We start from the raw sequence: 57,671 nt of genomic DNA, 5'->3' as shown, positions 1-57,671 counted from the left end.
ATCATGGTTCTGATCCAAGTTCTATGGAGACCTATTTTAAAGATATGGGTGACCACTATCTTTTAAATGGTGCTAAAATGTGGATCACCAATTCTCCTCTATGCGATATCGCCGTAGTATGGGCAAAAAATGAGGAAGGAAAAATACAGGGATTAATCGTTGAAAGAGGAATGGAAGGCTTCACAACTCCTGAGACTCATAATAAATGGAGTTTAAGAGCTTCAAAAACAGGAGAACTGGTATTTAATGATGTAAAAGTTCCGAAAGAAAATTTACTTCCGGGAGTAACAGGATTAAAAGGACCTCTATCTTGTCTTAATTCTGCAAGATATGGAATTTCATGGGGTGTAATTGGTGCTGCTATCGACTGTCACTGTACGGCGGTTCAGTATTCTAAAGAAAGAAAACAGTTTGGTAAACCTATCGGATCTTACCAGCTTCAACAGAAGAAATTGGCTGAATTCTTAACTGAGATTACAAAAGCACAGTTATTATGCCTTCAGTTAGGAAATCTTAAAAACGAACATAAAGCGACTCCTGCGCAGATCTCTATGGCTAAACGTAACAATGTGAAAATGGCTATTGATATCGCAAGAGAATCAAGACAAATCCTTGGAGGTATGGGAATCATGGGTGAATTCCCAATGATGAGACACGCTGCCAATCTGGAATCTGTAATTACCTATGAAGGAACTCACGACGTTCATTTGTTAATCACCGGTTTAGATATTACGGGAATCAACGCTTTTTAAATAAAAGACAAAATAGAATAAAAGAGCCTGGCCAGTTGGTCAGGCTCTTTGTATTACTCACTTTCAAGAGAATTTATATTCATTGAATAGTTATTGATGTCGTAATTTTTTAATCAATTCCTTAAAAATATTACCTTAATCCCATTATAAATACATCAATATGAAAAAAATTACAACTTTTTTATTGGGCATTACCGCTCCGTTTTATTTTTCTCAGCAAAGAGGAGATCTCATAAGCGCAGAAAAAAAACTGGATCTTACTCCACAGGGAGTTGCTAATTTTATTGCCAATAATCTTGGTGAACAGAATGCTCCGGACTTTGTCAGTTATCTCAATGGTTTCAATGTAGGAGTAAAAGGATATAAAATAACCTATTATACCAAAAACGAAAAAGATGTCCTTGTAAAAGCAACAGGGCTTCTTATGTATCCTAACGTCAATTTCAAGCTTTCAACCGTTGTATCTGAGCACGGGACTACAGACAGTAGAAATAATGTACCTTCTAATTTTAAAGGGGCTTTAACGGCAGGATTCGTTGTGGAGCTCTCCTATGTTCTCAACGGGTATATCCTAATGGCACCTGATTATGTAGGAATGGGAAGTGGAGACGGTGTACATCCTTACGTAGATTATCCTACGGAAGCAGGAGCCACCATAGATTTCATCACCGCAGCAAACAAGGTTCTTGCTCAGCTTGGCCTCAAACGTTATGATGAATATTTTCTGACGGGTTACTCTCAGGGAGCCCACGCAGCTATGTCGACATTAAAAAGCTTAAGTATTTCCAATCCGGGAAATATAAAATTTAAATATGCTTTTATGGGCGACGGGCCGTATGATATGTCCGGAACCACTTTACAAAAAGGGGTTTTAGACAAAGATATCTATCCGTTTAGCTCATTTTTGGCCAATGTTCTTCACAGTTGTAATAACGCTGGATATAAAACATATACTAATGATATTTCGGAAGTAATCTCAGCCGAATATCTGGACAGATATAATTATCATGTGGTTCAGGATAACGGAGGTTTGCTTTGGGGCCCTGTCATATGGAGAAAACTTTTCACCAATACATTTGTCAATGAAGTTACAAACAATCCAAATCACAGATTCAGACAATGTCTAAAACCGAAAGACGTCTATGATTGGTACAATAAAACACCCATGACATTGGGGCACTCTACAGTAGACCTGGCTATTCCACCGGAAAACACTTCAAAAACCATTGATGTACAGAGAGGCTATTATCCGTGGTGGGATCTGAACAAATATAAACTGGATGCTATATATTGGGGACCTTTGGGGCATGTGGGAGGAATAATTCCATTCACTCTGGCTTCCAATGTAAAATTTAATACGCTTAGAAGTGGTGGAGTTCTGAATGAATGGGCTTTCCTGACTTCAAAACAGGCAGGAAATTCTTCAGCCGAAGCCGCTCCATTGTATTCCTCCCAGATAAAACCGGATCTTGGAAACAAGCAGTTAGTTGAAATCACAGATTTCAATCAGAAAAAAGCAGCAGGCAGATCTGCTTCAGAAAAAAGCCTGACCACCTTAAAAGATGGAGTCTATTTGTTAAAAGTATCAGAAAACAATGAGAATAAAATGATTCCGTTTGTCAAAAATACGCCTGCCGTAGTTGCAGAGAATGAGATTGTACAATCGGAAAACAATGGCCTTCTACAATTAAAAGTTGATCAGGAGGAGCTTTCCTCTATCAATGTTTTTGATGATAAGAAGAATCTGATCAAAACAATTTCTCAGGAACAATATCGTGAAGATGGTGGAATCAGCCTTCAAAATCTGGATCATCAAAATTATACCTTTGAGGTAGTTACTCCGTTTTATAATCTGCAGTTCAGTAAAGCAGTTGGAGAACGTCCATCCGAAAGCACTACCGAATTATTTACGCAAAACCGCCAGATTATGGCTAGAGCCCAGAATGATATTAAAACGATCAGCATATACTCTATTTCCGGTGCATTAATTCTCCAACAGGAAGTTAATAAACCACAGTTTGAATCGAGGAGTTTAGATCCGGGAATGTATGTGGTTCAGCTCACTCTATCCAATGGGAAAAGTATTCACAAAAAAGTAAAATTATAACACACTTTAATCCATTTTCATATTCATTTCAAGTTAATTTTATGCACTTCATTTTACGATGGATGAAGTGCATTTTTTATGGATTATCCAAAAATTACACCCATAAATTATAATTCCATAATATTTAAATCTTGCAAAAAAGCTCAATTTAACCCCTCACATACTTATTCAAACTATATTTTTAATACATTTTATCTAAATGACATTTGTCAATTATTTTAAATTATTCTAAATAAAATTAGTGATTTTATACTGAGTCTCCTACTTTTGCCGGAAGAATAATGTTTGATGGTAACTAACGACTCCAAGGTCCTTTTTAAAATTCTCTTTTCCAGTTTTTTCTTTTTTTTCATTGATGTAGCAACATTCAAATCCCAGGACAGAAATGTCACCCTTACATTCGAAGTAAAGAATACAGCTCTTCAACCTGTTGAAAAAGCAGAAATTCATATTGTATCCGGTGAAAACAGATACTCCTCTGTTACCAATACCAAAGGCGTATTGACATTAGATGTCATTCCCGGTTCTTATACCCTTCAAACTCAAAAAGATGGTTATCGTGAATACAATTCCGATATAAATGTTACAAAGACAACTGCCTTTTTCATTCTGCTGACAGAAAAAATTAACAGCATAGAAGAGGTTGTCATTACCGCTAAAGAAGGAAAAGGTCTTACCTCATCTTCTATAATCAGTCAGCGGGCCATGCAGCATTTGCAACCTTCAAGTTTTACTGATCTTTTGGAGCTGCTTCCCGGGGGAAGATCCGGTGATCCCGTCCTGAATCAGGTCAACAAGATCAGTCTCCGCGAGACCGGAAGACCGGGTTCCGATTATAATACCTCATCTATGGGAACAATCTTCCTTATAGACGGAGCACCCATAAATTCGGGAGCGAATCTTCAGTACACTTATGATTTTCAGGATAAAACCAACAATGGATTAACCCGAAGGTTAAACATTAACAGCGGTGTAGATATGAGGAGCATTTCTACAGATCAGATCGAACGTGTAGAAGTCCTGCGTGGAATTCCTTCTGTACAATATGGAAACCTGACTTCAGGAATTGTAAAAATCACCAATAAATCAGGATATACAAAATGGAAAGCCAGATTTAAGGCAGATGGCTACGCTAAGCTTTTTGCCGTAAGTAAAGGTTTTGAAAACAAGGAAAAAGATCTGAAAATCAATGCAGGGTTGGATTACCTGAATGCTAAATCTGACCCAAGGGATAAGCTGGAAAATTATAAAAGGATAACCGCTAATCTATCTCTGGTAAAGGAAAAGAAATACGACAAGGGATTTTCAAGATGGCAGTCATCAATAAGCTATACAGGCTCTCTGGATGGATCAAAATCCGATCCCGACATCGATTTATCTGAGCTGAATTCTTATGAAGTAAACAACCACCTTTTCAGCCTCTCAAGTCTTTTCAATTATACCAAAAACGAACCATCATTCTACAGGTCAACAGAAATTCAGGCAACTGTCAATCAAAGGTTTGATAAAATAAAACAAACCAAATTCATCCAGTTAGAAAATGCGACAGCCTTTCCGTTATCTACAACGGAAGGAGAATACGATGGGTATTATCCTAAAGCTCAATATATTTCCGACTATCAGGTAGATGGTAAGCCCCTCGATTTATTTGTAAAAATGGTGAATAACTTTGGGTTTACTTTTAAATCTGTAAAAAATGAACTCAATGCAGGATTTGACTGGCAACTGAGTAAAAACTGGGGCGAAGGACAGCAATTTGACCGATACAGACCCATAGACCCAAAATCTACTTACAGACCGCGTGCTTATCGTGATATTCCGGCTTATAGCACATCTGCTGTATTCCTGGAATCGATCACTACTGCAGACTTAGGAAGACATCAGCTTAGTCTCGCGCTGGGAGTACGAGGAAATACGATGATGAATCTTCCTTCTTATTTCAGGATGCACGGAAAAATCTATGCAGATCCAAGAGCTAACCTTCAGTGGGAGCTTCCTTCTTTTGACTGGCTGAATAAAAAAGCAAAACTTTCATTAACAGTAGGCTACGGTAAACAGAGTTTATTTCCCGATCTTAATCTTTTATATCCGGAGCTCATTTATAAGGATATTCAGCAACTCAACTACTTCCACAGCAATCCGAAGTACAGAAGAGTTCATTATAAAACAATGATTTATAATCCTCAAAATGCGGAAATAGAACCTGCTGTGAATGAAAAGTTCGAAGCAAGACTGGATTTTAGCCTAGGTTTTCATCAGTTATCCATTACTGTTTTCAAGGAAAATATGAATAATGCTTTCCGCTCTATGAATAACTATGCGGTATATCAATATAAAAAATATGATACGTCTGCCATTGATCATACTTCCATTACTGCCCCACCGGATGTACATACACTGCCCTATCAGATCATGGATGAGAATTTCACTTACGGTACACAACGCAATGGCAGCAAGGTAGATAAAGAAGGCGTGGAATTTCAATATTCATCTAACAGGATTCCTGTAATCAACACCAGGTTTACCCTTAACGGAGCTTGGTTCAGAACAAAATACGGCAACAGCCTTCCTGTTTACAGAGGCCGTGATTTACTTATCAATGGAAGACCCTACCCTTATCTTGGACTGTATGAAGGAATGGAGCCGAATTCAGCCAATGAGGTACTCAATACCAATCTGATGCTGGATACTTATATTCCTAAGCTGGACCTGGTATTTTCTTCTTCATTCCAGTTTTCATGGTATTCCATGAGAAAATTGTTTCCTATGAGCGGACTTCCCAGCCATTATGTGGACCAGAACGGAACGATTCTTCCTTTTAATCCTGATACGGCAAAAGGGACTATCCTGGAAAGTTTAATTATTGCTCAGAATGAAAACCTCTACAATACCTCCAGAAGACCTATGGAAATGAATCTTAATGTAAAGGTTTCGAAAAGCTTCAGGAATAAAGCCGTTATAGTTTCTATGTTTGCCAACAGGCTTTTCAGTTATTATACACCTTATACCGTTAACGGATTTACCATCAATAGAAAAGGCGCTTACGATCCTTATTTCGGAATGGAAATCAATTTCAATTTATAAAAATTTCATTTAAAATAACATTATGTTTAAACATGTATTAAAAACACTATTACTATTATGTGTTGTGGTCAGCTTTGCGGCCTGTTCTTCAGATTCTGATGCTCCGGAAGCACAGACATCATTACAATTAGAATTAAAAGTTGTTCCGGAGAATATCCAGGTGAAGGAATACAAACACCTTACCGTGAGCTTTAAAGAGCTGAATACCGGATTCACGACTACTCAGGAACTAAAAAACACCAATACCCTGCAAATAGTACTCCCTTCCGGAACGTATCATATTATTGCAGAGGGAAGCATTGTGTACTCAAATAACGCTGAGCTTACAGAAGCAAAAGTAGGCGGAGTACAGACAAGTCTGGTGATCAATGGCAGCCAGCAAAGCAAAACACTTGATATAGCTTTAAAATCAGGAAGCAGTGATCTAATTCTGGAAGAAGTTTTCTTTACCGGAACAAAAACACCTCAGGGTGCTATGTATTTCGGAGATCAGTATTTCAAAATCACCAATAATACAGATCAGGTTTTATATGCTGATGGGATGTTACTGATCCAATCTGCTTTTATGACAAATGAAAAACAGGATTACAGCCCAAATATCATGGGAAGTGCTATGTCTGCCGGTGCTATCATAAGAATTCCGGGTGCAGGAACAGATTACCCGGTACAGCCAGGTGCCTCTATTATTATTGCAGAAGATGCCATCAATCACAAAGAATTTAATTCTTTATCCGTTAATCTTTCTCATGCTAATTTTCAGATTTTCAAAGAAGATTCTGATGATATAGACAATCCTGCAGTTCCTAAAATGGTCAATGTATTTGAAAAAATGGTGATTCATACCCAGGGATATTATGGATATGCTCTGGCCCGTATGCCTAAAGGAATGTCTGATAATACCCTGGTTAGCCAGAATTCATACACCTACCAATACAATCTTACATTTGGAGGAGACGTCTATCCTATGGACGGAACAGCTGTTAAAATTCCGAATGAATGGATCACAGATGCTATCAACCTAAGTGTACAGGACTCTTTTCAATGGTTGGTAACTTCTCCTGCACTGGATATGGGATGGACTTCAGTAACTACGTTTGACGGGGACAAAAACCGTTTCGGAAAAGCAGTCCGCAGAAAAGTAATAGGAACATCTGCTGAGGGCAAAAACATATTAAAAGACACCAACAATTCTACTGCAGATTTTGAGCATGGTGTAAAACCTTCATTATTTAACTAAAATGAAATATTTCCGTTCCATATTCATCATTGCCGTCACTCTGTCCACTACAAAGCTGCAGGCACAGGAGCATGACACTATCAAGGAAAAAATCCGTGAAGAATACAATGCTGAAAGGCTGTTTAAAAGTAATATCAATGTAAATCCTGCCAATAATACGGAGGCAAGAAAACATAGTATCACAACCTTTAGCCTGTTCTCAGAAACTCATAATACACCTAATGCACTGAAGCAAAAAGGTAAAGGTAAAAATCTATGGGGAGCTGAAGCACGTACTTTTCAGGTATTGGACAGCAAAACTGTCGTTTGGGGCAACGCCTCATATGTTCAGGGAAAAAATAAGCAGATGCTATGGAACGAAAATGCGGATTACGACCTCATCTATCCCTATGTAGCTGCAGACAGCGTGGGAGGTGATATGAAATTTGAGAACTACTCCTTTTCCGGGGGATATTCAAAGAAAGTCAACACATTTACCTTGGGAATTACGGGAAGCTATAAGGCCAGTTTAAGTTATCGTGATGTAGATCCGCGTCCTAAGAATACGACTGCCAATTTCTCTTTAGCACTGGGTGCCAACAAAATGATAATGGGAAAATTTAAAGCTGGAGCTTATCTGGAAGCTGAAAAATATACCCAAAAACATTACCTGAGTTTTGTAAGCAACCAGGGCTTCCCTATGATCTACAATATGAGCGGATTGGGAAATTATAATGAGCTTCTTTCCGGAAAGCTGCGCCAGTCTTATTATGAAGGATGGTCATATGGAGGTGGGCTTCAGATTTTTGAGGCTGAAAACAGAAACTGGTATCTTAATATTGGTCTTAAAAAGCTGAATATGGATAAACTCCTGACCGAGTATACCGATCTCAACGCTTCAAAAATTGATGAACAGCGCCTGAACTTTTCATTGGGGAAATTTTTTGATACCGGAAAAGTATCCTGGGGTATTTCTGCGGAAGGAAACAGTATCAGCCGAAAAGGAACCGAAAACCTGTTTCTGAATGAAAATTCCAGGAACTACATCCAGATCGGTACTGTGGAACGGTATAGCCATAAAATGAATACCATTCTTCTTAAGGGGCTTTTGCAAATGGAAACCAATGAGGTAAGATCCTCACTCTTGCCCTTTTTAGGCTGGGCCCAGGAAAAAGAACTCTACAACAGCCCTCGGTCTGCAGTAGAGTTCAATAAAATGATTTACGGTATCGATTATCAGTGGCTGAAAACATTCAGTACCCATCTTGCCCTTTCTGTTTCTTTGGGAGCTTCAGCAGCCCATGTTTATGATAAAAATGCAGTTTTCAATAATTCAGGAAAACACTCCATCAATCAGATGCTACAGGAAAATTATGCATTTATGACATCGGATGTCTGGCAGGCCAAAATGGATGTTAATTTTCACTTCAACTTTCCTGTGATAAAAAATGCATTTGTAGGAGGAAAAATGATGTACAGCAATTTTAAAGACAGCAGTAATACCCTGTTTGCTGTAAGTATAGGAAGTATTTTTTAAATTCAGAAGTATCATGAAATTTTCAGATCTTAAATTAGTAGCATTCGTTGGAGGAATTTCCTTCTTCTGTATGCAGCATACGTTGCAAAAGTATCGTATAGATTATGGTGAAATAGCAGATCAGTATAAAAAACCTATTAATTACTGGCCTTCACCATCTGTGGATGCAGGTATAGAATGGAAAGAGTTTGAAGCGATAGAATGGGATTCCAATTATTATGATACCCAGGAGTTGCCTGAAGTAATGCTTGGAAAGAAACTGTTTTTCGATCCTAAACTTTCTTCATCAAGTCAAATCTCGTGTAGCAGCTGCCATAACCCTGAGCTGGGCTGGGCAGACGGCCAGGAAGTAGCCCTGGGGAATGATCATCTTCAGGGAAAAAGAAATACCCAATCTCTTTATAATATTGGTGAACGAAGTTCTTACTTCTGGGACGGAAGAGCCCAAACATTGGAAGAGCAGCTGGTAGGTCCTATCTCTGCACACAATGAAATGAATATGAAGCCGGAGAAACTTGCGGCAAAGCTTTCTAAATTCAAAGAATACAGGCAGCTTTTCAAAGAAGTTTATAAGAGTGATAAAATTACATTTGATAAAATAGCCGGAGCTTTGGCAACTTTCCAAAAAACCATTAAAAGCCAGCCAAGCAGACTGGATAAATTCATCAAAGGGGATCAGAAAGCATTAAGCGATAAAGAAATTTATGGTATGCATCTCTTCCGTACCAAAGCAAGATGCATGAACTGCCACTATGGAAAATATCTTACTGACGAATCTTTTCATAATATTGGACTTACCTATTACAAAAGGGAATATGAGGACCTTGGCCGCTATACTATTACCAAAAAACCGGATGATGTGGGAAGGTTCAAAACTCCTTCATTACGGGATCTGGACTATACGGCTCCATGGATGCATAATGGTCTTATGGATGACATGCATGGTATTGTCAGTTTATACAACAGTGGAATGCAGATGATCAATCCTACCCCTGAAGAAAAGAAAGCAGACCCTAATTTTCCGGTAACAGATCATCTCATCCAGCCATTACGACTTAATGAACAGGAAATAGATGCTATTGTTTCTTTTTTGAAAACTATGTCAGGAAGCTATTATAAAATGCCCCGGCCAGAAATTCCGAGAAAGTAAAGAAGAAGTTCGTTTCTAAAAGTCTTTTGAAAATTAGAGCCCTATGGAAATTAAAAGACCTTATTTGAATTCTTTGTTCATATAAGGTCTTTTTTTATTAAAATTTAAATCCAATACTGAAATAAATCCTTGAAAAATCGAGCTGGTTATTTCGGGAAATATTAATATTAATGGGACCTATAAGAGATTCATATCCCAGGTTCAAAGCGTACCCGAACATGTCAAAACTGTTATTAAAAGGAGAAAGCTCATCACTGATCTTTCCATAAGTAAAAGAAGGGGCAATATAAAACTTCTTCATCACTCTGTATTGCAGTGACAGTCCCCCTTTAACTACAGAGTTGGTAGGTAATTCTTTCTGCCGCAGTCCATTGAACTCAGGATTCATCAGCTCAGTGTTATATTCACTACCTCCCAAATTGTATTTTTCATTAAGAAAAAGATAAGGAATCTGTTCTTCTCTTACAGAACCCAGGCTTGCTCCAAGAAAAAAATTGGCTTTCAGCGCCAGTCTTCTCGTAATAGGATAAGCAAAATTTTCATTCAAAGTAAATGAAACAAAGTTCTTAGGTTTAAAATAATATTCAGCTTCAGGATTAAGTATTGCATACAGCGTGGGCTGTACACTACTTAAATCATATAACTTATAGCTGTCTCCATAATATAAACGTGCACTTACCTGGAGATGATTTCCTCTGGTAAAATAATATCTCTTATTAAGGTTATTCTGCTCAAATTTCAAAAAAGTATTGAAATTGCTGTGATTGTACAGCTTTTTGTTATAATTATCCGTTTTTGTCTGATCTACTTTATCCAGCAAAGTATACATTCTCTCCAGATTGAATTCCGTTCCTAAAGAAAGAAAAGCATTGGGAGACACATTATAGTTCAACGCTATTTTCCCGGTGATATTTCTATACATATGATTGGGGAATTTTGCATTGGCATCTTCATCAGATACATTAAGCAATCTGAAGGTTAAGTCATTACTTTTAAGGTGAACAATCTTCGCTTCGGCATCAAACCACCAGCGGTCCTTCTTACCTAGAAACTGCTGATAAGCCAATCTCGCCTTAAAACGTTCTGAAACATCTACCGTTGCCAAAAATCTCGATCTGTTCATCAGGATATTTCTATAGGTATAATTGACAATAATCCCTACCGATTGTTCATTGTCATAGTGAAGGGCCAGTTTGAAAGCTCCTTTTTTGGCTTTTTTTACAAAAACATTCATTACAAGGCCATCACCTTCATTGGTATAAGTGTAATAAACCTTCACATATTGCCGCATCCCAAATACCCTGTCTATTGCTTCATTAACTGTTTTCACATCATAATACTTCCCTTCTTCCAGGTTCATTTGGTTTTTAATAACCTCAATTTCTGTGGCATCTGTAAGTGGCGTTCCATCTTCGTCGTTAAATGTAAACTTTGTAGTAGGAAGTTTTACTTCTTCAATCAACGTATGCTCATACTTGATGCCTGCTTTTCGCTGAGCCTCCGCCAAAGCTACAAACTCAGGAAGATGTTTTTTAGCTTCAATTTCACCAATTTTAATAATCCTTCTGAATTTGGCAAAATCTTTTGTGGTAATCTCTCCCAAAGGATCCACAAAATCTACCAGGATATTGGATAATGCTTTCTGATGCTTGAAATCTTCTACAGACCGGATTGCATGAGTCTGATAGATCATTTTCATAGGATTCTCAATCTCCTTTTTGGTAAAGAGCCTGAATCCCGTATACCCTCCAATCACAAAATCGGCGCCCATCTCACGAACTTCATTCGCCGGATAATTCCTGTCTAGACCGCCATCCACCAAAAGCTTCCCATCGATATACACCGGAGCAAAAGCTGCCGGTATAGCCAACGTAGCACGGATAGCCAATGGCAGGGAGCCTTTTTTCTGCATGATCAACCCTCCATTTTCAATATCTGAAGAAGTAAGCTGTACAGGAATCCGCAATTGGCTGAAATCATTGATATGCTTTGCATTGAATGTAAGTGTATTAAGAACCTCACCCATATATTGTCCTTCAATATAGGAACTGGGTAACGTGGGAAAACCTTTCACAACCGGAAACTCAAGGATGTACTTATCATATTCATCCTTTTCACTGATATTCACTTTACGATAAGGAATTTTATTGCTGAGAATTCTGTTCCAGTCAACTTTATGAACGGTAGACTTTAGCTGATCAGCATTATATCCCATTGCATACAAACCTCCTAAAATCCCTCCCATACTGGTTCCGGTGATATAATCCACTTTAATTCCCAATGAATCTACCATTTTAAGAATCCCGATATGAGCAAATCCTTTAGCCCCACCACCACTAAGGGCCAAACCAAATTTAGTATCTTTGGTGATGTGTTGTAATGCAATATTCAGAGAGTCATTTTTTTGCTGGGATCTGGCAGTTAAGAAAAGAAATGTACTTAAAAATATCAGATTCTTTTTCATGCGGAATTTTTATTTTTTTAGCTTAAACCCGATAATCAGTTTATAAAAAACTACATACAGTTTAACCGAGCCGTAAATATACAACAAAAAGCATTTTCCTTGATCCACACTCGCGTACTAAAGAAAAATTTTATCAAGAAAATCGGGTTGACAATAAAAAGAAACAGGATTCTTAATAAGCCTTTATACTTTCCACAAAAGGAATATCCGGATTGAGAATTTCAAGAATCAGACTCTTAACAGATTTCATAGCATCATCAATATTTCCTTTTTCAAACTGTAAGGAAATGACCCCTTTTTTAGCTTCAGAAAAGCTCCAGATTCCGGTTTCTATCGGGAAACCCCAGAACTCCGGTAAATGCTGCACCACATAATGATAAATGCAAAGCTGTAAAGCCTGTTTTCTTTCACTGTTATGAAAATAACCCTCTACATTCTCACCATCAATCTTGACAATGAGATTTTTAATCTTGGCCGTTTTGTAATCGATGATTCTTAAAGTTCCATTCAGTTTATCTATCCGGTCAATGAACCCCAGGAAGGAAATTTTATCGTTTCCATCAAGATAAAAATCAATACTTTCAAACCTCCTTTCTATATCTATGATCTCCAGTTTATTTCCTTGTTTTACCAGCTCAAGATCATACCCCAGAATATTTTCAATCACTTTTTTAGCAATGGCTTTGTGAATATAGTTCATTCCCTTTTCATAGAATTCCGGCTGGTGCTTAAGCTTTTCAATCGCAACATCTATATATTTATCAATCGCTTTAATTGAATTTTCTAAATCACTTTCTTTTAACACCTTACCCTTTATCTCTTCATATATCTCCTGAAGTGAATAATGCACAAGATTTCCATAATTTTTCACCGATAATTCTTCTTCAATTTCATCTGTTTCCGAAGTATTTAAAATCTTTGATAAATAAAAATCGATAGGATTATAAAGGTAGCTTGTAAGGTGGGAAGCCGATACTTTTTTCTTCCAGTTCTGAAGCCTCTCCTGAACAATTTCTGTCTTAGGAATTTCTATAGGTTTGGTTAGAATAGGTTCTGAAGAATTTTCAATAATCAGGTGTTCAATAGTATGGGAACTCTCCATTTCTATCTGCGTAATAAATCTGCTTTTTTCACCGGTATTCACTCCGGAACTCAATGCATTGTACAGCAAATGTACGTTGGTAGAATCCTGAATCAGACGGTAAAAGTGATAGGCATAAATACTGTCATTTTCCAGGAACGTATGAAGATCAAAAAACTTCCTGATATCAAAAGGAATATACGTATTCTGTGAGTTTCCAAGAGGAAGTTTTCCTTCATTAACGGAAAGCATAATGACATTCTCAAAATTCAGGAGACGGGTCTCCAGCAGTCCCATAATCTGTAGTCCTCTTAGTGGCTCACCCTGAAAATCAATACTTTCAGAATTGATATACTGATTGATCAGGATCTCCAGCGTATCCATTTTGATACTGATATTATAGGGAGTCAGCTGGTTTTTGATAATCCGGAAGGCATTTTCAAAGTGAGAAACATTTTCATATTGAATATCATCTATTTCCAGCCATTTTACCTGCTGACAAAATGTAATAAGGATATCCAGATATGCATGGGTATTCTGTGCCTTTTGAAGCAGTCCAAAATAAGAAAGTCCGTTTAAAAGCTCCTGCAGGAGTTTTCTGGAAATATAAACAATGTTCCTTTCTTCTATTTTCGCTTTAAAATCATTAATGATCTGCTCATCTTCAGCAGATTTTGGCAGCTCTTCCAAAATAGGAAAAACATCCCGGTAATAATAAGAAGATTTATTTTTCTCCAATTGTTTCTGAAGATAGAAAAGGCGTTTTACAGCATTGGAAAAAGACAGGTTTTTCAATGGAAAACCCATGGTAATATTTAAAGTCTCTATCCCATGCATCACATCAAGACTCGCCGGAAGAAGATTTTCATCAAGCAATACTACAGCTGTATTGGAATAGGTTTTATTATTAATTTCCTTGAATATTTCCGGTAATACTTTCGTCTGCGTAACATTTCCTGAAACTTCGTATACTTTGATATTTTTAGGCTGGTTAAAATCATCTTCAATCCACTGAAAAGCACGGTTGTCATCAAACTCCTTCCATGTTTTATGGTTTCTGAGAAATTTTCCGGCTTCCTGTCTTTCATCATCAAAATAATACCGGTCAGCCTGAAAGAAACACTGGGCTTTATTCCATTGCAACAGGCTCCTTACCAGTTTTTCTTCCACCGGTGTGAAAGCATTAAAGCCACAAAACACAAAGTGTTCTGAAGTGTTTTTAGCGAAGGAAACAATTTCAGCTTTAGCCGTTTCATGAATCATCCCTGAGGTTGCCCAATTTCTTTCTTTAAGCCTTTCCTTTAACGCCGGAAGAAATATATTCATATTCTGCCAGAAATTCAGGAATTTCTTTCTGGGTACATCATCATCTTCTCCAAGATTCTGAGCCCATTCTTTAATCCTCTCCTCATCAAACATATATTCCAATACGGCCTGATCACTATCCGAAAATTTCAAAACATCATCCCAGTCTTTCTGTAAAGTAGGAAACCATTTTAAAAATTCTGAAAAATCATCATTCGGAATAAGGTTCAGACTTCTGTAAACATCAAATGAAAAAAGCCAGAGAGGTATTCCCTGGATAGGCTGTTTATCTGCAATGGTATTGATCAGCTCTTCCACGGTAAAGAAATTCGGAAGAAATCCTGAGTAGTTGCTCTCCTCTAAGATCTGTCTGATAAATACAATGGGACGCTTTCCGGGCAGAATGATATTAAACGCAGAAAGGTCCTGGTTTTGTGCCAGCAGTTCGTGAATGATCTTATTGAGGAATTTCAAGGGGCTTTATAGCTTTTTAAATGTTCTAATTCTTCAGCAATGGCAGTATTATATTCTGCCTGCTTTTCTTTATTCATCCCATGACTGGTATCTTTGTCATAGGAGATCTGAAAGTTTTTATAGTCGTTGGATATGGCTTTATAAATTGAAGCAAACCATTTGTCATAATCAGCCGAAGTATTGATTTTTTCGGCAATCATTTTTCGCATTTTTCTTACAAATAACTCTGCAATATCAAAATGCTTCTGCTCATGGACTAAGATATAATCATTAATCTTTTTCACATCTTTCCATGATTTATCTTCATTGAAAATTGTTTTGATCTCTATTTTAACAGGAGATTTAGGATTGGTAGATTTGATGACTGAATATTCCCAGCCACAATGCGTATAGGCGGCTACATCCGGATTATTTTTTCTGTTCGCTGTACTTTTAAAATTATTCCAGTCAAGTTTTTGATCTTCCTTCCAGATTATCTTTTGTCCAAATACAAGGTGTACAGCTAAAAAGAGGGATAAAACAATCAGTTTCATGCTTATTCCGCTACGATTGTTTTTGTAATCCAGTTTTTTCCGCCATTCCAGAATCTAAAAGTATAGGTTCCTTTCTGCTGCGGGCTAAACTTAATCTGATTCGTTCCTACATAGCTGCTCTGCTGGCAAGGACCACTTGTCATATATTTATAAGTAGTCACCGTTCTTTCAAGATCATCTTCATAAATATAATCATATCCGTAAAAACCATCACAATGAGAAGGATAAGTAGAATACGTTTTTATACTCTGTATGCTAAATACACTCATGGTGTCTTTCATTACCTTTACACTGTCTATTTTGATCTTAGCAATAGATTCAATAGTCTGGTAATCATCATCATTACATGAGACTACTACTAATCCCAATAATAATGTCGAAAATCCAATGTTTAAAAACGTTTTCATAACCTTCAATTTTCTGATTATCAATAAATATTTAGCAAAGTTTACTTCCCAATCATACAAATTTAGGAATTAAAATTACCTTTTGATACATAAACTACTTTTTTTGTATCAAAAAATTCTTCATCAAAATAGTTTTTAAGATTATAGATCTCAGATTTAATCCCGGCAAGCTCCTCTGCAAGGTCACCGCCTTTTAAATATAAAATTCCGTTATGCTTGGCATTCAACTGTTCTTTTTCAAATTTTCCTTTCAGCCATCTTAAAAATTCAGGCATCTGGGTTACCGCTCTGCTGACTACAAAATGGAATTTTTCTTTCAGCTTTTCCGCTCTTCCATGGATAGCCTTTACATTTTTCAAACCAACACCTTCTGCCACCGCATTAACGACACTGATTTTCTTTCCGATGGAATCTATTAAGGTAAACTCTGTCTCCGGAAACATAATGGCTAAAGGAATTCCCGGAAAACCTCCTCCGGTTCCAATATCCAATACTCTTGTTCCCGGTGCAAATTCCATCACTTTAGCAATTCCCAAAGAATGCAGGATATGCTTTTCATACAGCGATTCCATATCTTTTCTGGAAATTACATTGATCTTTTCATTCCACTCATTATAAAGTTCCTCCAATTGAGCAAACTGTTTTAGCTGGGTTTCTGTAAGATTCGGGAAATATTTTAATAGTAACGTTGTAGACATGTGAATTATTATAATCTGCAAAAATAAGATTTTATTATTTTTATTCAAACTTTAGCAGCATCTATATCAAAAAATAAAACGGTAGCACCACATTGTACAACACATCTGCTTCTTTAGGTTTTTCAATTATAAAAAAATGGCACTGAAATCCTTCTTATTTTACAGATTCATTTTAAATCTTCAATTACACTAAAACATCAGTTCAAAATATTTTACGACACTTCAAAACCTGATAAAAATCTTTAAACTAGGGCTGTTTTTATTTCCCGACAAGACCTTTTTATTATATATTTGTTAAAATTGAAAAAAAACATGGATAAACTTTCAGATAGAGTAAAAAGACTAGGATACTCACAGACTTTTGTAATGTCTAACAAAGCCAGAGAAATGAAGGCAAGCGGAATTGATGTAATTAGCTTAACTCTTGGCGAGCCGGATTTCGATGTTCCGGACAATATAAAACAGGCTGCTTTTGATGCCATTAATGAGAATTACAGTCACTACTCTCCTGTTCCCGGATTTCTGGAATTACGGGAAGCAATTGCTTATAAATTAAAAAGGGATAACCATTTAGAATATAAACCCACTCAGATTTGTGTCTCCAATGGTGCCAAACAGGCTATCATTAATGTTTTGGCAGCTATTATCAATGACGGAGATGAAGTACTGCTTCCTGCTCCTTATTGGGTAAGCTATGATGAGATGGTAAAAATGATGGGCGGAAACTCTGTCATGCTTCCTACTTCTTATGTAACAGACTTTAAAATTACAGCAGAACAGCTGGAAGAGGCCATCACAGAAAAAACGAAAGCTGTACTTTTCAGCTCACCATGTAATCCTTCCGGAGGATATTATACATATGACGAATTGAAATCGTTAGCAAAAGTGATCGCAAAACACCCTCAAATCACTGTTATCTCAGATGAAATCTATGAATTCATTAATTACGAGACAAAAACTACTTCTATTGCCCAGTTTCCGGAAATATATGAACAAACTGCTGTTATCAACGGAATGTCTAAAGCATTTGCAATGACAGGTTGGAGAATAGGATATTCTGCATGTCCTGAATGGCTGGCAAAAGCTTGTGAAAAAGTTCAGGGTCAAATGACCAGCGGAGCAAATACCGTGGCTCAAAGAGCTTCTATTACTGCATTAAAGGCAGATCCTTCCGAATACAAATACATGATCGATGCTTTCAAGCAGAGAAGAGATCTTATGTTTGATCTCATCAAGGAAATTCCAGGATTCAAAGTATTGCTTCCTAAAGCAGCCTTCTATTTCTTCCCGGATATCTCTCATTATATCGGAAAAACACTAAACGGAACGGAAATTAATAATTCTGATGATTTTGCCATGTTCCTTTTAGAAAATGCCCATGTAGGATGTGTAGGCGGACTTTCTTTCGGAAGCCCTGAATGTATCCGTTTTTCATATGCCGCTTCTGAAGAAGAACTTAGAGAGGCAATGAAACGAATCAAGAATTTACTGGCTCCTTTCAATTAATAACCCAATTCCAATATATCAAATGAATCTGTTCAAAAAACTGACAATTGCCACAAGTATTGCTGCCGCAAGTTTCGCAGGCTATGCTTATGGGCAGGATTTCCAATGGAAAGAAGCAAAATCAAACGGCTACTCTTACAGGTACGTTACCAATGACCCTACTTCAGCCAGATATTACACGCTGAAAAACGGCTTAACGGTCATTCTGAGTCCTACCCATAAAGATCCGAGAATTCAGACTTATATTGCCACGAAAGCAGGAAGCAAAACCGATCCTGCAGACCATACCGGACTGGCACACTATCTGGAACATATGCTTTTCAAAGGAACTGATCAGTTTGGCTCTAAAGACTGGGCTAAAGAAAAACCTCTTTTGGATCAGATTGATGCTCTTTACGAGAAATACAATACCACAAAAGACGAAGCTAAAAGAAAAGAAATCTATAAAGAAATAGACAGGGTTTCCGGAGAAGCAGCGAAATACGCCATAGCCAATGAATACGACAAAATGCTGGCTGGTATGGGCGCTGATGGAACTAATGCCTTTACTTCTTTTGAACAGACGGTATACACAGAAGATATCCCGGCGAATGTTATTGATAAATTTCTGACTGTACAGTCTGAAAGATTCAGACAGCCGGTATTGAGACTTTTCCATACAGAACTTGAAGCAGTTTACGAAGAGAAAAACAGATCACTTGATGATGACGGAGACAAAGTTTTTGATACCATGTTTGCTAACCTTTTCCCTAATAACAATTATGGAAAGCAGACAACAATAGGAACTATTGAACATTTAAAAAACCCATCTCTTCAGGCTATAAGAGATTATTACAATAATTATTATGTTCCCAACAATATGGGAATCATCATGTCGGGAGACTTTAATCCGGATGAAGTCATTGCAAAAATAGACAAAGCCTTCTCCTACATGAAAACCAAAACAGTTCCTGAATATAAAATCGGACAGGAAAAGCCCATTACAGCTCCTGTTGTCAAAGAAGTTGTAGGACCCAATCCTGAAAGCGTAATGCTTGGCTTCAGATTTCCGGGAGCTTCTACCAAAGATGCCAGATTGCTTAACCTTGTAGGAAATATGCTTACCAATGGCCAGGCAGGATTAATTGATCTTAATTTGGTCAAAAAACAAAAATTACTGGGCGCAGATGCTTTTCCTTATGCTTTAAAAGATTATTCTGTTCTATTGATACAGGGAAAGCCCACTGAAGGACAGTCTCTGGACGAAGTCAAAAACTTATTGCTTCAGGAAATAGACAAGTTAAGAAAAGGAGAATTCTCTAATGACTTAATTCAGTCTATCGTAAACAATGAAAAGAAAAACATCATCCAGAAGGATGAAAAATATTCTTCCCGAGCAGGGATCCTGATGGATGAATTCACCTCTGATGTAGATCATAAAGCTTCATTGGAATATGTGGATGAAATCTCCCATCTGACTAAAAAGGATATTATGGATTTCACTTCAAAGTATCTTCAAAACAATAATTATGTAGCTGTTTACAAGAAAAAAGGAGAAGATAAAAGCATAGTAAAAGTTGACAAACCCACTATTACTCCGGTTTCAGTAAACAGAGAAGATCAGTCTCCTTTCCTTAAGAAAATTTATGAGATGCAGGAAAATGCAATCTCTCCGATATGGTTGAATTATGATAAAGATATCGCCATAAATAAACTGGGAGCTATAGATGTTCTTTCTGTAAAAAATACAGATAATGCCCTGTTCAGAATGTATTATCATTTTGATTCCGGAAAATGGAACAACAAGATACTTCCGTTGGCAGCAGAATATCTTCAGTATTTAGGAACGAAAAATAAATCTTCTGAAGCCATCAGTAAAGAGTTTTATAAGCTTGCTTCAAGTTTTGAGGTAAGTGCCGGAAACGAGGAAACTTCGGTATCTCTTGAAGGTTTAAATGAAAACTTTGACCAAACCATTGCTTTATTTGAAGATCTGATCAAAAACAGTCAGGCTGATCAGGAAGCTTTAGATGCCTATAAAGTAAGACTTAAGAAAGCCAGGGCTAATGCCAAACAGAATAAAGCAACCATCATGAGTGGGCTTAGAAGCTATGCGCAGTATGGGGCACAAAATCCTTTTAATAACGTTTTAACGGATGCAGAACTTGATGCCCTGAAAGCAGAAGATCTGATCAATGTACTTCATGATTTATTCAATTTTAAGCATAAAGTACTGTATTACGGACCCAAATCAGGAAATGAAGTTGTAGCATCCCTGACTCCCGTTCACAAACTTCCGGCAACACTGAAAGAGCTCCCTAAAACCAAAACTTTTGTTCAGATACCTACGGATAAAAACAAGGTATTGTTTGCCCATTATGACATGGTTCAGGCCGAGGTTTTCTGGATAAGAAACTCCGATCAGTACAACCCTACCATTACCCCGACTGTAAGTTTATTTAATACTTATTTTGGAGGCGGAATGGGTTCCATTGTATTCCAGACCATCAGAGAATCTAAGGCATTAGCCTACTCTACTTATTCTTATTTTGCACTTCCAGGTAAGAAAACTGATAAAGATATGATTATGGCTTATGTAGGAACTCAGGCAGATAAATTCAATGAGTCTACTACAGCAATGAATGAGCTGCTGACTACACTGCCAAAATCCGAGCAATTGTTTGAAACTGCCAAAAGCGGATTGAAAAAATCTATTGCATCAGAAAGAATTACACAGGATGGTATCATTTTTTCTTATTTAAAATCCCAAAAGCTTGGAAACAACTTTGATATGAGAAAAAATGTCTACGAACAGGCTCCAAAACTGTCTTTCACAGATATCAATACCTTTCATGATAAGGAAATGAAAAACAAAACCTACACCTATTGTCTGGTAGCTTCTCAAGATAAAGTAAATGAAGCTGCTATGCAGAAATTAGGAGAGGTGAAAAAACTTAATTTAACTGAAATATTCGGATATTAAAATATACAAAAAGTCCTGTTTTCAGGGCTTTTTTATTTAGGAATGAATCAAAAACAATTATAGATTTTATTTATCGAAAACAACTTGTTCGATAGATAAAACTTTTATATCTTTGCATTAGAAATTAAATATAAAAACAGAAAATTATGTCTTTAGTAGGAAAAAAATTCCCAAATTTAACAATCGACGCAATGTCAGAAATGGGTGACGATCTTAGAATCAACATCCTTGATGAAGCAGTAAACAACCAACAAAAAGTTCTTTTATTCTGGTACCCGAAAGATTTCACTTTCGTTTGCCCTACAGAACTTCACGCTTTCCAGGAAGCTTTAGGTGAGTTCGAAAAAAGAAACACTAAAGTAATCGGAGCATCTTGTGATACTAACGAAGTACACTTCGCTTGGTTAAACACTCCAAAAGATAACGGAGGTATCGAAGGGGTTACTTACCCACTTTTAGCTGATACTCACAGACAATTAGCAAACACGTTAGGAATCGTAGATCAGGATTTCGAATATAACGAAGAAGGAGAAGAGGTTTTCACAGGTTCTAACGTAACATACAGAGCAACTTACCTTATCGACGAAACTGGAAAAATTTTCCACGAAGCGGTAAACGATATGCCTCTAGGTAGAAACGTAAAAGAATTCTTAAGATTAATCGATGCTTATACTCACGTTCAAAAACACGGTGAAGTATGTCCTGCAAACTGGGAAGAAGGTAAAGATGCAATGAAAGCAGACAGAACTTCTACAGCAGAATACTTAGCTAAGAACTAATATAATGTGTTAATTTGAAAATGAGATAATTTGAAAATTATTTAAGAATTATCTCATTTTCTTTATCATACTTATTAACGCATTTTCAAATAACAAATTTTCAATTTATTATCATGTACACAGAATTAACCGAAGATACATTACAGAATATTGTAAATGACAACGAAAAAGTAGTTGTTCAATATGGCGCAACATGGTGCGGAAACTGCAGAATCATGAAGCCGAAATTCAAAAAATTAGCATCAGAAAATGAAACTATCCCTTTCTTATATGTAGATGCTGAAAAACTTCCTGAAAGCAGAAAATTAGCAAAAGTGGACAACTTACCTACTTTCGCCATCTTTAAAAACGGTGAATTAGTAAATCAGGTTCAATCTAACCAGGCAGAAAGTTTAATTAACCTTTTTAACGAATTATCATAATGAAATTACCCGTAATCAGACAATTTTATCAGAATCAGACTCCTGAAAATCTTGAAAAAACATTGGAAGTTCTGGAAAGTTTCTGTGAATTCAGAGGAACAAGTGAAGAAGATCTTAATGTAGCCGGAGAGCTTATTACAAACATCTGTGGAGCTTTGGAAGTTCACTCTAATGTACAGAATGGAATGAGCGAAAAAGATGCTTTAAACTCTTTTGCACAAAAGGTTTTAGGATCTATCGACAAATAGTTCTTTAATTATTTACTATCAATTGGTTTAATAATTAAAAATTATAAAAACACAATATACCTGGGGCTTCCCCATTACTATATTTTTTCCCTATTCTTTAATAACTGCTTTATTTTCAACTGGAACAATACTTCAAAAGCCTATCTGGTCAATATGAAGCCAGAAGTTATATCCGTATCTGTTAAAGAATATCCAATTAAAATCCCGATGAAATGTCATCAGGATTTTTTGGGTTCGCTGCTTTAAATATTCATATAACTCATCTGTAGCCCAACCATTTTCTTTTACTTACATGTATATAAACACTAATAGCACAAATATTTTTGCACGAATACCACAAGTACAAACTGCATTAATAGTGTCATCTGTGAAATATCAGTGTGATTTGTGGTTAAAAAAATGACTAAATACATCTATCCTATATCACATAAGCTTCATCAGATTAATTTCAATTAATCAATCCTTTGCAACCTTATTGATCAAGCTTCTAATTTTTTCTTTGCGTTAAAAAAATATTACTTTACTATTTAAGGACAAGAGGAATTATAAAACGGTTACATAAACATCTGCCAAATCAGCTCAATCTGCGAGAGAAAATTTTAAATAGGTTTAGGCTAAAGCCAATGGATACAATCTAAAATGCAAGCGGGCTAAAGCCCACTCCTATTGAATTTCAAATCTCACTTTTACTTACATTTAAGTAAACACTAATAGCACAAATATTTTTGCACAAATACCACAAGTACAAACTGCATTAATAGTGTCATCTGTGAAAGTATCAGTGTGATTTGTGGTTAAAAAATAGCTAAATATGCCTATCCTATATCACATAAGCTTCATCAGATTAATTTCAATTAATCAATCCTTTGCAACCTTATTGATCAAGCTTCTAATTTTTTCTTTGCGTTAAAAAAATATTACTTTACTATTTAAGGACAAGAGGAATTGTAAAAGTAAAAACAGCTATATAAACATCTGCCAAATCAGCACAATCTGCGAGAGAAAATTTTAAATAGGTTTAGGCTAAAGCCAATGGATACAATCTAAAATACAAGCGGGCTAAAGCCCACTCCTATTGAATTTCAAATCTCACGTTTACTTACATTTAAGCAAACACTAATAACACAAATATTTTTCCACAAATACCACAAATACAAACTGCATTAATAGTGTCATCTGTGAAAATATCAGTGTTATTTGTGGTTAAAAAATAGCTAAATATGCCTATCCTATATCACATAAGCTTCATCAGATTAATTTTAATTAATCAATCCTTTGCAACCTTATTGATCAAGCTTCTAATTTTTTCTTTGCGTTAAAAAATATTACTTTACTATTTAAAGAAAAGAGGAATTGTAAAAACAGCTATATAAACATCTGCCAAATCAGCGCAATCTGCGAGAGAAAAATTTTAAACAAGTTTAGGCTAAAGCCAATGGATACAATCTAAAAAACAGGCGGGCTAAAGCCCACTCCTATTGAATTTCAAATTTTATCTATGAAACCATTAATTTTGACAGAAATAAAAAATCCTGATGAAAATATCACCAGGATTATATATATAAACGATAAGCACAGGGCATATCATTATTGAATTAGTTTCTCTTACTCATTAAGATGCTTAAGATATACCAAAACAGAAGCATGATAGATGCAAAAAGCTGTAAAGCAGCTCCTACATACTGATCGGTTCCGTATGAATCTTTTAATTTACTGGTTTGGTATAAAATTGTTGCTGAAGCCAAAATAGTCATTCCCACTGAAAACCATAAACCTAAGTTGAAACCGAATAACATTCCGCCAACAATCAATCCAATTGAAATAAATCCTCCGATAACGATAATATTTCTTAAGAAAGAAAAATCTCTCTTAGAAGTAAATGCCACAGCAGAAATACCGGCAAACATAGCAATAGTTAGAGTAGCTGCCTGAAAGATCACGTTGGCTCCTCCTGCCATATTCGTAGCAATATAAAGCATTGGCATAAAGATTACCGCCTCCAGCAGGACATAAAATCCTAAACCAAGATATTGGGTAGACTTACTTTGTGAAAGTGACCATTTAGAAGCTAAAATAGAAGCCAGCCAGAAAACACCGATGATCAATAACCAGGTATATCTTTGTCCGAACATCATGGCAATAATTTCTACCGGCACTGTCTTCAACAAAATGGTTTCCACTCCAATAAATGCAAGAATTGATAAAGCAACATGCAAATAGGTTTTTTTGTAAAAATCAGCTCTATCCACTTCCGAAGAATGAGCGACTAAAACATTTGTCTTCATAGTTAACATTTTTTAATTAATCGAAAATAAATTTATTTATCTTTTTTTCCGGGCATAATTCCCAGAATTTTTCCATCCTCTTCAAATACGGCACTCACCACTTCTTTTGAAGAAGAATCTCCTGCATATTTGTATTTAATATTAGGATGATTAGCACCGTCCATTGTTACGTAATACCCTACTTTTGAGACTTCAAGTTTTTTGTTAGGATCTATACCTTCTTTTACTTTTTTAAGAATATCATCCGTCACAATTTCTTTTACTTTATCAGAAAGCAGACCGTCAATAGTCTTATGGTCAGAGGCTTGTAAAGCCCCCATAAACTTCATAAAATTATCATTATAGAGACTTACTTTCTCCTTACTTATAGTAGCAGGCTGTTCTTTCTTTTTATTGTTCTCAACCTCCAGTCCTACAACTTTTTGGGCGAATACCAGTTGGCCTCCAATGATGGCAAGTCCTAAAAATAATTTTTTCATATGATCCATTTTATTATTTTGGTGCAATAAGTGATGGAAGATACGAAAATCAGACCATTTCCAAAAATTTCATGGTATCCACGTTATCGGCATAGGTATCAAGACCAGGATTCTGAGCATCTCCGAAGTGAATAGAGTCTAATCCCAATTCGTCTTTAGCAACTATACACTGAATATTTTCTTCATTTTCAGCTATAAAATCCTTGACATCATCCAGCGAAGTATATCTACTGAAATTGATCACGGAAAGCGGGCTAAACAGTTTGTCATCCTCTTTCAACATGACAAAATTATTGTCCCAGAATTTATCCTGATTAAGCAGGTATACTGCTCTGTTATAATCATAATTATTGGCGTATTTATGATGATTGATAATATCCTGGAAGCCTATGAAACTTTCAAATAATCTGTCGATTATATAGTCCTGTGGAATAAAAATTCGGGTTACATTCCTGCATCCCAGGCCAAAATACTGAAAAATATCGTTGGCTAAAAGCTGTAATTCTTCTTCTGTTTCATCACCTTTCAAAACAGCAACTGATGTTCTGTTTTTACGGATAATACTTAAATGATTTTTAAAATAATACTCCAGATATCTCGCAGTATTATTACTTCCGGTAGCAATTACCGCATCAAAATTCTCTAATCTTTCTACGAATTCAAACTGAACCTGATCTCCGGAAAACTCTTTCCATTTTTTGAGCAGGAACGGAATCATATATTTATCTTTTGAAGACAGCTTAATGACCGGAATATGATTGCTTAAAACCACAGAAACCACATCATGAAATCCTACTAAAGGAATATTTCCGGCTAAAATTAACCCTACTCTCTTTGAAATTTTCGAGATAGAATAGTTTTTCAGCCAACCGTTAATACTTTCTGCTGTCAGTAAATCTGCCCACTGTTGTAAAGCAAATTTCTGATTCTCAAGGGTAAACCATTGATTCTCTATTTTTGTTTTTTGTAATAATAATTCAATATCTACATCATCCTGATTGTAGTCTTCCGTTTTTTTCGATAAAAACGCCTTTATATAATCACTTAATTCAATAAGTCCTAAAACTTGATTTTCGGTATTCATAATTACTGTAAAATTGGGGAATATTTTGTAATTTTGTGCAAATTTAAAAAAAATTAGCGATGGCTATTAAAATAACTGATGAATGCATTAACTGTGGGGCTTGTGAACCTGAATGCCCGAACAATGCAATATATGAAGGAGCTGTAGACTGGAAAGCTTCTGATGGTACTGCCCTGAATGGGACAATTACATTGCCATCGGGACTTACTGTAGATGCTGACGCGGCACAGGAACCTGTAAGTGATGATGTATATTTCATTGTAACAGATAAATGTACGGAGTGTAAAGGCTTCCATGAAGAACCACAGTGTGCGGCTGTATGCCCGGTAGACTGTTGTGTTCCTGATGAAGATCATGTAGAATCTGAGGAAGCACTTCTTAATAAAAAAGCATTTTTACACGGCGAATAAAAAATTCCGTCTCATCATCTGTGAGGCGGTTTTTTTAACGATAAATTCAAAATCTAGTAAAAAAGAAAAAAATAAATCGCAGGGAAGCCAGCTCCCTGTTACAACCAAAAAGTAAAAAAATATGAACAAAAAGCACAACTTCAGCGCAGGACCATGCATTTTACCTCAGGAAGTATTTGAAAAATCAGCTCAGGCTATTTTAGATTTTAATGGTATTGGATTATCACTTCTTGAAATATCACACAGAAGCAAGGATTTCGTAGCCGTAATGGACGAAGCACGTGCTATTGTAAAAAGGTTGATGAATCTTGGTGATGACTATGAAGTACTTTATTTGGGGGGTGGTGCCAGCATGCAGTTTGCAATGGTTCCTTATAACCTTATGAAAGTAGGTGGCAAAGCAGCTTATCTGGATACAGGTACGTGGGCTGCAGGAGCGATCAAAGAAGCAAAAAAATTAGGAACTGTAGATGTGGTAGGTTCTTCAAAAGAGGAAAATTATTCTTTCATTCCTAAAAATTATACGGTAGGTTCAGATTATGATTATTTTCACTGTACCTCCAACAATACAATCTATGGAACTCAAATGAAATCTTTCCCTGAGGTAGATACACTGATGGTTTGTGATATGAGTTCTGATATTTTCTCAAGACAGCTTGATTTCTCAAAGTTTGATTTAATCTATGCAGGAGCTCAGAAAAACATGGGACCTGCAGGAGTTACTTTAGTAGTTATAAAAAAAGAAATTCTAGGTAAAACAGGAAGAGAGAATATGTTGTCTATGCTGGATTATTCTCAGCATATCAGCAAAGAATCTATGTACAATACTCCACCTGTATTCCCTATCTATGCATCTTTACTGACTCTTCAACATCTTGAAAATAACGGGGGAATTGCTGCTGCAGAACAAAGAAATGAAGCAAAAGCAAAACTTTTATACGATGAAATTGATAGCAATCCTTTGTTTAAAACATTCTGTGTAGAAGAAGACCGTTCATTAATGAATGTTTCTTTCAACATTACGGATGAAAGCAAAAAAGAAGAATTTGATAACGCATGGAAAGCTGCCGGTATCAGTGGACTTAACGGACACAGAAGCTTAGGCGGATATAGAGCAAGCTTGTACAATGCTTTGACTATTGAAAGCGTACAGGTTTTAGTGGACGTCATGAAATCTATCAAATAATTTAAACCTTAAAAATTCAAAGATTGAAAGATTGAGAAGTAGTTAATTTAAATTTATTAATTTGCACCTCAGTTTTAAAATTTTGAAATATTTAAATTTTTCAATCTTTAAATCAAATAACACATGAAAGTTTTAGCAAACGATGGAATTTCAAAATCAGGAGAACAGGCTTTAAAAGAAGCCGGAATTGAGATTCTGGACAATAGAGTCGCCCAAGATCACGTTATTAAATTTATAAATGATAATAATGTAGATGTTCTTTTGGTAAGAAGTGCAACAAAAGTAAAACAAGAACTGATTGATGCATGCCCCGGTCTTCAGATTATAGGAAGAGGTGGGATTGGAATGGATAATATTGATGTGGACTATGCTAAAAGCAAAGGAATTAAGATTATCAATACGCCTACGGCATCTTCAAAGTCTGTAGCGGAACTGGTTTTCGGACACTTTTTTTCATTGGCGAGATTTCTTCATGAATCAAACAGGCTGATGCCTTTAGAAGGAGATACTCACTTTAATGCCATGAAAAAGTCATTCAGTAATGCTTATGAACTTTCAGGAAAGACATTAGGAGTTATTGGCTTTGGAAGTATTGGCCAGGAAGTGGTGAAAATAGGAATTGCCTTAGGCATGAAGGTTCGGGTTCTTACAAAAAGTCCGAGAACGGAAGTTCTTACCCTGAATTTCTTTGATGGCCAGGCTGTTCATTTTGAAATCACTTCTACCAATGATATGGATGCATTTCTTAAAGATGCAGACTTTATCAGTATCAATACTCCAAAAACAAATGAGTATATTATAGATACCCCTCAGTTTGAAAAAATGAAAGACGGTGTTTATATTGTAAATACAGCAAGAGGCGGAGTTATCAATGAAGTGACATTAATAGACTTCATTGAGTCAGGCAAAGTAGCAGGAGCGGCACTGGATGTTTTTGAAAATGAGCCTAGCCCGGAACTGCCTTTATTAATGAACCCTTCATTATCCCTGTCTCCTCATGTAGGAGGTAATACAGTGGATGCGCAAGAGAAAATCGGAGTCGAACTTGCGGAACAAATTATTAAGTTACAAAAAGAAACTATAAGATAAATATGCCTGTTTTTAAACCTTTCCGTGGAATAAGACCTCATAAAGACTTGGAGAGTACTTTCCCTACACACCCACTGGATAATTTCACCCAGGAAGAGATAGCAGAGAAGGCTCAAGTTGAAAATACTTACATTAATATGATTAAACCCTATGTTGTAAGTAAATCCAAAGATATTGACCGGAATCTAAGGAAGATCCGTTCTACATTTGAAGAACTTCTGGACGAAAAAAAATTGGTCCAGGACAGTTCAGCCTACTATCTTTATGAGCAAATCTACCCCAATAAACAGGTTTTCAGAGGACTTTTGGGACTGGCCAGCATTGAAGATTTCTGGAATGGAAAAATCAAAAGACATGAAAGTACCATTCCTCAGAAAAAAGAAAAACTGGCACACTATCTTGAGAAAGTAAGTCTGCAGGCCGAGCCTGTACTGCTTACCTACCCTGCCAACTCTAAAATTGAGCTGTTGATGAATCATGAGGAAAAAAATGTTCCTATTTTTAATCATACAGATAACCTGGGGATAAGACATAAAATCTGGAGAATAGATAACCGTTTGAAACTTCAGCAGTTCAAAGAAGTAATCGATCAGATTGATTCATTTTATATTGCCGACGGACACCATAGAATTGGTTCTACAGCCATCAATGCAAAACGTCACAAAGAGAAAAATAAAAGACACAACGGAACCGAGCTTTACAATTTTGTATACAGCTTCATCGTTTCAAATCAATCTATTAAAATTCATGATTACAACAGGATTTTACACGATATGAACGGTCTTTCCAATGAACAGTTTTTAAAGGAACTTGAGACTTATTTCCTTATTCATGAAAAAGGAGAAGCATCTTATTTTCCTTCTCAGAAATTCCATATTTCAATGTATCTGGGTGGGAAATTTTATTCACTTCATGTAAAACACGATCTGCGTTCCAAAGAAATGTCTCTGGACAACCTTGATCACCATCTTTTGGATAAATATATTTTCAAGGATATCCTGAAAATTGAAGATCCTGATAGCTCAGATAAAATATCTTATGTAAAAGGAACTTCTAACCTGAACGGAATCAACATCCTAAAAGAAAAGGTGGACAGTGGTGAGGGCATAGTAGGCTTCGGAATTTATCCTGTAAGTTTTAATGATATGATTAAAATTTCAGACTTAAAATTAAGTATGCCTCCGAAATGTACATTCATTGAACCCAAATTGGTTACAGCTTTATTAATGTACGACATGAAACCTTAATAAATTCCTATTTTTTCCCTACTTTTAACATCGGAAAAGAAAGGTAAATAAAAAATGAAAAAAATATTCATCATACTTCCACTCTTTTTGAGTGGATTTTTATTTTCTCAGAAAAAGCCGCAAAAACATCCGGCAAAAAAAGGCACAGTAGCCAAATTCAATTATCATGATGAATTTAAAAAGATATCAGACGAAATCTTAACCAACGGTGAAGCTTATTCTAATCTTGGAGAGCTTACAAAAGGCATCGGACCGCGTTTCAGTGCCACTCCGGGGTATGCAAAAGCATCCGAATGGGCTGAAAAAAAGCTGAAAGACGCCGGTATACAAAATATATGGAAACAGGATGTAAAAGTTCCTGTCTGGATCAGAGGTAAAGAGTCTCTGCAAATAAAATCAGGAAACGGAGAATGGAAAAATATCAGAATGCTCTCCTTTGGAAATTCTGAAGGAACAGGCGGAAAAGATCTTACGGCAGAACTTTTACTGGTGAATGATATGACAGAACTGAACGCTTTAACTTCTGCTCAATTAAAAGATAAGATCATTTTTGTCAATTCTCCTTTAGACCAGAAAGTAGTTAATACCGTTGACGCTTATCTTATCACTGCCAAATCTAAATTGCTCTCAGCCTCTGTTATTGGCAAAAGAGGAGCTAAAGGTTTAATTATACGCTCGCTCACTACAGCTTCAGATGATACCCCTCATGCTAAAATGATTTATTATGAACCGGATGACAGGGTGAGAATCCCTGCAATAACCATTGGTGTAAAATCAGCTGATGAACTTGAAAAATTACTGAAAAAACAAAAAGTAACCGCCAAACTGAACCTATCTGCCGAAACAAAAGGAGAAATTGTTAACCAGAATATCATTGGTGAAATTCCTGGAAATAAAGATGGGAAAGTGATTGTTTTGGGAGCGCAGCTTGATTCATGGGACTTTGCAGAAGGAGCCCATGATGACGGATCCGGAGTTGTACAGTGCATTGAGGTTTTAAGAACCCTTAAAGCGCTTGGTTTCACCAATAATCATACGATAAGAATCGTATTGTACGCCAATAGTGAAAATGGCGGCCAGGGCCGGGATATGTATGCTTCGTATGTAAAAAAGAAAGATGAGAAACATATTTTCGCTTTAGGAACAGATTCCGGAGGCTATTCTCCAAGAGGATTCTCATTAGATATGCCTCCTCAGAGAAGAAGACAGATCTTTGAATGGAAAAATTATTTCCTTCCCTACGGAATTTATGATTTTGATCAAACGTATGCAATACAGGATATTGCCCCTTTAAAAAAACTGGATATTCCTCTGGCAGAGCTGGTAGTAGACACACAGCGCTATTTTGATTACCATCATTCTGTAGAAGACACTTTCGACAAAGTAAATAAAAGAGAGCTTCTTCTGGGAGCTGTTGCTATGACTCAACTTATTTTCATGATTGATAAAAACTGGTAACATGAAAAAAATTATAAATCTATCAGTACTGATTCTCGGGGTGGCTTTTGTATCCGGCCAAACCAAAGAGGATTCTATACAGTTTAACAGGATTTCCACAGAAATCCTGAATAATGGAAAAGGCTACAATGAATTAAAAGAGCTCACCAAAGATATTGGTAACCGATTGAGCGGTTCTCAAGCTTATGAAGAATCTGTAAAATGGGCGGCACAGAAACTTAAAGATGCCGGAGCTGATAAAGTCTGGCTTCAGGAAGTGATGATTCCTGTCTGGGAAAGAGGTAAGGAATCCTTACACATCAAAACTTCAAATGGAAGCTGGAAAAGCCTTAAAATGCTTTCTTTGGGCAACTCTGAAGGGACAGCAGGAAAAGATGTTTCAGGAGAAATCATCATGGTAAAATCATTGGAAGAATATGACAGGTTACCGGCTGAAAAAGTTAAAGATAAAATTGTTTTCTTTAATTACCCCTTCAATCAGGGACATGTACAAACCTTTATTGCCTATCGGGAAGCTGGAGCTTACAGAAGGACAGCAGCTTCTTTAACGGCTAAAAAAGGAGGGAAATTTGCTGTTATACGCTCTCTTTCTTCCGCTTTTGATGATGTTCCACACACCGGAAATATGCGTTATGATGATAATGTGTCTAAAGTTCCCGCAGTGACGATTGGAAACACCAGCGCAGACGAACTGGAAGCTTTATTAAAAAATCAAAAGGTAACGGCAAAACTTAATTCCAACTGTGGGATGAGAGGTGAGAAACTCTCCCACTCTGTTATTGGTGAAATTACAGGCAAAAAAGATCAAAACGTTATTGTTGTTGGCGGCCATCTGGATTCGTGGGATGTAGGAGAAGGAGCTCATGATGACGGAGCAGGAATCGTTCAGAGTATAGAAGTCTTGAGAACCTTCAAAAAACTGGGAATACAAAATAACCATACCATCAGAGCCGTTTGTTTCGCCAATGAAGAAAATGGGACAAAAGGGGGCAAGCAATATGGAAAAACAGCTAAAGATCACAACGAAAAACATCTTTTCGCCATTGAATCTGATGCAGGAGGTTATGCTCCACGAGGTATTTCGTTAGAAATGGACAACACCAAAAGAGACCAGATCAAAAGCTGGGTAAACCTCTTCTTGCCCTATGGAGTTTACAATTTCGAGGGAAAATATTCAGGGTCAGATATTGCTCCACTCCATGAAATGGGTGTTCCCACTGCAGAATTAGTTCCTGATCCCCAACGTTATTTCGATATCCATCACACTTCAGAAGATACTTTTGAAAAAGTAAACCGCAGAGAACTTCTTCTCGGCTCCACTGTGATGACACAACTTATTTATATGATTGATAAAAATTGGTAATCATGAAAAAGATATTAGGTACAACATTATTACTTTTGGGAGTAGCTGTTTTGGGCCAAACCAAAGAAGATTCCGTACAGTTTAACAGGATTTCTACTGAAATCTTAAACAATGGAAAAGGCTATAACGAATTAAGGGAACTCACCAAAAATATTGGCCATCGTTTAAGCGGTTCCGAAGCTTATGAAAAGTCCGTAAAATGGGCAGCGCAGAAACTTAAAGATGCCGGAGCCGATAAAGTCTGGCTTCAGGAAGTGATGATTCCGGTCTGGGAAAGAGGCAAGGAATCCTTACACATCAAAACGGCAAACGGCAGCTGGAAAAATCTTAAAATGCTTTCTTTAGGAAATTCTGAAGGGACAGGAGGAAAAGATATTTCAGGAGAGATCATCATGGTAAAATCCATTGAAGAATATAATGCATTGCCTGCTGAGAAAGTAAAGGATAAGATAGTTTTCTTCAACTACCCTTTCAGTCAGTCATTTATAGAAACATTCAAAGGATATAGTGATGCTGCCAAATATCGGGTAACTGCTGCGGCATTAACTGCTAAAAAAGGGGGGAAATTCGCTATTATACGTTCTCTTTCTTCAGCTTTCGATGATGTTCCCCATACCGGAGCAATGCGTTATGAAGATAATGTATCCAAAGTACCCGCTGTAGCTGTTGGAAATACAACGGCAGATGAGCTGGAAACTCTGCTGAAAAACCAGAAGATCACCGCCAAACTTAATTCCAACTGTGGGATGAAAGGTGAGAAACTCTCCCACTCTGTTATTGGTGAAATTACGGGTAAAAAAGACCAAAGCGTTATTGTTGTTGGCGGACACCTGGATTCTTGGGATGTAGGTGAAGGAGCTCATGATGACGGAGCCGGAATTGTTCAGAGTATAGAAGTCTTGAGAACCTTCAAAAAACTGAGAATACAAAACAACCATACCATCAGAGTCGTATGTTTCGCCAATGAAGAAAACGGCGTAAAAGGAGGTGTTCAGTATGGTAAAGCGGTAAAAGAAAACAATGAAAAACATCTTTTCGCTATTGAATCTGATGCCGGTGGTTTTGCTCCGAGAGGTATTGCCCTGGATATGGATGATACCAAAAGAAATCAAATCAAGGGCTGGTCAAAACTCTTCCTTCCTTATGGAGTCTATAACTTTAACGAAAGATTCTCAGGGACAGATTTATACCCCCTTCACGATATGGGAATCCCAGCTGCTGAGCTGATGCCCGATTCACAAAGATATTTCGATATCCATCACACCGAAGAAGATACCTTTGAAAAGGTAAACCGCAGAGAGCTTCTGCTAGGCGCTGCAGCAATGACACAGATGATCTACATGATTGATAAAAACTGGTAATCCCCGTTTGTATCTTAAAAAATTAACATCAAAAGAGTTCATAGAAACCTTGAAAAATTCGGGTTTTTATGAACTCTTTAATTTATCATCAATCGAAAAGGGCTTTAGCCCCTTTATCTTATAAAAATTCATCCAATGGCTGTCGCCAAAACATAATTCGCATTCGATGCTTGCAAAGATTCGGAGGTTGTACAATACATCCGCCGAAGACTATAACTGATCAAATTTCATTTTAGTCTTCAATGGATCCGGATATTTTAAATCAGATTTTGTTTCTGAATTGCTATTTTGACCATATTAAATAGCTATCTTACACCATCTTACATTAGAATAATAGAATATGGTATGGAAATAAGTAGATTCAAATCAGAAAAAATACATCAGAAATTTCTTACATTTTATGATGAAGCCATGAAGAAACTTCCTGTACCACAGAAGATCTTCGATATCGATACTACTTATGGAACAGTAAGGGTTTATCGGTTTGGAAACCGGGGAGGAATACCTATTCTGCTTTTTCCGGGAAGAGCAGCTTCAACACCCATGTGGGAGCCCAATATGGCAGGACTGCTCAAGACTTATGATGTTTATTCTATGGATCTTCTGGGTGAACCCGGTATGAGTACCCAGACAAAACCTATTAAAGATAATGAACAACAGGCTGCCTGGGTAGAAGACGTCTTGAGGGAACTACGACTAACAAAGGTCCATCTGGTGGGTGTTTCCTTTGGCGGCTGGTCCGCAGTAAATTATGCCGTCCATTATCAAAAATATATTGCATCCATTATCTTGTTGGATCCCGCACTGGTTTTTGCTCCATTTTCTCTGAAAATCATTGTGTTTTCACTGATTACCATTCTTCCTTTTGTTCCTGAATACTGGCGCAAAAAATCAATGAGCTGGATTTCTGGAGGAGCTCAGGTCGATTCGCAAGATTCTACCGCTCACCTTATTTCGATTGGATTAAAAGATTTTCTGATCAAAACACCACCTCCTAAACAGTTTACTACTGAACAGTTAAACTCTATTCAAGCACCAATACTGGTCATTTTTGCAGGCAAAAGTATTGTACACGATTCAGCTAAAGCCTTAGCCTATGCAAAAAGTCTTTCGAACCCTATTGAAGCTGAAATTTGGCCGGCAGCTTCACATGCAATCAATGGAGAGTTTCCAAATGAAATTAATGAGCGGATTAGTACATTTCTTTCAGGAATAAACAGTCAAAAAAAATAGAATATAAAAACAGATGACCACACCTATTTTTACGGTTGTGCTTGTATAATCAAATGTCCTATTTATTTCTTAATAGAAATGAGCTTTAGCCCGAAATTTTTATCATCAGAATCCAAAATTTAAAACATTTCTCCTTGTTTAAGGAAATAAGTCCGAAAAAACACTGTAAAACAACTACATACAGCCATAAAAAATAAAATGTTAATGGTAAAATACTCACTTTGGCATGAAATTGGCATGTCTTAAAACGAAAAAAACATAAAAACACTAGATGAAAAAAAAGATCTTCTATAGATTTTCAGTTTTCCACTGATTCAAAATGTGAATCTTTTTTTTCTACGATACCCTAAATGATATGGAAATTGTGATTAATCAACCTTCGGTTTGTTTTTCGCAATAAAACTTATAATCTGTATCAAACTGGTATCAGAACCCATGAGTCATTAATGATTCAAAAAATTTACTGATCAACCCTAAGCTTTATGCTCCGGGCTCAGTCGTATAAATAAATGGCACGTCTTCGTGAACCTTAGCCCAGTAAGAGAATATATTCTTTTTACCATGTAAGACAGCTGCTTATCCATATAAATTAATGTATAACCCTTAAAATGTTAGTAATGATGAGAGATTTTTTTGAAATGATTTTTAAGAGAAATGAAGATGCTGCAAAAATGCATATCTGGAGCCTGCTTTTGGTATTGAGTTTTGCCGTCTTTTCTGTATTGGTATACACCTTAAAACCAAGCTTTAACAGCTTAATAATATATCTGACCGCATTTGCCGCTTACATCGGCTTTGGTCTTGTATTCATCAGTTCCCTTGCGGGGACAAGTATGAAAAAAAGGTCCAGCAGAAACATATAACTTTTAATTCTTTTTTTTACTGAAAAAACCGTCCTTTGGGACGGTTTTTTGTGTTATACTCACTGATCATTTATTCAATGCCTTTCATCATCTCGGTAAGAATCTTTATCGTTTCTTCCTCAATCATTTTTTCAGATTTTGCAACCAGTTCTATCCTGAAAGGTTCACAACAGGCCTTTATTCCAAAACCATCATCTGTTTTCACAAATTCAGGATGCAAACCATGTTCTTTACATACTTGTGCTTCAATTTCTTTTCGGATCAAAGCATAATCTAGATTAATCATATTCTTATATTTTGTTTCATTGGTGACGGATAAAGATAAGCATAAATTGGTTGTACAGAAATCCGGATTTCTACGGTAAACCATATCGGCATACATCAATTTCCCTGATCCTTTTTTAGAATATCAACAATCCTTTTCTACAACAGCTGTTCGTTATTTCAGATATGCTTTCTTTTTCAGGGTTATATCCAGTATACTCCCATTCCTCTTAATTTTCACATTAATCGTATCATACTGACTTTCTACCCTATTGAGAAAATAATGACATGCACCATCTTTATCGAGATTATCAAGCTTAATATCATTAATACTGATAATTGAATCGCCAATCTGTAAAGGGAAATGCTCTTCCTGAAATATATAAACAACCGTAGGTTTTGTATCTATAAAACGATATCCAAAACCGAAAGATTCCAGTTTATGAGAATTATTTCCAATCTGTTTCATATAGATTTTATGATCAGACCAGTCTAAAATAAAAACAAAATTTTTCAGGAAATCATTTCCAATCAAATTTGAACTTCCTGTAGTCATTATCTCATTGGTAAAATTTTTATTTCCCAATACCCAATCTGAGGATTTAAAAATATAACCGAGTGTGGGCTTTCCGGCACCATAAGCTCCTACCGCATTATTCCCATATACTTCTATTCGCTCTGATACTTTCTTAGCATTAAAGTCATTCTCTGTAATCTTTATATTCCCTGAAAAACCGGTATCGAAAGTAAAATTATTTTTTTTATCTAAAATTTTTGTTTCTACGATGGGAGTTTTCTGATCTTTCGTATCAAAAGGGATAACAATATCATACCCTTTAAGATCAAACCTGGAAAGACTTTGGGTCACTTCCAGAGATTTTTCAGTATAATTTATCCGCCAAAAAAGTTTTGCCATCTGATTGGCTCCGAGAATACCATCCACTTTTAGACATCCGAATTCTGCCGCTTTAAGATCCATCACCATAACCCCTATATTTTTAAAGGTAGCCTGGTCGACAACCATCTCAGGCAATACGGTGAAAATCTGTTCCTGTTTGTTTTTCTGAGAGTCCTTTACAGTACTTTTATGTTTTTTTTCAAGCCCCAGATCAGTATAGATGGCTGTAGAAATAATAGTTGGAGCTCCGGTATCGAACAGAAAATTATACATTTTTCCATTAATATTCACTTTTACAAAAGGTAAATCGGTAGAATATTGTAAGTTGAGTTTTTCAACGGCTTCTTTTAGCTGAACCTCTCCCCCTTCAAAGAATTTCTTCCCCTGGGCAAACAAGTTAAGATTAGATAATAACAAGAGACTAAGTAAAATTTTTTTCACAAGGTATTTTTTACTAAAATAATATTTTTTAAAGTCTGAGCAAAATTTCTTATTCTTCCATCAAAAACAAAAAAAGCCGCCCCTTCCGGAACGGCTTTTATATCTTAAAAAGATTTCAATTATTTCACTTTTACAAGCTCAACATCGAAGATTAACCAAGCGTTTGGCGGAATAACTCCTCCTGCTCCTCTTTCTCCATAAGCCATTGCCGGTGGGATCAATAAAGTAGCAGTTTCACCTTCTTTCAATAACAGGATTCCTTCATCCCATCCTTTGATTACTCTTCCCATTCCGATTGGAATATCGATAGGCTCATTTCTTTTGAATGAAGAATCAAATTCTGTCCCGTCTACTAACTTTCCAGCATAGTGTACAGATACATTATCACCTGATTTCGGAGCTTTACCGTCTGTCGTTTTTGTGATTTTGTAATAAAGACCAGATTCAGTTTTCTGCATACCTGCTTTCAGGGCTTCAGTCATTTTCTCCTGATTAGCTTTGAATTCTTCTTCTTTTTTCTTTCTTTCAGCTTCCTCTTTAGCAATGAAAGCTTTATTATTTTCTGCGATTTTAGCTTTCCCTTCGCTGAAAGTCTTAGCTGCATCGTAGTTTTTGTACTCATCACCTTTACCGAAAACAGAAACTTTTTCTAAAACGATATCTGTTTTAGGCTTATCTTGAGCTCCTTTTTCAACGTTAGCAATAGCATCAATTACGTCATTTCCTTTCACTACTTTACCGAAAATAGTGTGCTTTCCGTCTAACCAAGGTGTAGCCACTTCGGTAATGAAAAACTGAGAACCATTGGTATTAGGTCCAGAGTTTGCCATAGAAAGAATACCTTTTCCAGTATGTTTAAGGTCGTTTCTCTCATCCTCGAATTTATATCCAGGATCTCCCATTCCTGTTCCCTGAGGATCACCTCCCTGAATCATGAAATCTTTGATCACTCTGTGGAAAATTGTTCCATCATAATAAGGAACTCCTTTAGCTTTAGCCTTGTTGTCGATTTTCCCTTCTGCAAGACCGATAAAGTTGGCCACAGTTACTGGTGCTTTCTTGTCTTCAAACTTTACAATCAGATTCCCTTTTGTGGTTTGAAAATTTGCATAAAGTCCGTCATTAAGACCTTCGTAAGTTTCTTTGTCTACGTTCATTTTTTTATAAATTGGAGTACAACTCATCAGCGAAATACTTGCCGCTGCCAGAATTATATTTTTGTTAAACAATTTCATGTATTATAAAGCTTTTAATTTTATGATTAATGGGATGTCGTTATCTATTTTTTTTTCGTCTCCAAATGTTCCATATGCCAGGGAAGATGGTACCAAAAGGGTTACCTCTTCTCCATTACGTATAAATCGTAATGCGTTTTCTACAGCTTTCAGCTCATCAAAATGTCCAAATTTAGCGTCTCTTCTTTCAAAAGACTGGTCATAAATCTTGGTCTCATCAAAATCATACAGATCATAAGAATAAGAGATCACGGTATTATCTGCTCTCCTTTCTCTCTGATCATACCCTTCCACTGTAACCCAGTAATTAAGCTGTGTAGGATAATATTTTACCGGCTGGCTATTGGCCCATTGCTGGATATGCCCTCTTTCTATGGCATTCAGATTTTTCATCCTTTCTTTAGAAACGTCCAGATCTTTTTGGCTCAAAACACCGCCTACGGGAGGATGTGCCGGCTGTGCATTTCTATTGCAGCTCAACAGACTGACTAATGATATGAAGACTAATTTTCTCATAAACTTTTGCGAAAATACACATTTCGTGAATCAATTACAAAACTTATATGAGATTTCCAGGAACAATTTAAGGAACATAAAATACGATATTTTACCGTAACAAAAAATTGCTTCCAACTACAGGTTTTTAAGATGACTAAGAAAAACTTTATGCAAGGCTCTTTCATGTTAAAAAATACTGGATTTTCCATATTAATTTTTCATCCCCTATGGCAGGTCAATAAAAAAAGCCGGAAATATTCCGGCTTCTATATATTTTATATTCAGTTTAGATTAAACTGTTTCTAAAGCGTGGTCAACCACAACTCTCCATCCGAATGGATCTTCAGAAAGATTGTTCTGTAAGTCTACCAAATCTTTCTTAAGAGTAGCTGCAAAACTATCCTCATCAGATAATCTTGGAAGCTCCAGTTTTTCTCCCTGGTATCCTAAGGCCTGGAACACCGTAGTTACTACAGCAGTTCCTACTCCCCATACTTCTTTTAAAGTACCGTTTTTCTGAGCTTCAACTACCGTTTTTACCGGAATTGGTTCTACTTTCACTTCAATACCTCTTTTCTTAGCCAATTGAAGGAAACTGTCTCTTGTAACTCCGTCAAGAATCTTCTCTGAAGTTGGAGGTGTATAAATAGTATCGTTAATTCTTACAAATACATTCATAGTACCACTCTCTTCAAAATATTCATGGGTAGCATCATCCGTCCAGATAATTTGCTCATATCCTTCTTCGATAGCCAACTGAGTTGGGTAAAAAGAAGCGGCATAGTTTCCTGCAGCTTTAGCAGAACCTACCCCTCCATTTGCTGCTCTTGAATAGTGATCAGAGATTTTTACAGAAACAGGCTCTGAATAATAGCTCTTCGCAGGGGTTGCAACAATAGCGAACATATATTTGTTAGAAACTCTTGCTTTCAAAGCTTCTTCAGTAGCAAAAATCAATGGTCTGATATATAAAGACATTCCTTCTCCTTGTGGAATCCACTCTCTGTCGATATCTACCAACGCTTTCAATCCGTCTAAAAACATTTCTTCAGTCACTTCAGGCATCGCAAGACGCTTCGCTGACTTATTGATACGTTCAAAATTCTTTTCAGGCCTGAAAAGGAAAACCTGCCCATCTTTGTCTTTATAAGCTTTCATACCTTCAAAACAAGCTTGCCCATAGTTTACTCCCATCATAGCAGGTGTAAATGGTATCGGACCGTAAGGAACTAATTTCACATCACCCCATTTTCCATCTTCATACTCACAGATGATCATATGATCAATGAAAGTACCACCAAATGAAAAATTATTTGGGTCAAATGTAGAAATTCTAGAGTTTTCAGTTTTTTGAATTATCATTTTTAAAATTTTTTACGATGTTCTACAAATTTAATATAATTTTCTAAATATAAAAATTTTAGAGTAAATTTGACAAAAAAATAGCTTGAAAAGAGAAATAAAGACCACAAACGACGGGAGTAAAACATTGTTTATCAATGATTTAAATGAAAACTACCATTCTCATCATGGCGCATTGCAAGAAGCAGAACATGTGTTTATCAAAAATGGACTAAATTTAGTTAATGATTACGAAATTAATATTTTAGAACTCGGTTTTGGAACAGGTTTGAATGTTTTGGTTACAATTAATGAATATTTAAAAACTGACAAAAATCATGTCATTAATTATTTTTCGCTCGAAAAATACCCCGTAAATGAATCCGAAGTTAACGATTTGGCATATTTTGAGCTTTTTGATAACCCTGAATTCAAAAATATTTATCAGAAAATTCATCTAGCAGATTGGGAAAAGCCAGTTGAAATCATTAGTGGTTTCAACTTAAAAAAGATAGAATGTGACTTTTTTGACCTGAAGGATATAGAATTGCCCAACATTAACCTAGTCTACTTCGACTGTTTCGGAGCAAGGGTGCAGCCTGATCTTTGGGAAAAACCATTATTTGAAATGGTTTCTGACAAAATGGCCATTAATGGATTATTAACAACCTACTCTTCTAAAGGAAGTGTAAGAAGAATTCTTCAGGAACTGAACTTTAAGGTAGAGAAAAAACAGGGTCCCCCGGGAAAAAGAGAGATGATTAACGCACTCAAGCTTTAATGGGTATAAAAAGGTGGATTTACCTCCATTCCTTTTTCCTATTTTCGCCCTACTGCTTCATGAAAATTCCTTACCTTAGCTTTACAAAATATTATACCTATTATATATGATAGACAAGATCAACATTAGAGTGTATGGTTGTGCAGTGAAAGACAAAAAAGTTTTAACCTTATTTGAAGAATATGCAGGAGAAGCTTTAGTTAAATTCCCCGGAGGAGGATTGGAATATGGAGAAGGAGTCCTGGAATGTCTGCACCGTGAATTCGATGAAGAGCTCAATGTAAAAATAGATATTAAAGAGCATTTCTTTACTCAAGAAAATTTTTTGGTTTCCCGCTTCAGAGAAAACGAACAGCTCCTTACCATATATTATATTGTCCATATCACCAATGAAGAAGATTTCCTGATTATGGATCCCTGCATTGAGAAAACAGAATGGATGGCTATCGACAGACCCGACAATCCGTTTCCTCTTCCCATAGATAAAATTGTATTCGATAAATTAAAAGAAAAATTCCTGTAAGAAACTTACAGGAATTTTATATTATTATTTTTTCACTTTAAACTGATTGGCTCCCGGATAAGGTTTTAAATAACCGGAATTCCAGTTGGACTGAAGCAATGACTCTATAAATTCATCACTTCTGTTTCTGTGAGGATCATATTGTTCTTTCAAATCAATATCAGCCATCTTTCCTTTTACATTCCACCAAAAGGCGCTCCATCCTCCTCTAAGCTCTTTTATAATTTCATAAACATTTTTGCCTGTAGCTCTGTTCATCAATTTGGCAAAAACCTGCCCTTCAGTTGTCGTAAGATCTCTTAACTGTTTTTCATATTGGTCAGCAAGCATGTTCTGTCTTTCTCTTATAAATTTTCTTTTAGCCTTGCTGTCCATATCATTCATATCCGCCTGCATATCCCTATACTGTTGCAAAGCTGTCACAAATAACGGATATACTCTGTATAGCTTTTTATTTAGGAAATAATAGTAATTTTTATCCAGCTGATTGTTGAATCGGGGTTTGTTTACTAAAACAAGCTCATCCATCACCACTACAGGTTCTCCGTTAATCTCATAGATTTTAACCTTTTGCTGCTCGTCGTAATAATACTTATTACCGAATTCATCCACTTTCAGAGATTCAGCAGGGTATTGGTTAAGGGGTTTTGCCACAATAGAATCCTTCTGACCAAAAACACTGACTCCAAAAAAGAAAATAAAAAGGCAGATAATCTTCCTAAAATTCATTATTTTTACACTTATAAGAATAAAAATTAAACGCAAAAATCATTCCTTTTTATGAAATTTGAAAAGAAATCTTTAAAATTTTTAGAAAAATATTTAAACACTTCATCGCCAACAGGTTACGAACACAAGGGACAAGAGGTCTGGATGGACTATATCAGACCGTATGTAGATAAAATTGAAGTAGATCATTATGGGACCTGTTACGGCATCATTAATCCCGAAGCTGAATTTAAAGTAGTGATTGAAGCCCATGCCGATGAAATCTCCTGGTACGTAAACTATATTACTGATGACGGATTGATTTATGTCATCCGAAACGGAGGATCGGATCAGACCATCGCTCCTTCAAAAGTAGTACATATCCACGGAGAAAACGGAATTGTAAAAGGAGTATTCGGATGGCCGGCTATTCATACCAGAACCAACCAGAATGAACCTACTCCAAAAATTGAAAACATTTTCATCGATTGCGGAGCCACTTCCAAAAAAGAAGTGGAGGAAATGGGAATTTATGTAGGCTGTATGATCACTTACCCGGATGAGTTCTTTGAAATGAATGACAGATACTTTGTATGCAGAGCTTTGGATAACAGAATCGGAGGCTTTATGATTGCTGAAGTGGCAAGGCTTTTAAAAGAGAATAAAAAAACAATTCCTTTTGGGCTGTATATCACGAATTCTGTTCAGGAAGAAGTAGGCCTTTATGGAGCTGACATGATCGCAGATACGATTAAGCCTAATATTGCGATAGTAACCGACGTTACCCATGATACAACCACTCCTATGATCGAAAAGAAAAAAGAAGGGGATCAGAAATGCGGAGACGGACCAGTGGTATTCTTTGCACCAAGCGTTCACCATACGATCAGAGAATTGATTATTGATACCGCAAAAACAAAGAAAATACCTTTCCAGAGAGCAGCGGCAAGCCGGGCAACCGGAACGGATACAGATGCTTTCGCCCACTCCAACGGAGGGGTACCAAGTGCTTTAATTTCCCTACCTTTGCGTTATATGCATACAACGGTGGAAATGGTATCTAAGGAAGATGTGGCTAATGTGATCAAACTGATCTATGAAACCATTCTGAAGATTAAACCGGAAATGAAACTGAAGTATCATTAAAGATATTAGATAGCAGATATCAGGCCCTAGACTATTACACCAGAATTCTACGTCTGATATCTGATGTCTAACATCTGAAATCTAATATTAAGTAAAAAGTAAAAATGAAAACGAAGCTTATTGCTCCTTCCCTTTTATCTGCAGACTTTGGGAATCTGCAAAGAGACATTGAAATGCTGAATGCCTCTCAGGCTGACTGGTTCCATATTGATGTCATGGATGGCAGATTTGTACCTAATATTTCATTCGGTTTTCCGGTAATGAAAACGGTTCAGCAGCATGCCAAAAAATTCGTGGATGTGCATTTAATGATTGTAGAGCCCGAAAAATATGTTGATGAATTTATCAACCACGGTGCTGATCTTGTTTCTGTACATTATGAAGCGTGTACCCACCTTCACAGAACAATTCATCATATCCAAAGCAAAGGTGCGAAAGCTGGGGTTGTTTTAAACCCTTCCACTCCTGTTTTAATGCTTGAAGATATTATTGCGGATGTAGATCTTGTTTTATTGATGAGTGTAAACCCTGGATTTGGAGGGCAAAAATTCATTGAAAACACGTATAAAAAGATTGCAGAAACAAAAGATCTTATTTTAAGCAATAACTCTACTGCACTTATTGAAATAGACGGTGGTGTCAACCTTGATAATGCCTCTAAGCTTTTTGAAGCAGGAGCTGATGTATTGGTGGCCGGAAATGCGGTATTCTCTGCAGAAAGCCCGGAAAGAACCATCGAGCTTCTTAAAATTTAAATTGTATTTTTAAATATACAGAAAAAGGCAGTTCGTAGGGACTGCCTTTCCTCATTTTGGAACTTTGAGTAGATGTGGTTATTAGCTATTTTGAGTTTTTATCTTTATTTCTTCCTGATAACAACACAAATTTCTCAATAAAGATCCACACATCCATCAGTAGAAATACTGAATTTAAAAGTAAGCACTTCTACGTAATCACTATTATTTCTTTATATTTCCTTGTTCCAAATGCAGGCGCAGACTACCAAAGCAATACTGATAACCGAGAAAACCGTTCTTATGTTATTTAAGAGATTCCACCTCTTCTCAAATCCTTCGCGCATTTGTTGAATCGCATCGGTGGTAGCTCCTGAAATATCAAATTTATCAAGTATATCATTCATCGGAACATTTCCTGCTACCGTAACCCCGAAAACACCAATCAGATAAGCTAATGTTGCCAGCAAAAGAAAAATAAAAGCAGGCTGTCCACGAAATACAAATGCAGCTACCGGAAGAAGAACTGCAGTTCCCATAAAACTTATAAAAAATACAGGATTAAGAATTTCCCGGTTAATGCTCTGCATTGCTTTCAGATATTCTCCATCAGATAACTTTCCCAATCCCAATACTACAGAACAGGAATAAGCATAAAAGAGCCCGGCAATCAAAGCCGTAAGTACAGCAGTAAAAATTAATAGTAGGGTTGCCATTTTCATATATTTTGATTTGTGGTTAGTAGTCGGTATATTTTAATAGGGATTCCATTTTTTAATAATGTTCTGGGCAGTCAGAATCATTTCAGGATCCCAATTTTCTGTTTTAAAATAATGAAAATTCTGATTTTTAATCAATGTTGGGTCAATATGATCAAATAACAGTTTTGTAAGCAGGATCTGTTCCTCATATAAAATGGAATCTTCCACAGGTCCTGGAAGGAGCATTTCTCTTTTCATCCACTTTTCTTTTTTCCTCTTCATTCCATCTGAATCATTAAGAATGCTTTTAACCCTCATAAAATCATTAAAAAAACGCTGCTTCTCCTCTTCTGTATGAATGGTATACCCCAGCCTTTCAATGATCACATACTCAAGGTTATGGCATTGTGACAACACTGAGGGAAGTACACTAAAGATCTCTTCCGGGATTACATCATCATGCGTATCTCTACGGATCATTTTTTTACCATAAACACTATCCTGCCAGCTTCCTCCCGAAAGATGAATCTCTTTAACTTTCTCCAAAGGATACAAACTAACAATTTCCTGTATGCTCACATCAAAGTTACAAGACTGACAATATATATTATGAAGATCAAGGATTAAAAAACCATCGATATCATCCACCAGCTTATCCAAAAAAACACCTTGCTCTCTGACGTCATCAACGGAAAAGGAAAATGCCAGATTTTCTACTCCAATAGGAATTGGTACAGCATCCTGTAGTCTGTAAAGCCTGTCTTTTCCAATCTCAAGAGTTTTCGCATGCAACGAAAGGGGCAATGGTACACCCCGATGATAGTTTTCGGTATTCATAAAACCGAAATGTTCTGTAATATGATTATAATTTCTCTTTTGAACTTCATGCTTCAACTTTTGAAGCCACATTTCCTGTCGCTCCGTCCATCTTGCATCAAATAAGGAATAATAAACGCCATGCCCAAGCAAACGCCCATTTCCTGCATAAAAATTCAAAAGATCTTTAAGCCATGACGGCTCTTCCGCCGCAAAGAAGGTATCAAATGACCACTCTACTACATCCACAGCGTTGTCCTGTAATAAAGGCAAAATAGCAGAAACAAAATCCGCCTCTGCCATCATGGATAATCCTAATAGTGGTTTTCCCATATCCTATCCCATTCCACAGGCAGGACAGCCATGAGGTAAACGCACCACTGTATCTTTCTTCGCAATAACTTTCGGAGTTCCCGGTTTTGGTTTTTCCGGCGTTTCTTTAATTACCGCTTTTTTAACTTTCTTTACGGGCTTCTTAGTGTTCGTAGCAGGCTTGGTAGTTTGTGCAGACACTCCTACTGCTAATAAACTGGCCATTAATAGGGTTGGAATTTTCATTTCTTTTCTTTTTAAGGAAGTTTACAATAAGTGTTCCATTTATTTTGCCTTAAAAATACAATAATTTATCATTGAATATTTTAGTTTTTTCACGTAGTATTTCTCTTATTAAACGAATATTTGAAACGGATATTTGAAAAATAGGTATTCTTTATTTATATTTATCATTAAAAATAAAAAATGAGAAACAGGCTTATAAAAGCTGTTTTCCTTGGATTGGCAATATCGGCACACAGCATCAATGCACAAGTACAGTCCGTTGACAACAATAAGAAAATGGAATGGTTCAGGAACGCTAAACTGGGGATTTTCATTCACTGGGGAATTTATTCGGTTAACGGAATTTCTGAATCATGGTCCTTCTTCAATAATTATATCAATTATGAGAATTATATGAAGCAACTGAATGGGTTTTCAGCTTCAAAATACCAGCCGGAACAATGGGTTGGACTTATCAAAGAATCAGGAGCAAAATATGCGGTTATCACCACAAAACATCATGATGGCATAGCACTTTGGAACTCTAATGCTGAAAAAGCGATCACTATTCCGGGTAATGCTTCAGCCCAAAAAGATGTTTTAAGCCCTTTTGTTACCAGTCTTAAAAATTCAGGATTAAAAACAGGCCTTTATTTTTCGCTTCCGGACTGGAGCCATCCGTACTATGACATCAATACCCGGACTAAAAAGCGGTATGATTTAAAAAATGATCCCAAGCGCTGGCAGCAATTCACCAATTACTACCAGACCCAACTTACTGAACTTTCCTCAAAGTACAAACCTGATCTTTTATGGTTTGACGGAGACTGGGAACATACCTCTGAAGAATGGAAAGCTACGCAGACACTTGGAATTCTGAAGCAATACAATCCGGATATCATTATCAACTCAAGGCTTAATCATCATGGTGATTATGACACTCCGGAACAGGGAATTCCCGTTATTGCTCCGCAAAACCCTTATTGGGAACTCTGCTATACGATGAACGATTCGTGGGGATATCAACCCTATGATCAAAACTATAAAACTCCTAATATGATTGTCCGTACCCTGGCAGATGTTATCAGCATGGGAGGTAATCTATTGCTTGATATAGGACCTAAAGCTGATGGAACGATTCCCGAAAAACAGGTGGAAATCTTAAAAAATCTTGGAAGATGGGTCTCTAAAAATGAAAAGGCTGTTTATGAAACACAACGGGGAATTCCTTTTGAAAATTATAAAGGAAAGTCTTCCCTGTCTGATTCTAAAAAGTCTGTATTCCTCTATCTGGAAGAGGCTAAAAACATAACCAAAATATATGGCTTGGCCACAAAGCCAACCTCCGCAAAAATCATAGGAGACAGCAAGGCTGTAGTAGACCTGAGCTATAATGACAAAAATACAGTAAGCCTTCACTTTTCAAATGTGAAATTCGATAAAGATGTTAGTGTTGTAGAGCTATCTTTCGATACCCCTCCTGTATTTCTCAAGGATTTTAAGAAAGAAAAGCAACCCCTTTCCAAGCTTATGGATCAAAAAAACACCCGATCGGCCATTTATGATATTGCTGACGCCCTCCATGATGGAGATGATCTGTTCACCAATTCCGGATTAACCGGTGACGGGCTTGATATGCATCTTGGTAAAAACGCTCATACAAATCCTGAAACACTTCAATGGATCAGTAAGCATGCTGAAGCTCTTTTTGGCACTGAAAAAGGGTTGCCAGAAGGTCATTATCCGGGTATGAGCAGCCTGTCTAAGGATAAACAGACTATTTATCTTTTTGTGGAAGGCGAGCCAACCGGTCCTATTGCTTTAAAAGGAATAAAAAACAACATTGCCAGAATCAGAATTGTTGGAGAAGGTACTTTACTTGATCACAGCATTTACAATAAGCTATATTGGAGCGACAGACCAGGTATTATATACGTAGAAATTCCGAAGGAAAGACTCGATAAAAATATGACCGTCATTGCCGTTTTGCTTGACAAGCCCATCGAGCTCTACAGAGAAAAGATTGGAGCCATTGAAAATAATCTTTAATCTTAATTTCAGAATAGATGTAAAAAACAAAATCCGGAGAAATTCTCCGGATTTTTTATTTTGTAAGGTAGTTTCCTAGAAAATCTCTCTTCCTGAAAAATGGAATTGAGCTTCAATAAGAGCGTTCTCGTCAGAATCTGATCCGTGAACAGCGTTTTCACCAATGCTTCTTGCAAACATTTTTCTGATTGTACCTTCTGCAGCTTCTGCTGGGTTTGTAGCACCAATCAATGTTCTGAAGTCTTCAACTGCGTTGTCTTTTTCTAAAACAGCAGCTACGATAGGACCTGAACTCATGAATTCTACCAATTCTCCATAAAATGGTCTTTCAGCATGTACTTCGTAGAATTTTTTAGCATCAGCTACTGTAAGCTGAGTTAATTTTAAAGCTTTGATTTTAAAACCTCCTTCTGCAATCTTACCTAATATAGCACCGATATGTCCGTCAGCAACTGCATCAGGCTTAATCATAGTGAATGTAATGTTAGACATAAATGTATATTTTTTTAATGCCGCAAAATTACAAAAAATATCTTTGATTTTTATTTTAATTTTTTTTTAACATAAAAATAACTTTTATTAAGAAATCGTGAACTAAACTTTGGCACAGTAATTGTTTATTCTATTGCGATTCTCATGTTTAATTTGAGTTTTCATGGTTATTAGTTTTTACCCAGCTTCGGCTGGGTTTTTTATTTGCAAAAAATCAACACTTTCATTGCTGATTTCGTAAAATTAAAAACCATATAAAATCATATTTATACGTTATTGCTTCTATTTCAATCAATGAAATAATGATTTTTTTTGATTTTTTTTTGAGGGCCTTATTGGGAGGACCCATATCGATCAAAAATATGACATTACGCCCTATATTTTGAATGTCAAAAAGTAGAGTTATTGTAAAAATAGTTTTTTTAAGGGCAGAAAAAATCAGTCGGAATATTTTCCTGGGAAAAATTTTAATTAAAAATAAACCCCCGAAATGTATAGGCTATTTTTTTAATATGATTTCCTAGCCTGTTTTCTATGTTTGACATAAATTATTTCCGGGTCAATTTATACTGATCCGATATTTTAATGGGAAAGGAGAAACAAGTGATTATTTTTGAGAAGCTTCTTCTGCTTCATCCATAAGCTTAATGTAGGTAGCATAACGGGAATGTTGAATCTCTCCGGTCTCCAGAGCGTCTAAAACCGCACATTTTGGCTCATTAATATGAAGACAGTTATGGAATTTACATTCTTCTCTTTTCTTGAAAATTTCAGGAAAATAATGCTGAACTTCTTCCTTTTCGATATCAATCATAGCAAACTCACGTACCCCAGGTGTATCGATCACATTACCTCCGAAATCCCAAAAGTGCATCTGGGCAAAGGTTGTTGTATGTTTTCCTTTTAGGTGGGTATCTGAAATTTCAGAAGTTTTTAAATTAAGTCCAGGCTGTAGCGCATTTACCAGAGTAGATTTCCCACATCCTGAATGACCGAAGAATACTGAAGTTTTATCATGAAGGAGTTCCTGAAGCTGATCCAGGTTCAAACGGGAGTAAGAAGAAATTTCTAATGTCTCATACCCTATCTCCTGATAAAGGAATTCAATATCTTTTACAATTTCAATTTCCTCCTCATGCAGGACATCAATTTTATTGAATAAGAGTAAAGGAGTGATATTGTAAGCTTCGCAACATGCTAAAAAACGATCCAGGAAGCCAAGTGATGTTTCTGGGTGTTTCAAGGTAAAAATAAAACATGCCGTATCAATATTGGAAGCAATGATATGCGCTTCTTTTGAAAGGTTTACTGATTTTCTGATCAGGTAATTTCTGCGGGGTTCTATCTTAGTAATCCACGCTATATCATCCTGCTCTAATTGAAATTCAACAAAATCTCCTACTGCAAGCGGATTGGTAAGCCTTGTTTTTATTAATTTGAACTTCCCCCGGATTCTGGCCTCGAAAATTTTATTTGTTTCCAGTTCCAAAACCTGGTACCAACTTCCTGTAGATTTAATGATTTTTCCTTTCATAGATAATACTAGGTGCAAATATAAGAAATTAAGAGATAGAAAGTAGGGCTTAGGGTTTAGGAAATAGGTTAAAACCAATGTTTCAGTCGCTACTCCCTAAGCTCTAAGCCCTTTATTTAGTATTGTCAGAATTCAATTCATAGAGTTTCTGAGCTTTTCAGTTCAAATCCTCCTGTCTTAAGTCCTTTCATTTTATGCTCTATCAATCATGATATTATTCTGCACCTCAATAGATTCTTCATGGATTGCCTTGAATACCTTTTCGATAAACTCGTTAGACATTCCTGTTTCTTTAGCTTTTTGATTAGCATATTCAGTAATTACTTTCCAACGCTCAGGCTGGAAGATCGCAATATCATTTTCCTTTTTAAGTTTTCCAATTTTTTCTGAGATCTTCATTCTTTGAGAAAGAAGTTCTATTAACTGGAAGTCAAGATCAGAAATTAGAGTTCTGTGTCTTCCCATTTCACCTTCAAATCCTGCCAGGTTTGAGCTTCTTACTTTTAAGTTTCCGATAAGTTCTGCCAGTACTTCAGGGGTAATCTGCTGAGCTGCATCACTCCATGCTTCATCAGGATTACAGTGGCTCTCAATAATAGCTCCCTGGTATCCTACGTTAAGCGCTTCCTGCGTGATATCAGCTAATCCTGTTCTGTTTCCACAGATATGAGAAGGGTCAATCAGCATTGGAATGTCCGGGAACTGACTTTTGAAATCCAAAGCAATCTGCCAATTTGGGTTATTCCTGTATTTTGTTTTCTGGTAAGTGGAAAATCCTCTGTGAATTACTCCAAGATTTTTAATATCCTGACCTAAAAGTCTTTCTAATGCCCCAATCCATAAAGCTAAATCAGGATTCACTGGATTTTTAACGAATACAGGCTTGTCTGTACCCCTTAAAGCCATAGCAATTTCCTGCACCGTAAAAGGGTTTACCGTAGAACGCGCCCCAATCCAAAGAACATCTACATCTGCTTCCAAAGCGGCAAACACGTGATGTGCATTCGCAACTTCCGTAGCAGTTTTAAAACCGTATTCTTCTTTTACTTTTTTTAACCAGTTTAAACCAATTACTCCTACTCCTTCAAAACCATTAGGTTTGGTACGAGGTTTCCAGATTCCTGCACGGAAAACAGATACCTGAGCATTTGATTCTTTAATTCTTTTAGCCGTTTCAAGCATTTGAGCTTCACTTTCTGCACTACACGGTCCTGCGATCATTAGAGGTTGCGTAAGCCCGCTAATCCACTCGCTTTTTAAATCTTTTAGGTTCATATTCTAAATTTATTGTTGTTATTTATTCTAAAGTTCACAGCACGGCCCCTTTCATTATAAAATTACTTTATAATTCTTTTCAAAAAATGCCGTTCAAAATTTTTTAAAGGAATCAGGAGAATAAAAGGGCTTCACTCCTCCTGTATTTTTTGGAAAGAAATTCAGTTAGTAGTACCAGTAAAATCGGTAATAGGTTCTGAAATTTCTATAATAAGAAGCAGAAAAGCTAAAATAACCGCTAAAATAATTAGCGGGTGTAAAATAAGACAGATATGTTGTAAATAAATTTTCCATTTTTGTTCTGGAAATGTCTTGTTTTAGCGTTTCTTGTTACTATTTGCTTTTGTCAAAAAATGATTTTTCACAAAATGATTTTACAAATATATAAAAATTATGTCAAATCAAACTTCATTAAATCATCAAGATCTTTTAAAAGTGGATTTTTTTCTATAAATTTTTCAAATATTTTTCTTTTCGTGACTACCTCAATCTTCAGATTTTCAACGTCCCGCTGGTATTCTACGACGATGGCATGATTGTGAACTTTGCTTCTGAAATGGTTGAAAAATTCTCCGCTTATTTTATCAAATTCTACTTTAGCAGAATCTGAAGGGTATAAAACTTTGATTTTATTCTCTTCTTCCTTTACCAGTTTAAAGGTTTTTACCGCATTAAAGATAAAACCGTCTTTTCTTTGCAGCTGCTTGAGCATAAGAATCCATTCTGCCTGCAGATCTGTCTCCGTAAAATGGTTTTGCGGGAGTTTTTCAGTTTTCACCATTACGGTTTCTTCTACCACTTCTTTCTCCTCTTTATTCAGAAAAGAATTGATACTGAAGCCCGAAGAACCTCCTGGTCTCGATAAAGGTTTATTGGTTTTCTGAATAACAGTTTCCTGAACTGTATCAGCTTGTGGAGTTGTGGGTTGTGCAGGTAATTCTTTTTTCTCCGGAGCCTTTGCAGGTAATTTCACTTCCTGCTTCTCACTGAGAAATGGCGCCAGTATTAAGAACTTTTTTTTTTAGTATCACCTAAATTAGCTGTCAGAGAAGCCAGCTGCATTAATGCAATTTCAACCGTAAGTCTTGGGTTTTTAGAATTTTTATAATTGATATCTGCGTGATTACAAATCTCAACAGCATCAATCAATTGCTGGGCATTCCATTTCTGACTCTGTTCTACAAACTTGACCTTCGTCTTCTCTCCCACTTCAATAAGTTCTAAAGTGGCCGTATTCTGGGCCATCATAAGATCTCTGAAATGATTTCCTAAGCCCGCAATAAAAATGTGAGGATCAAATCCTTTCTTTACAATTTCATTAAATGCGAACAGGACTTCCGGAATTTTATTCTCTTTGGCCAGGTCTACTATATTAAGGTACTGGTCATAATCTAAGATATTGAGAACTTCAGCAGCCTTAGCCAGCGTAATATTCTTCTGGGAAAATGTGGAGAGCCTGTCAAAAATAGATAATGCATCTCTTAAAGCACCGTCAGCCTTCTGGGCAATCATATAAAGAGCATCATCCTCATACTGGATATTTTCTTTTTGAGCAATACCCCTTAGATGATTCTGAATATCTTCAATAACAATTCTCTTGAAGTCATAAATCTGACATCGCGATAAAATGGTAGGAATTATTTTGTGCTTTTCAGTAGTCGCCAAAATAAAAATAGCATGTGCCGGCGGTTCTTCAAGTGTTTTCAGGAAAGCATTGAAAGCAGCAGAGGACAACATGTGTACCTCGTCGATGATATACACTTTATACTTTCCTACTTGAGGGGCAAAACGTACCTGATCAATAAGTTCTCTGATATCATCTACAGAGTTATTGGATGCTGCATCCAATTCATAGATGTTATAAGCAAAGCCATCTTCTGAGACTGAGCCGTCTTTTTCATTGATCTTTCTCGCCAGAATTCTGGCACAAGTAGTTTTACCCACACCACGAGGTCCACAAAAAAGCAAAGCCTGAGCCAACTGGCTCTCTTCAATTGCGTGTTCTAAAGTATCCGTAATATGAGATTGCCCAACAACTGTATCAAACTCTTGGGGGCGATATTTTCTTGCAGATACTATAAAATTTTCCATTGGTCAAAAATAAGGAATATAGTTTTAATTTGAAAATTAAAAGTTTTCAAATTGTCTACAAAATTTTATTTCTGGTCAAATCGGAAAACTTTTAATCATCATTTTTTGGTTTGGTAAAAATGATCTATAATCTCAACGATCACTTTTTCAACTTCTCCTCTTCCTTCTTCAGTTCTCATATCAATACCGCAGAATTCGGTTCCGTTATAGGCCGGGAACAGGTTTAGATAATAAACACCTGCCACTACCAAAGCCAGCATCGCTCTTATACTCGTCGCATTTTCTCCGAAATAAGGGTCCGTTACATTTTCAAATAAATTGGCTCCTACTTCTTCTCTTTGCTTTAAGATGTTTTTAAGGATAGGTTTACTTTCGGAAAGTTCCCAAAGAATAATTTTTTGCAACTCCTTATTTTTCTTCAAGCTCTCAAACTGCGTTAGGATTCCCTGAGTTAAAGCTTCTTTACCTTTTCCAATCTGTACTTCTTCTTCTATATTCGGGCTGAACTTACTCCAATAATCCTGAGATTTAATATACTCGTCGATAAGCTTATCAGTACTTCCAAAGTACTCATAGATCAGCTTTTTATCAAATCCGGCTACGGCTGCAATTTTACTTACTTTCAGACCTGAATAGCCTTTTACTCTCAAAATTTTCCCAACTGCTGCAAGCAGTTTTTGTTTTGTTTTTTCTTTGTCCCTAATGGGGCCTTGCACTACTTTTCTAGGCATAATTTATTATTTTTTTGCAATATGCAATTTTTTATTAATATCATCAAAAACATTCAATGTTTTGTCAAGATGCTCTTTTTCGTGTCTCGCCGTTACAGTCATTCTGATACGGGCATCTTTTCTGGCTACAGCAGGGTACATAATAGGGTTTGTATAAACACCTTCTTCAAGCAATATTCTTCCGATATCCCACATTTTGCTCTGATCCCCTATTTTCACCGGAATAATCGCTGAGCAAGTAATTCCCGTATCCAACCCTAGATCATTAAGCCCATTTTTGAAATAATTAATGTTATCCCAGAGTTTATCTTTCCAGAATGGTTCTTCATCAACTAAATCAATTGCTTTTAAAATTCCGAAGGAAGAAGGGGGTGCTGTTACTGAGAAAATATGCTGACGAGACTGGAACTTAAGGAATGATGCTATTTTTTTGTTCGCAATAACATATCCTCCCAAGTTACCAAATGTCTTACTTGATGTTCCTGTTATAAAATCTACTTTATCCAATAAACCATCATCTTCAAGGGCTCCCCTTCCGGTTTTTCCCATCACTCCGACACCATGGGCGTCATCTACCATGAGATAGGCATTGTATTTTTTTACAAGAGCATGTATTTCTTTAGCACGTGAAGTATCTCCTTCTTGAGAGTATACTCCATCTACTATAACAAGTTTTGTACGGTACGTATTTTCAGATATCTTCAAAATATGTTCCAAAGCTTCCAAATTGTTATGGGGAAATGTTTTTTTATTTGTAAAAACACATCCTTCATGCACACTAGCATGTACCCCCATATCTAAAATAGCAAGATCTTCCTTCTGCATTAAAATCTGCAAAGTAGCACTATTAGCTGCATAGCCGGTAGTGAACAATATCACTTCTTCTTCCTTTCTTCCAAAAAAGCCGGCAATTTTTTTTTCTATAGCATTATGATAATCAAAATATCCACCGATAAGAGGTGATGCTCCTGTTCCGGTTCCATATTTTTCAATCCCTTCAATAGCAGCCTGTTTTACTTTTGGATGCTGTGTAAATCCTAAATAATCACTGGAAACGAAACTTACATATTCCTTATTTTGGTTTGCAATATCAATATTTAAGGTTGCATTCGTTCCTGAAGTGTTTTTCAGTCTGTAGTTCATATGTCCTCTAGATTTCATATGATCCAAGAATTCATAAAAATATTCGGCTCTTTGAGCAATATCATAATCCGGAATATTTTCAAAATCTTTAAAAGTTGCCGTTGTAAAATCAATACTCATCCTTAATGTTGTTTGTGTGTGTGTGTTTGTGTGTGTGATTTAAGAAACAAATATATGACTATTATAAGAGTCCTCACCTTCTGTAAGACATTAAAATATTATTAAGATACAGCCGTTTGGTCTTATTTTCACAGAAACAAGATTTCTTCTGTTTCCATGGCTCTTAGTATATTCTGTTCTAATTAATTCAATCAATTTTTCTAACCTAAATTTACTAAAAAAAAGAAAATGATAAAGTAATATCAATAAATAAATAACAAAAAAGATAGTTGTTAATTGCAACTATCTCATTTATACAACATTATTTTTTTGTGTACTCTTTTGAATGCTTATTAAATGGTGATTTATTATATAATTCTAATATAATTAACTCACTTTATAGAGAAGTCAAAACACGTAAACACCTATAAAAAGGGTTCTATATAAAAATAAATTATTATTTTTTATTAAATTCTCTAAAATTACCCGGTGTTTCACCAGTCTTCTTTTTAAAAAATTTAGAAAAATTGGACGGATCATAGGTAAAAATACGGGCAATCTCTGCAACAGACTTCCCAGAATTAGCCAGCATAAGCTTGGCTTCCATGATAATTTTTTCGTCATAAAAATAGCATGGGTGTTTTCCGGTTTCTTTTTTTAGGGTATCTGTAAGGTGCGTGTGTGAAATGGCAAGTTTTCCTGCAATTTCATTCAGTTCCATAAACTCAGGAACATTCCCGGCAATTACATCCCGGACATGTTTATCTATAAAGTCAAAATACTGACTTGTAATTTCTTCGCTTCTTTTCATCATTTGTTATTCTTAAATTAATTCAGATTATAAATTTAAA

Annotated in this window: 50 protein-coding genes (1 of these 50 running past the window's edge); 25 read left to right on the top strand and 25 right to left on the bottom strand. The window is 36.3% G+C overall.

Going from position 1 to position 57,671, the window contains the following annotated elements:
• The 6 genes from B8967_RS01615 to B8967_RS01590 all read left to right on the top strand — a co-directional run.
• Positions 1-752, top strand: the 3' portion of a protein-coding gene (locus B8967_RS01615; protein WP_047495482.1) for an acyl-CoA dehydrogenase family protein. The gene continues 427 nt to the left of window position 1, outside the view; 752 of the gene's 1,179 nt are visible here — the last part of the coding sequence; the start codon falls outside the window, past its left edge; it ends in the stop codon at positions 750-752.
• 160 nt (positions 753-912) lie between these two features.
• A complete protein-coding gene (locus tag B8967_RS01610) occupies positions 913-2,859 on the top strand; it encodes a T9SS type A sorting domain-containing protein (RefSeq protein WP_084084067.1) in 1,947 nt (648 codons plus the stop codon).
• A 288-nt stretch (positions 2,860-3,147) separates the two neighbouring features.
• A complete protein-coding gene (locus B8967_RS01605) occupies positions 3,148-5,943 on the top strand; it encodes a TonB-dependent receptor (protein WP_084084065.1) in 2,796 nt (931 codons plus the stop codon).
• A 22-nt stretch (positions 5,944-5,965) separates the two neighbouring features.
• Complete coding sequence (locus B8967_RS01600; protein ID WP_084084063.1) at positions 5,966-7,180, top strand: DUF4876 domain-containing protein; 1,215 nt, start codon at positions 5,966-5,968, stop codon at positions 7,178-7,180.
• Between the two features lies 1 nt (position 7,181).
• Entirely contained in the window at positions 7,182-8,696 is a 1,515-nt protein-coding gene (locus tag B8967_RS01595) for a DUF6850 family outer membrane beta-barrel protein (protein ID WP_084084061.1), read from the top strand.
• Positions 8,697-8,766: 70 nt separating this feature from the next.
• Entirely contained in the window at positions 8,767-9,846 is a 1,080-nt protein-coding gene (locus B8967_RS01590; protein ID WP_228406045.1) for a cytochrome-c peroxidase, read from the top strand.
• A gap of 97 nt (positions 9,847-9,943) precedes the next feature.
• On the opposite strand, the gene B8967_RS01585 is transcribed toward B8967_RS01590, so the two are convergent.
• From B8967_RS01585 to rsmG, 5 genes are all read right to left on the bottom strand, one after another.
• Positions 9,944-12,310, bottom strand: a complete 2,367-nt coding sequence (locus B8967_RS01585) for a patatin-like phospholipase family protein (protein ID WP_084084057.1) — start codon at positions 12,308-12,310, stop codon at positions 9,944-9,946.
• A 172-nt stretch (positions 12,311-12,482) separates the two neighbouring features.
• A complete protein-coding gene (locus tag B8967_RS01580) occupies positions 12,483-15,170 on the bottom strand; it encodes a PD-(D/E)XK nuclease family protein (RefSeq protein ID WP_084084055.1) in 2,688 nt (895 codons plus the stop codon).
• Positions 15,167-15,703, bottom strand: coding sequence for a DUF922 domain-containing protein (locus B8967_RS01575; RefSeq protein ID WP_084084053.1), 537 nt, complete (start codon positions 15,701-15,703; stop codon positions 15,167-15,169). The genes B8967_RS01580 and B8967_RS01575 overlap by 4 nt, the downstream gene beginning before the upstream one ends.
• 2 nt (positions 15,704-15,705) lie before the next feature.
• A complete protein-coding gene (locus B8967_RS01570; RefSeq protein ID WP_047495495.1) occupies positions 15,706-16,110 on the bottom strand; it encodes a hypothetical protein in 405 nt (134 codons plus the stop codon).
• Between the two features lie 62 nt (positions 16,111-16,172).
• The gene (gene rsmG / locus B8967_RS01565; protein WP_084084052.1) at positions 16,173-16,808 is read right to left on the bottom strand and encodes a 16S rRNA (guanine(527)-N(7))-methyltransferase RsmG; all 636 of its coding nucleotides are present in this window, start codon (positions 16,806-16,808) and stop codon (positions 16,173-16,175) included.
• 312 nt (positions 16,809-17,120) lie between these two features.
• Between rsmG and B8967_RS01560 the strand changes: the two genes are divergently transcribed.
• The 5 genes from B8967_RS01560 to B8967_RS01540 all read left to right on the top strand — a co-directional run bounded on the left by B8967_RS01560 (position 17,121) and on the right by B8967_RS01540 (position 22,725).
• Positions 17,121-18,314 carry a pyridoxal phosphate-dependent aminotransferase gene (locus B8967_RS01560; protein WP_047495500.1) on the top strand — a complete coding sequence of 398 codons (1,194 nt, stop codon included), beginning with the start codon at positions 17,121-17,123 and terminating at the stop codon, positions 18,312-18,314.
• A gap of 22 nt (positions 18,315-18,336) precedes the next feature.
• A complete protein-coding gene (locus B8967_RS01555) occupies positions 18,337-21,276 on the top strand; it encodes a M16 family metallopeptidase (RefSeq protein ID WP_084084050.1) in 2,940 nt (979 codons plus the stop codon).
• Positions 21,277-21,422: 146 nt separating this feature from the next.
• Positions 21,423-22,055 (top strand): peroxiredoxin, encoded by a 633-nt coding sequence (locus B8967_RS01550; protein WP_047098363.1) that lies wholly within the window; start codon positions 21,423-21,425, stop codon positions 22,053-22,055.
• Between the two features lie 113 nt (positions 22,056-22,168).
• The gene (locus tag B8967_RS01545) at positions 22,169-22,477 is read left to right on the top strand and encodes a thioredoxin family protein (RefSeq protein ID WP_047495506.1); all 309 of its coding nucleotides are present in this window, start codon (positions 22,169-22,171) and stop codon (positions 22,475-22,477) included.
• Entirely contained in the window at positions 22,477-22,725 is a 249-nt protein-coding gene (locus B8967_RS01540; protein ID WP_047495508.1) for a DUF6952 family protein, read from the top strand. The genes B8967_RS01545 and B8967_RS01540 overlap by 1 nt, the downstream gene beginning before the upstream one ends.
• Before the next feature lie 1,595 nt (positions 22,726-24,320).
• Here B8967_RS01540 and B8967_RS01535 read toward each other — a convergent pair.
• From B8967_RS01535 to B8967_RS01525, 3 genes are read right to left on the bottom strand one after another with little or no spacing between them, the layout of a single operon-like run.
• Complete coding sequence (locus B8967_RS01535) at positions 24,321-25,010, bottom strand: Bax inhibitor-1/YccA family protein (RefSeq protein WP_052188787.1); 690 nt, start codon at positions 25,008-25,010, stop codon at positions 24,321-24,323.
• A gap of 32 nt (positions 25,011-25,042) precedes the next feature.
• Complete coding sequence (locus B8967_RS01530; RefSeq protein ID WP_228405973.1) at positions 25,043-25,489, bottom strand: peptidylprolyl isomerase; 447 nt, start codon at positions 25,487-25,489, stop codon at positions 25,043-25,045.
• A gap of 49 nt (positions 25,490-25,538) precedes the next feature.
• Positions 25,539-26,573 carry an acyl-CoA reductase gene (locus tag B8967_RS01525; RefSeq protein ID WP_084084046.1) on the bottom strand — a complete coding sequence of 345 codons (1,035 nt, stop codon included), beginning with the start codon at positions 26,571-26,573 and terminating at the stop codon, positions 25,539-25,541.
• Between the two features lie 59 nt (positions 26,574-26,632).
• Here B8967_RS01525 and B8967_RS01520 point away from each other — a divergent pair, with 59 nt between their 5' ends.
• The 9 genes from B8967_RS01520 (at position 26,633) to B8967_RS01480 (ending at position 36,783) form a co-directional block, all read left to right on the top strand.
• Positions 26,633-26,983, top strand: coding sequence for a 4Fe-4S binding protein (locus B8967_RS01520; RefSeq protein WP_047495523.1), 351 nt, complete (start codon positions 26,633-26,635; stop codon positions 26,981-26,983).
• Between the two features lie 121 nt (positions 26,984-27,104).
• Positions 27,105-28,169 (top strand): 3-phosphoserine/phosphohydroxythreonine transaminase, encoded by a 1,065-nt coding sequence (gene serC / locus B8967_RS01515; protein ID WP_047495527.1) that lies wholly within the window; start codon positions 27,105-27,107, stop codon positions 28,167-28,169.
• A 123-nt stretch (positions 28,170-28,292) separates the two neighbouring features.
• Complete coding sequence (locus B8967_RS01510) at positions 28,293-29,258, top strand: D-2-hydroxyacid dehydrogenase (RefSeq protein WP_084084044.1); 966 nt, start codon at positions 28,293-28,295, stop codon at positions 29,256-29,258.
• Positions 29,259-29,260: 2 nt separating this feature from the next.
• Positions 29,261-30,505, top strand: a complete 1,245-nt coding sequence (locus tag B8967_RS01505) for a DUF1015 domain-containing protein (protein ID WP_047495531.1) — start codon at positions 29,261-29,263, stop codon at positions 30,503-30,505.
• Positions 30,506-30,559: 54 nt separating this feature from the next.
• Complete coding sequence (locus tag B8967_RS01500) at positions 30,560-31,963, top strand: M28 family peptidase (protein ID WP_084084042.1); 1,404 nt, start codon at positions 30,560-30,562, stop codon at positions 31,961-31,963.
• A 1-nt stretch (position 31,964) separates the two neighbouring features.
• The gene (locus B8967_RS01495) at positions 31,965-33,326 is read left to right on the top strand and encodes a M28 family peptidase (protein WP_084084040.1); all 1,362 of its coding nucleotides are present in this window, start codon (positions 31,965-31,967) and stop codon (positions 33,324-33,326) included.
• 2 nt (positions 33,327-33,328) lie between these two features.
• Complete coding sequence (locus B8967_RS01490) at positions 33,329-34,687, top strand: M28 family peptidase (protein WP_084084038.1); 1,359 nt, start codon at positions 33,329-33,331, stop codon at positions 34,685-34,687.
• A 345-nt stretch (positions 34,688-35,032) separates the two neighbouring features.
• On the top strand, positions 35,033-35,920 hold the full coding sequence (locus tag B8967_RS01485) for an alpha/beta fold hydrolase (RefSeq protein WP_084084036.1): 888 nt from the start codon (positions 35,033-35,035) through the stop codon (positions 35,918-35,920).
• Between the two features lie 617 nt (positions 35,921-36,537).
• The gene (locus B8967_RS01480) at positions 36,538-36,783 is read left to right on the top strand and encodes a hypothetical protein (protein ID WP_123863341.1); all 246 of its coding nucleotides are present in this window, start codon (positions 36,538-36,540) and stop codon (positions 36,781-36,783) included.
• 70 nt (positions 36,784-36,853) lie between these two features.
• Here B8967_RS01480 and B8967_RS01475 read toward each other — a convergent pair whose 3' ends face one another.
• The 5 genes from B8967_RS01475 to B8967_RS01455 form a co-directional block, all read right to left on the bottom strand.
• Positions 36,854-37,069 carry a hypothetical protein gene (locus B8967_RS01475; protein WP_143330441.1) on the bottom strand — a complete coding sequence of 72 codons (216 nt, stop codon included), beginning with the start codon at positions 37,067-37,069 and terminating at the stop codon, positions 36,854-36,856.
• Positions 37,070-37,222: 153 nt separating this feature from the next.
• On the bottom strand, positions 37,223-38,386 hold the full coding sequence (locus B8967_RS01470) for an aspartyl protease family protein (protein ID WP_143330440.1): 1,164 nt from the start codon (positions 38,384-38,386) through the stop codon (positions 37,223-37,225).
• A gap of 119 nt (positions 38,387-38,505) precedes the next feature.
• A complete protein-coding gene (locus B8967_RS01465) occupies positions 38,506-39,543 on the bottom strand; it encodes a peptidylprolyl isomerase (protein WP_228406042.1) in 1,038 nt (345 codons plus the stop codon).
• 81 nt (positions 39,544-39,624) lie between these two features.
• Entirely contained in the window at positions 39,625-40,137 is a 513-nt protein-coding gene (locus B8967_RS01460) for an FKBP-type peptidyl-prolyl cis-trans isomerase (protein WP_084084030.1), read from the bottom strand.
• A 273-nt stretch (positions 40,138-40,410) separates the two neighbouring features.
• Positions 40,411-41,481, bottom strand: coding sequence for a branched-chain amino acid aminotransferase (locus B8967_RS01455; protein ID WP_047495555.1), 1,071 nt, complete (start codon positions 41,479-41,481; stop codon positions 40,411-40,413).
• Between the two features lie 85 nt (positions 41,482-41,566).
• Here B8967_RS01455 and mnmD point away from each other — a divergent pair, with 85 nt between their 5' ends.
• Both mnmD and B8967_RS01445 read left to right on the top strand, forming a co-directional pair.
• Positions 41,567-42,241: a tRNA (5-methylaminomethyl-2-thiouridine)(34)-methyltransferase MnmC2 gene (mnmD, locus tag B8967_RS01450; RefSeq protein ID WP_084084029.1), complete on the top strand. Its 675-nt coding sequence runs from the start codon at positions 41,567-41,569 to the stop codon at positions 42,239-42,241.
• A gap of 106 nt (positions 42,242-42,347) precedes the next feature.
• On the top strand, positions 42,348-42,764 hold the full coding sequence (locus tag B8967_RS01445) for an NUDIX hydrolase (RefSeq protein ID WP_047495561.1): 417 nt from the start codon (positions 42,348-42,350) through the stop codon (positions 42,762-42,764).
• A 24-nt stretch (positions 42,765-42,788) separates the two neighbouring features.
• Here the strand turns inward: B8967_RS01445 and B8967_RS01440 are convergent, their stop codons facing one another.
• Positions 42,789-43,493 carry a DUF4294 domain-containing protein gene (locus B8967_RS01440; RefSeq protein ID WP_047495564.1) on the bottom strand — a complete coding sequence of 235 codons (705 nt, stop codon included), beginning with the start codon at positions 43,491-43,493 and terminating at the stop codon, positions 42,789-42,791.
• Between the two features lie 51 nt (positions 43,494-43,544).
• Here B8967_RS01440 and B8967_RS01435 point away from each other — a divergent pair, with 51 nt between their 5' ends.
• Both B8967_RS01435 and rpe read left to right on the top strand, forming a co-directional pair.
• Entirely contained in the window at positions 43,545-44,618 is a 1,074-nt protein-coding gene (locus B8967_RS01435) for a chryseobasin maturation metalloprotease ChrP (protein WP_047495567.1), read from the top strand.
• 104 nt (positions 44,619-44,722) lie between these two features.
• Positions 44,723-45,373: a ribulose-phosphate 3-epimerase gene (gene rpe / locus B8967_RS01430; protein ID WP_047495569.1), complete on the top strand. Its 651-nt coding sequence runs from the start codon at positions 44,723-44,725 to the stop codon at positions 45,371-45,373.
• A gap of 212 nt (positions 45,374-45,585) precedes the next feature.
• Here rpe and B8967_RS01425 read toward each other — a convergent pair whose 3' ends face one another.
• The 3 genes from B8967_RS01425 to B8967_RS01415 are packed head-to-tail and all read right to left on the bottom strand — an operon-like array spanning position 45,586 to position 47,427.
• The gene (locus B8967_RS01425; protein ID WP_228405971.1) at positions 45,586-46,068 is read right to left on the bottom strand and encodes a chryseobasin maturation helper ChrI; all 483 of its coding nucleotides are present in this window, start codon (positions 46,066-46,068) and stop codon (positions 45,586-45,588) included.
• A gap of 39 nt (positions 46,069-46,107) precedes the next feature.
• The gene (locus B8967_RS01420) at positions 46,108-47,202 is read right to left on the bottom strand and encodes an MNIO family chryseobactin maturase (RefSeq protein WP_084084025.1); all 1,095 of its coding nucleotides are present in this window, start codon (positions 47,200-47,202) and stop codon (positions 46,108-46,110) included.
• A 3-nt stretch (positions 47,203-47,205) separates the two neighbouring features.
• Complete coding sequence (locus B8967_RS01415) at positions 47,206-47,427, bottom strand: MNIO class RiPP chryseobasin precursor ChrA (protein ID WP_047495576.1); 222 nt, start codon at positions 47,425-47,427, stop codon at positions 47,206-47,208.
• Positions 47,428-47,607: 180 nt separating this feature from the next.
• Between B8967_RS01415 and B8967_RS01410 the strand changes: the two genes are divergently transcribed.
• Entirely contained in the window at positions 47,608-49,455 is a 1,848-nt protein-coding gene (locus B8967_RS01410) for an alpha-L-fucosidase (RefSeq protein WP_084084023.1), read from the top strand.
• A 75-nt stretch (positions 49,456-49,530) separates the two neighbouring features.
• Here the strand turns inward: B8967_RS01410 and B8967_RS01405 are convergent, their stop codons facing one another.
• The 8 genes from B8967_RS01405 to B8967_RS01370 form a co-directional block, all read right to left on the bottom strand.
• Positions 49,531-49,947: a nucleoside-diphosphate kinase gene (locus B8967_RS01405; protein ID WP_034687444.1), complete on the bottom strand. Its 417-nt coding sequence runs from the start codon at positions 49,945-49,947 to the stop codon at positions 49,531-49,533.
• Between the two features lie 607 nt (positions 49,948-50,554).
• Positions 50,555-51,481, bottom strand: coding sequence for a ribosome small subunit-dependent GTPase A (gene rsgA, locus B8967_RS01400; RefSeq protein ID WP_047495583.1), 927 nt, complete (start codon positions 51,479-51,481; stop codon positions 50,555-50,557).
• Positions 51,482-51,673: 192 nt separating this feature from the next.
• Entirely contained in the window at positions 51,674-52,756 is a 1,083-nt protein-coding gene (locus tag B8967_RS01395; RefSeq protein ID WP_047495586.1) for a chorismate mutase, read from the bottom strand.
• Between the two features lie 391 nt (positions 52,757-53,147).
• Positions 53,148-53,729 (bottom strand): hypothetical protein, encoded by a 582-nt coding sequence (locus B8967_RS22635; protein WP_228405968.1) that lies wholly within the window; start codon positions 53,727-53,729, stop codon positions 53,148-53,150.
• 32 nt (positions 53,730-53,761) lie between these two features.
• Complete coding sequence (gene dnaX, locus B8967_RS01385) at positions 53,762-54,847, bottom strand: DNA polymerase III subunit gamma/tau (RefSeq protein WP_084084021.1); 1,086 nt, start codon at positions 54,845-54,847, stop codon at positions 53,762-53,764.
• A gap of 98 nt (positions 54,848-54,945) precedes the next feature.
• Positions 54,946-55,578 carry a TetR/AcrR family transcriptional regulator gene (locus B8967_RS01380; protein ID WP_047495592.1) on the bottom strand — a complete coding sequence of 211 codons (633 nt, stop codon included), beginning with the start codon at positions 55,576-55,578 and terminating at the stop codon, positions 54,946-54,948.
• A 6-nt stretch (positions 55,579-55,584) separates the two neighbouring features.
• Entirely contained in the window at positions 55,585-56,841 is a 1,257-nt protein-coding gene (locus tag B8967_RS01375) for an aminotransferase class I/II-fold pyridoxal phosphate-dependent enzyme (RefSeq protein WP_047495595.1), read from the bottom strand.
• Between the two features lie 436 nt (positions 56,842-57,277).
• Complete coding sequence (locus B8967_RS01370) at positions 57,278-57,634, bottom strand: helix-turn-helix domain-containing protein (RefSeq protein WP_047495598.1); 357 nt, start codon at positions 57,632-57,634, stop codon at positions 57,278-57,280.
• Positions 57,635-57,671 lie beyond the last annotated feature (37 nt).

The organism is Chryseobacterium sp. YR221 (assembly GCF_900176315.1).
Taxonomy (GTDB): Bacteria; Bacteroidota; Bacteroidia; order Flavobacteriales; family Weeksellaceae; genus Chryseobacterium; species Chryseobacterium rhizosphaerae.
The sequence above is the reverse complement of the archived record's forward strand: the minus strand, read 5'-3'. Positions and strand labels throughout refer to the sequence as shown.

What these genes read in the sequence shown, in the direction of transcription:
- B8967_RS01610 (WP_084084067.1), top strand. Translation starts at nt 913, where the DNA reads ATGAAAAAAATTACAACTTTTTTATTGGGCATTACCGCTCCGTTTTAT.
- B8967_RS01605 (WP_084084065.1), top strand. Translation starts at nt 3,148, where the DNA reads ATGGTAACTAACGACTCCAAGGTCCTTTTTAAAATTCTCTTTTCCAGT.
- B8967_RS01600 (WP_084084063.1), top strand. Translation starts at nt 5,966, where the DNA reads ATGTTTAAACATGTATTAAAAACACTATTACTATTATGTGTTGTGGTC.
- B8967_RS01595 (WP_084084061.1), top strand. Translation starts at nt 7,182, where the DNA reads ATGAAATATTTCCGTTCCATATTCATCATTGCCGTCACTCTGTCCACT.
- B8967_RS01590 (WP_228406045.1), top strand. Translation starts at nt 8,767, where the DNA reads ATGCAGCATACGTTGCAAAAGTATCGTATAGATTATGGTGAAATAGCA.
- B8967_RS01585 (WP_084084057.1), bottom strand. Translation starts at nt 12,310, where the DNA reads ATGAAAAAGAATCTGATATTTTTAAGTACATTTCTTTTCTTAACTGCC.
- B8967_RS01575 (WP_084084053.1), bottom strand. Translation starts at nt 15,703, where the DNA reads ATGAAACTGATTGTTTTATCCCTCTTTTTAGCTGTACACCTTGTATTT.
- B8967_RS01570 (WP_047495495.1), bottom strand. Translation starts at nt 16,110, where the DNA reads ATGAAAACGTTTTTAAACATTGGATTTTCGACATTATTATTGGGATTA.
- rsmG (WP_084084052.1), bottom strand. Translation starts at nt 16,808, where the DNA reads ATGTCTACAACGTTACTATTAAAATATTTCCCGAATCTTACAGAAACC.
- B8967_RS01560 (WP_047495500.1), top strand. Translation starts at nt 17,121, where the DNA reads ATGGATAAACTTTCAGATAGAGTAAAAAGACTAGGATACTCACAGACT.
- B8967_RS01555 (WP_084084050.1), top strand. Translation starts at nt 18,337, where the DNA reads ATGAATCTGTTCAAAAAACTGACAATTGCCACAAGTATTGCTGCCGCA.
- B8967_RS01550 (WP_047098363.1), top strand. Translation starts at nt 21,423, where the DNA reads ATGTCTTTAGTAGGAAAAAAATTCCCAAATTTAACAATCGACGCAATG.
- B8967_RS01545 (WP_047495506.1), top strand. Translation starts at nt 22,169, where the DNA reads ATGTACACAGAATTAACCGAAGATACATTACAGAATATTGTAAATGAC.
- B8967_RS01540 (WP_047495508.1), top strand. Translation starts at nt 22,477, where the DNA reads ATGAAATTACCCGTAATCAGACAATTTTATCAGAATCAGACTCCTGAA.
- B8967_RS01535 (WP_052188787.1), bottom strand. Translation starts at nt 25,010, where the DNA reads ATGAAGACAAATGTTTTAGTCGCTCATTCTTCGGAAGTGGATAGAGCT.
- B8967_RS01530 (WP_228405973.1), bottom strand. Translation starts at nt 25,489, where the DNA reads ATGAAAAAATTATTTTTAGGACTTGCCATCATTGGAGGCCAACTGGTA.
- B8967_RS01525 (WP_084084046.1), bottom strand. Translation starts at nt 26,573, where the DNA reads ATGAATACCGAAAATCAAGTTTTAGGACTTATTGAATTAAGTGATTAT.
- B8967_RS01520 (WP_047495523.1), top strand. Translation starts at nt 26,633, where the DNA reads ATGGCTATTAAAATAACTGATGAATGCATTAACTGTGGGGCTTGTGAA.
- serC (WP_047495527.1), top strand. Translation starts at nt 27,105, where the DNA reads ATGAACAAAAAGCACAACTTCAGCGCAGGACCATGCATTTTACCTCAG.
- B8967_RS01510 (WP_084084044.1), top strand. Translation starts at nt 28,293, where the DNA reads ATGAAAGTTTTAGCAAACGATGGAATTTCAAAATCAGGAGAACAGGCT.
- B8967_RS01505 (WP_047495531.1), top strand. Translation starts at nt 29,261, where the DNA reads ATGCCTGTTTTTAAACCTTTCCGTGGAATAAGACCTCATAAAGACTTG.
- B8967_RS01500 (WP_084084042.1), top strand. Translation starts at nt 30,560, where the DNA reads ATGAAAAAAATATTCATCATACTTCCACTCTTTTTGAGTGGATTTTTA.
- B8967_RS01495 (WP_084084040.1), top strand. Translation starts at nt 31,965, where the DNA reads ATGAAAAAAATTATAAATCTATCAGTACTGATTCTCGGGGTGGCTTTT.
- B8967_RS01490 (WP_084084038.1), top strand. Translation starts at nt 33,329, where the DNA reads ATGAAAAAGATATTAGGTACAACATTATTACTTTTGGGAGTAGCTGTT.
- B8967_RS01485 (WP_084084036.1), top strand. Translation starts at nt 35,033, where the DNA reads ATGGAAATAAGTAGATTCAAATCAGAAAAAATACATCAGAAATTTCTT.
- B8967_RS01480 (WP_123863341.1), top strand. Translation starts at nt 36,538, where the DNA reads ATGATGAGAGATTTTTTTGAAATGATTTTTAAGAGAAATGAAGATGCT.
- B8967_RS01475 (WP_143330441.1), bottom strand. Translation starts at nt 37,069, where the DNA reads ATGATTAATCTAGATTATGCTTTGATCCGAAAAGAAATTGAAGCACAA.
- B8967_RS01465 (WP_228406042.1), bottom strand. Translation starts at nt 39,543, where the DNA reads ATGAACGTAGACAAAGAAACTTACGAAGGTCTTAATGACGGACTTTAT.
- B8967_RS01460 (WP_084084030.1), bottom strand. Translation starts at nt 40,137, where the DNA reads ATGAGAAAATTAGTCTTCATATCATTAGTCAGTCTGTTGAGCTGCAAT.
- B8967_RS01455 (WP_047495555.1), bottom strand. Translation starts at nt 41,481, where the DNA reads ATGATAATTCAAAAAACTGAAAACTCTAGAATTTCTACATTTGACCCA.
- B8967_RS01445 (WP_047495561.1), top strand. Translation starts at nt 42,348, where the DNA reads ATGATAGACAAGATCAACATTAGAGTGTATGGTTGTGCAGTGAAAGAC.
- B8967_RS01440 (WP_047495564.1), bottom strand. Translation starts at nt 43,493, where the DNA reads ATGAATTTTAGGAAGATTATCTGCCTTTTTATTTTCTTTTTTGGAGTC.
- B8967_RS01435 (WP_047495567.1), top strand. Translation starts at nt 43,545, where the DNA reads ATGAAATTTGAAAAGAAATCTTTAAAATTTTTAGAAAAATATTTAAAC.
- rpe (WP_047495569.1), top strand. Translation starts at nt 44,723, where the DNA reads ATGAAAACGAAGCTTATTGCTCCTTCCCTTTTATCTGCAGACTTTGGG.
- B8967_RS01425 (WP_228405971.1), bottom strand. Translation starts at nt 46,068, where the DNA reads ATGGCAACCCTACTATTAATTTTTACTGCTGTACTTACGGCTTTGATT.
- B8967_RS01420 (WP_084084025.1), bottom strand. Translation starts at nt 47,202, where the DNA reads ATGGGAAAACCACTATTAGGATTATCCATGATGGCAGAGGCGGATTTT.
- B8967_RS01415 (WP_047495576.1), bottom strand. Translation starts at nt 47,427, where the DNA reads ATGAAAATTCCAACCCTATTAATGGCCAGTTTATTAGCAGTAGGAGTG.
- B8967_RS01410 (WP_084084023.1), top strand. Translation starts at nt 47,608, where the DNA reads ATGAGAAACAGGCTTATAAAAGCTGTTTTCCTTGGATTGGCAATATCG.
- B8967_RS01405 (WP_034687444.1), bottom strand. Translation starts at nt 49,947, where the DNA reads ATGTCTAACATTACATTCACTATGATTAAGCCTGATGCAGTTGCTGAC.
- rsgA (WP_047495583.1), bottom strand. Translation starts at nt 51,481, where the DNA reads ATGAAAGGAAAAATCATTAAATCTACAGGAAGTTGGTACCAGGTTTTG.
- B8967_RS01395 (WP_047495586.1), bottom strand. Translation starts at nt 52,756, where the DNA reads ATGAACCTAAAAGATTTAAAAAGCGAGTGGATTAGCGGGCTTACGCAA.
- dnaX (WP_084084021.1), bottom strand. Translation starts at nt 54,847, where the DNA reads ATGGAAAATTTTATAGTATCTGCAAGAAAATATCGCCCCCAAGAGTTT.
- B8967_RS01380 (WP_047495592.1), bottom strand. Translation starts at nt 55,578, where the DNA reads ATGCCTAGAAAAGTAGTGCAAGGCCCCATTAGGGACAAAGAAAAAACA.
- B8967_RS01375 (WP_047495595.1), bottom strand. Translation starts at nt 56,841, where the DNA reads ATGAGTATTGATTTTACAACGGCAACTTTTAAAGATTTTGAAAATATT.
- B8967_RS01370 (WP_047495598.1), bottom strand. Translation starts at nt 57,634, where the DNA reads ATGATGAAAAGAAGCGAAGAAATTACAAGTCAGTATTTTGACTTTATA.